Annotated in this window: 44 protein-coding genes, 1 tRNA gene, 3 pseudogenes and 2 other annotated features (2 of these 50 running past the window's edge); of the genes and pseudogenes, 42 read left to right on the top strand and 6 right to left on the bottom strand. The window is 41.2% G+C overall.

Features of this window, described 5'->3' with window-relative positions; translation table 11 throughout:
• The 5 genes from B9L23_RS15680 to B9L23_RS15660 all read left to right on the top strand — a co-directional run.
• Positions 1 to 1,348 carry the 3' portion of a helicase-related protein gene (locus B9L23_RS15680; RefSeq protein WP_245842437.1) on the top strand. Its footprint begins 44 nt before the window's first position, so 1,348 of the gene's 1,392 nt are visible here — the last part of the coding sequence; the start codon falls outside the window, past its left edge; the stop codon is at positions 1,346 to 1,348.
• Between the two features lie 105 nt (positions 1,349 to 1,453).
• Positions 1,454 to 1,615, top strand: coding sequence for a hypothetical protein (locus B9L23_RS21815; protein ID WP_211278834.1), 162 nt, complete (start codon positions 1,454 to 1,456; stop codon positions 1,613 to 1,615).
• Positions 1,616 to 1,727: 112 nt separating this feature from the next.
• On the top strand, positions 1,728 to 2,549 hold the full coding sequence (locus tag B9L23_RS15670) for a hypothetical protein (protein ID WP_211278820.1): 822 nt from the start codon (positions 1,728 to 1,730) through the stop codon (positions 2,547 to 2,549).
• A gap of 38 nt (positions 2,550 to 2,587) precedes the next feature.
• The gene (locus B9L23_RS15665; protein ID WP_089097985.1) at positions 2,588 to 5,611 is read left to right on the top strand and encodes a site-specific DNA-methyltransferase; all 3,024 of its coding nucleotides are present in this window, start codon (positions 2,588 to 2,590) and stop codon (positions 5,609 to 5,611) included.
• 15 nt (positions 5,612 to 5,626) lie between these two features.
• Positions 5,627 to 8,773 carry a DEAD/DEAH box helicase family protein gene (locus B9L23_RS15660; RefSeq protein ID WP_089097984.1) on the top strand — a complete coding sequence of 1,049 codons (3,147 nt, stop codon included), beginning with the start codon at positions 5,627 to 5,629 and terminating at the stop codon, positions 8,771 to 8,773.
• Positions 8,774 to 9,285: 512 nt separating this feature from the next.
• Here B9L23_RS15660 and B9L23_RS15655 read toward each other — a convergent pair.
• Positions 9,286 to 10,017, bottom strand: coding sequence for a hypothetical protein (locus tag B9L23_RS15655; RefSeq protein WP_089097983.1), 732 nt, complete (start codon positions 10,015 to 10,017; stop codon positions 9,286 to 9,288).
• A 164-nt stretch (positions 10,018 to 10,181) separates the two neighbouring features.
• Between B9L23_RS15655 and B9L23_RS15650 the strand changes: the two genes are divergently transcribed.
• From B9L23_RS15650 to yihA, 26 genes and pseudogenes are all read left to right on the top strand, one after another.
• On the top strand, positions 10,182 to 11,408 hold the full coding sequence (locus B9L23_RS15650; RefSeq protein ID WP_169712577.1) for a hypothetical protein: 1,227 nt from the start codon (positions 10,182 to 10,184) through the stop codon (positions 11,406 to 11,408).
• Positions 11,409 to 11,884: 476 nt separating this feature from the next.
• The gene (locus B9L23_RS20590; protein WP_169712576.1) at positions 11,885 to 12,052 is read left to right on the top strand and encodes a hypothetical protein; all 168 of its coding nucleotides are present in this window, start codon (positions 11,885 to 11,887) and stop codon (positions 12,050 to 12,052) included.
• 40 nt (positions 12,053 to 12,092) lie between these two features.
• Complete coding sequence (locus B9L23_RS15645) at positions 12,093 to 13,688, top strand: recombinase family protein (protein WP_089097981.1); 1,596 nt, start codon at positions 12,093 to 12,095, stop codon at positions 13,686 to 13,688.
• 37 nt (positions 13,689 to 13,725) lie between these two features.
• Positions 13,726 to 13,815 (top strand): annotated as a pseudogene (gerE, locus tag B9L23_RS15640) (spore germination transcription factor GerE); the annotation flags it as partial.
• A gap of 223 nt (positions 13,816 to 14,038) precedes the next feature.
• Positions 14,039 to 14,518: pseudogene (locus B9L23_RS15635) on the top strand (MarR family winged helix-turn-helix transcriptional regulator).
• Positions 14,473 to 15,267 (top strand): glutamate racemase, encoded by a 795-nt coding sequence (gene racE / locus B9L23_RS15630; protein ID WP_062677864.1) that lies wholly within the window; start codon positions 14,473 to 14,475, stop codon positions 15,265 to 15,267. The pseudogene B9L23_RS15635 and the gene racE overlap by 46 nt, the downstream one beginning before the upstream one ends.
• Before the next feature lie 100 nt (positions 15,268 to 15,367).
• Complete coding sequence (locus B9L23_RS15625) at positions 15,368 to 16,444, top strand: GerMN domain-containing protein (RefSeq protein ID WP_081188811.1); 1,077 nt, start codon at positions 15,368 to 15,370, stop codon at positions 16,442 to 16,444.
• 125 nt (positions 16,445 to 16,569) lie between these two features.
• The gene (rph, locus tag B9L23_RS15620) at positions 16,570 to 17,337 is read left to right on the top strand and encodes a ribonuclease PH (protein WP_015864706.1); all 768 of its coding nucleotides are present in this window, start codon (positions 16,570 to 16,572) and stop codon (positions 17,335 to 17,337) included.
• Entirely contained in the window at positions 17,337 to 17,942 is a 606-nt protein-coding gene (locus B9L23_RS15615) for an XTP/dITP diphosphatase (RefSeq protein WP_081188846.1), read from the top strand. Before rph ends, B9L23_RS15615 begins: the two co-directional genes overlap by 1 nt.
• 6 nt (positions 17,943 to 17,948) lie before the next feature.
• Entirely contained in the window at positions 17,949 to 18,458 is a 510-nt protein-coding gene (locus B9L23_RS15610; RefSeq protein ID WP_062677866.1) for a metallophosphoesterase family protein, read from the top strand.
• Positions 18,459 to 18,783: 325 nt separating this feature from the next.
• Positions 18,784 to 18,945, top strand: a pseudogene (locus B9L23_RS15605) (ISLre2 family transposase); the annotation flags it as partial.
• Positions 18,946 to 19,712: 767 nt separating this feature from the next.
• A tRNA-Arg gene (locus tag B9L23_RS15595) sits at positions 19,713 to 19,786 on the top strand.
• 260 nt (positions 19,787 to 20,046) lie between these two features.
• Positions 20,047 to 20,946, top strand: a complete 900-nt coding sequence (gene ilvE / locus B9L23_RS15590; RefSeq protein WP_015864703.1) for a branched-chain-amino-acid transaminase — start codon at positions 20,047 to 20,049, stop codon at positions 20,944 to 20,946.
• A gap of 23 nt (positions 20,947 to 20,969) precedes the next feature.
• Positions 20,970 to 21,239: a binding site (T-box leader), on the top strand.
• A gap of 74 nt (positions 21,240 to 21,313) precedes the next feature.
• Positions 21,314 to 23,047: an acetolactate synthase large subunit gene (gene ilvB / locus B9L23_RS15580; protein ID WP_062753107.1), complete on the top strand. Its 1,734-nt coding sequence runs from the start codon at positions 21,314 to 21,316 to the stop codon at positions 23,045 to 23,047.
• The gene (ilvN, locus tag B9L23_RS15575) at positions 23,026 to 23,544 is read left to right on the top strand and encodes an acetolactate synthase small subunit (RefSeq protein WP_041269720.1); all 519 of its coding nucleotides are present in this window, start codon (positions 23,026 to 23,028) and stop codon (positions 23,542 to 23,544) included. The genes ilvB and ilvN overlap by 22 nt, the downstream gene beginning before the upstream one ends.
• A gap of 28 nt (positions 23,545 to 23,572) precedes the next feature.
• Positions 23,573 to 24,598 carry a ketol-acid reductoisomerase gene (gene ilvC, locus B9L23_RS15570; protein WP_089097978.1) on the top strand — a complete coding sequence of 342 codons (1,026 nt, stop codon included), beginning with the start codon at positions 23,573 to 23,575 and terminating at the stop codon, positions 24,596 to 24,598.
• The gene (locus B9L23_RS15565; protein WP_062753105.1) at positions 24,585 to 26,132 is read left to right on the top strand and encodes a 2-isopropylmalate synthase; all 1,548 of its coding nucleotides are present in this window, start codon (positions 24,585 to 24,587) and stop codon (positions 26,130 to 26,132) included. Before ilvC ends, B9L23_RS15565 begins: the two co-directional genes overlap by 14 nt.
• Positions 26,133 to 26,152: 20 nt before the next feature.
• Complete coding sequence (gene leuB, locus B9L23_RS15560; protein WP_062677872.1) at positions 26,153 to 27,268, top strand: 3-isopropylmalate dehydrogenase; 1,116 nt, start codon at positions 26,153 to 26,155, stop codon at positions 27,266 to 27,268.
• A gap of 19 nt (positions 27,269 to 27,287) precedes the next feature.
• Positions 27,288 to 28,703 carry a 3-isopropylmalate dehydratase large subunit gene (gene leuC, locus B9L23_RS15555; protein ID WP_062677873.1) on the top strand — a complete coding sequence of 472 codons (1,416 nt, stop codon included), beginning with the start codon at positions 27,288 to 27,290 and terminating at the stop codon, positions 28,701 to 28,703.
• A 12-nt stretch (positions 28,704 to 28,715) separates the two neighbouring features.
• Entirely contained in the window at positions 28,716 to 29,309 is a 594-nt protein-coding gene (gene leuD / locus B9L23_RS15550; RefSeq protein ID WP_015864696.1) for a 3-isopropylmalate dehydratase small subunit, read from the top strand.
• A gap of 125 nt (positions 29,310 to 29,434) precedes the next feature.
• On the top strand, positions 29,435 to 30,415 hold the full coding sequence (locus B9L23_RS15545; protein ID WP_211278819.1) for a tetratricopeptide repeat protein: 981 nt from the start codon (positions 29,435 to 29,437) through the stop codon (positions 30,413 to 30,415).
• Positions 30,416 to 30,594: 179 nt separating this feature from the next.
• Positions 30,595 to 31,881 (top strand): trigger factor, encoded by a 1,287-nt coding sequence (gene tig / locus B9L23_RS15540; protein WP_015864694.1) that lies wholly within the window; start codon positions 30,595 to 30,597, stop codon positions 31,879 to 31,881.
• Positions 31,882 to 32,105: 224 nt separating this feature from the next.
• Complete coding sequence (gene clpX, locus B9L23_RS15535; protein WP_015864693.1) at positions 32,106 to 33,371, top strand: ATP-dependent protease ATP-binding subunit ClpX; 1,266 nt, start codon at positions 32,106 to 32,108, stop codon at positions 33,369 to 33,371.
• Between the two features lie 111 nt (positions 33,372 to 33,482).
• Entirely contained in the window at positions 33,483 to 35,153 is a 1,671-nt protein-coding gene (gene lonB, locus B9L23_RS15530; RefSeq protein WP_089097976.1) for an ATP-dependent protease LonB, read from the top strand.
• Positions 35,154 to 35,313: 160 nt separating this feature from the next.
• The gene (lon, locus tag B9L23_RS15525) at positions 35,314 to 37,650 is read left to right on the top strand and encodes an endopeptidase La (protein WP_089097975.1); all 2,337 of its coding nucleotides are present in this window, start codon (positions 35,314 to 35,316) and stop codon (positions 37,648 to 37,650) included.
• Positions 37,647 to 38,228, top strand: coding sequence for a ribosome biogenesis GTP-binding protein YihA/YsxC (yihA, locus tag B9L23_RS15520; protein ID WP_062753098.1), 582 nt, complete (start codon positions 37,647 to 37,649; stop codon positions 38,226 to 38,228). Before lon ends, yihA begins: the two co-directional genes overlap by 4 nt.
• Before the next feature lie 46 nt (positions 38,229 to 38,274).
• On the opposite strand, the gene B9L23_RS15515 is transcribed toward yihA, so the two are convergent.
• The gene (locus tag B9L23_RS15515) at positions 38,275 to 38,760 is read right to left on the bottom strand and encodes a LiaI-LiaF-like domain-containing protein (protein WP_015864689.1); all 486 of its coding nucleotides are present in this window, start codon (positions 38,758 to 38,760) and stop codon (positions 38,275 to 38,277) included.
• A 165-nt stretch (positions 38,761 to 38,925) separates the two neighbouring features.
• On the opposite strand from B9L23_RS15515, the gene hemA reads away from it, so the two are divergent.
• The 8 genes from hemA (at position 38,926) to ysxE (ending at position 47,550) form a co-directional block, all read left to right on the top strand.
• On the top strand, positions 38,926 to 40,257 hold the full coding sequence (gene hemA, locus B9L23_RS15510; RefSeq protein ID WP_089097974.1) for a glutamyl-tRNA reductase: 1,332 nt from the start codon (positions 38,926 to 38,928) through the stop codon (positions 40,255 to 40,257).
• A gap of 16 nt (positions 40,258 to 40,273) precedes the next feature.
• Positions 40,274 to 41,107 (top strand): cytochrome c biogenesis protein, encoded by an 834-nt coding sequence (ccsA, locus tag B9L23_RS15505; RefSeq protein ID WP_089097973.1) that lies wholly within the window; start codon positions 40,274 to 40,276, stop codon positions 41,105 to 41,107.
• A 14-nt stretch (positions 41,108 to 41,121) separates the two neighbouring features.
• On the top strand, positions 41,122 to 42,057 hold the full coding sequence (gene hemC / locus B9L23_RS15500; protein WP_089097972.1) for a hydroxymethylbilane synthase: 936 nt from the start codon (positions 41,122 to 41,124) through the stop codon (positions 42,055 to 42,057).
• Positions 42,054 to 42,854, top strand: coding sequence for a uroporphyrinogen-III synthase (locus B9L23_RS15495; protein WP_089097971.1), 801 nt, complete (start codon positions 42,054 to 42,056; stop codon positions 42,852 to 42,854). Before hemC ends, B9L23_RS15495 begins: the two co-directional genes overlap by 4 nt.
• Positions 42,835 to 43,812, top strand: coding sequence for a porphobilinogen synthase (gene hemB, locus B9L23_RS15490; RefSeq protein ID WP_089097970.1), 978 nt, complete (start codon positions 42,835 to 42,837; stop codon positions 43,810 to 43,812). Before B9L23_RS15495 ends, hemB begins: the two co-directional genes overlap by 20 nt.
• 18 nt (positions 43,813 to 43,830) lie before the next feature.
• Entirely contained in the window at positions 43,831 to 45,126 is a 1,296-nt protein-coding gene (gene hemL / locus B9L23_RS15485; protein ID WP_089098343.1) for a glutamate-1-semialdehyde 2,1-aminomutase, read from the top strand.
• A 126-nt stretch (positions 45,127 to 45,252) separates the two neighbouring features.
• Entirely contained in the window at positions 45,253 to 46,470 is a 1,218-nt protein-coding gene (gene spoVID, locus B9L23_RS15480) for a stage VI sporulation protein D (RefSeq protein WP_089097969.1), read from the top strand.
• Between the two features lie 69 nt (positions 46,471 to 46,539).
• Positions 46,540 to 47,550, top strand: coding sequence for a spore coat protein YsxE (ysxE, locus tag B9L23_RS15475; protein WP_041269951.1), 1,011 nt, complete (start codon positions 46,540 to 46,542; stop codon positions 47,548 to 47,550).
• Here ysxE and B9L23_RS15470 read toward each other — a convergent pair.
• Positions 47,516 to 47,704 (bottom strand): hypothetical protein, encoded by a 189-nt coding sequence (locus B9L23_RS15470; RefSeq protein ID WP_015864680.1) that lies wholly within the window; start codon positions 47,702 to 47,704, stop codon positions 47,516 to 47,518. The genes ysxE and B9L23_RS15470 overlap by 35 nt on opposite strands.
• Before the next feature lie 155 nt (positions 47,705 to 47,859).
• Positions 47,860 to 48,098 (top strand) — a binding site (T-box leader).
• 44 nt (positions 48,099 to 48,142) lie between these two features.
• Between B9L23_RS15470 and B9L23_RS15465 the strand changes: the two genes are divergently transcribed.
• The 3 genes from B9L23_RS15465 (at position 48,143) to B9L23_RS15455 (ending at position 55,049) form a co-directional block, all read left to right on the top strand.
• Positions 48,143 to 50,785, top strand: coding sequence for a valine--tRNA ligase (locus B9L23_RS15465; RefSeq protein WP_089097968.1), 2,643 nt, complete (start codon positions 48,143 to 48,145; stop codon positions 50,783 to 50,785).
• Between the two features lie 95 nt (positions 50,786 to 50,880).
• Positions 50,881 to 52,173, top strand: a complete 1,293-nt coding sequence (locus B9L23_RS15460) for a bifunctional folylpolyglutamate synthase/dihydrofolate synthase (protein ID WP_089097967.1) — start codon at positions 50,881 to 50,883, stop codon at positions 52,171 to 52,173.
• 83 nt (positions 52,174 to 52,256) lie between these two features.
• Positions 52,257 to 55,049, top strand: coding sequence for a VWA domain-containing protein (locus tag B9L23_RS15455; protein WP_089097966.1), 2,793 nt, complete (start codon positions 52,257 to 52,259; stop codon positions 55,047 to 55,049).
• Between the two features lie 75 nt (positions 55,050 to 55,124).
• Here B9L23_RS15455 and B9L23_RS15450 read toward each other — a convergent pair whose 3' ends face one another.
• The 3 genes in view from B9L23_RS15450 to B9L23_RS15440 are tightly spaced (at most 13 nt apart) and all read right to left on the bottom strand, a layout consistent with a single transcriptional unit that may run on beyond the window.
• Complete coding sequence (locus B9L23_RS15450) at positions 55,125 to 56,861, bottom strand: hypothetical protein (RefSeq protein ID WP_089097965.1); 1,737 nt, start codon at positions 56,859 to 56,861, stop codon at positions 55,125 to 55,127.
• 13 nt (positions 56,862 to 56,874) lie between these two features.
• A complete protein-coding gene (locus B9L23_RS15445) occupies positions 56,875 to 57,444 on the bottom strand; it encodes a prepilin-type N-terminal cleavage/methylation domain-containing protein (RefSeq protein ID WP_062677130.1) in 570 nt (189 codons plus the stop codon).
• Positions 57,428 to 57,671: the 3' end of a prepilin-type N-terminal cleavage/methylation domain-containing protein gene (locus B9L23_RS15440; protein ID WP_089097964.1), read on the bottom strand. It continues 410 nt past the right edge of the window; the window shows 244 of its 654 coding nt (coding positions 411–654); the start codon falls outside the window, past its right edge — the gene reads right to left on this strand; the stop codon is at positions 57,428 to 57,430. Before B9L23_RS15440 ends, B9L23_RS15445 begins: the two co-directional genes overlap by 17 nt.

The raw sequence follows: 57,671 nt of genomic DNA, 5'->3' as shown, positions 1-57,671 counted from the left end.
GCAGTACATGAACAGTAAAGGGGATTTACGGGCTCTAAAAGAGCGTCTCAAAGGGTTCTGCCATCGTACATTAAGGAGGCAGGTTTTAGAATACATACAGTATACGGAGAGAAGGCCAATTACTTTCCCTTTTCACCCGAGTGACGATGAGCAAGCGTTATATCAAGCAATTTCCGAATTTTTAATGCGAGAAGATACTTATGCTATACCGCAAAGGCAGCGAACGTTAACCACATTGATTATAAGAAAATTACTTGCTTCATCCTCCCAAGCGCTTGCAGGGACACTTACAACGATGAAAGAGCGTCTTGAGAAATTACGAGATGGTCTTTTACAACAGGAGGAGGCAGATTGGATTGAGAACATTATTGAAGAAGATGAAATGGGTTCTGACTTGTCCGATGAGGGAATGGAATTGGAAACAGAGGGTTTCGATAGGGAAGAGGTAGCAGCAACCGCTGAACAAATCAACGTTAACAAAGAAAAGCTTGAAGCTGAAATTGAAGAATTAGAACGTTATATTCTTTGGGCCCGTTCGATTCAGATTGATAGTAAATCGCGTGCATTACTTAAAGCCTTGGAATTAGGCTTTGAGAAAATGCAGGAGATGCAGGCTAACCGTAAAGCACTTATTTTCACAGAATCTAGAAGGACACAAGAATATTTGAAAAACTTCCTTGAAGCCAATGGTTATGCTGGTAAGATTGTATTGTTTAATGGAACCAATACAGATGCGGAATCCAAGATGATATATGAGAGATGGTTGGATAGACATGGGAAGAGTGGGGACGGAACAATAAGTGGCTCCCGAACTGCAGATATGCGTGCCGCTTTGGTAGAGCATTTTCGTGAAAAAGCAGAGATTATGATTGCTACAGAATCCGCAGCAGAAGGAGTAAATTTGCAGTTTTGTTCTCTAGTGGTTAACTATGACTTGCCCTGGAATCCACAAAGAATAGAACAGCGTATCGGACGTTGTCATCGTTACGGGCAAAAGCATGATGTCGTAGTAATAAACTTCCTCAATCAACGAAATGAAGCAGACCAACGTGTTTATGAATTGCTCGAACAAAAATTTAATTTGTTCACTGGTGTTCTTGGAGCCTCAGATGAGGTTCTTGGTGCGATTGAATCAGGAGTTGACTTTGAGAAGCGTATCCTGGCTATCTATCAACAGTGCCGGACACCCGAAGAAATTAAACAAGGGTTTCAAGCTTTACAAGAAGAGCTTGAACAATCTATTGCCAGCAGAATGGCTGAAACACATCGTGCTCTTTTAGAGAATTTTGACGAAGATGTTCATACTCGTTTGAAAATCAATCTATATATATGCTCATTGAAAAGTTAACCTTCGTATAAGTGGTGCCCACTCCGGTTATACTGCTCCTAAGGAAAAGCATGGAAAAGGAGCGGAATTCTGCATGAAACGTCTCAAAATCACCAACGATCACGGATGGACACCTCGGACACTTCGCAAACAGGAACGGAAAATCAAAAACACCCTTCTTCGCCAACGGGTGATGGCAACGATATCATTCAAGCCATTACTCGGTTTGTCAACTACATCCACGAACGTCCGGAGGAAGTGCTGCAGCGCTTAGGGTGTGCAGGATGACTGAGAAGTTAACTCTTCATGTTGCATGTATATAGATGATGCACAATATCAGTTGGACCGTTTTAGTAAGATGTTTTGGGGATTAACCCGTTTTGTACTAAGAGACAAAGCTGTGTTTAATGAACAAGAGCTTTCTTTCAGTCTTAATGATTCACCTGTTCATAGTGTCGAAACAGGTGATTACCAATTGAATACGAAAGGAAGGAAAGAGCTAGAAAAGGCAACACTTTACCGTCTCTCCCATCCTTTAGGGGAGTATGTAATTGAAGCCGGTAAAGCTCTACCTACTCCACCAGCTGAGCTCGTGTTTGATATCACAAATCACCCTGTGAAAATCAGTGTCGTGGAAGCTTTAAAAGGAAAGAGTGGCTACCTAATTTTGAAGAAACTTACTATCGAATCCTACGAAACAGAAGAGTACCTGCTTTTTAATGCTTTCACGGATGACGGAGAACCGATTGACCAAGAAGTATGCGAGAAACTCTTTAACTGCCAAGCTAAAGTTTATCCTCTTAAAGACTGGTCGAAGTCGGTCGAAAAACGATTGATTAGTGAGGCAGAACGTCACGTTGCAGCAAACATTGCCAAGTCACTTGAAAAAAATAACCGTCACTTCCAAGAGGAACGTGAACGATTAGAGAAATGGGCCGATGATTTGATTTTATCAGCTGAAAGAGATTTGGCAGATACCAAGGCAAAAATTAAGGAATTGAAACGCCAGGAAAGGCATGCTACTACATTGGTTGAACAACATGAAATACAGCTTAAAATTAGAGAATTAGAGAAAAAACAGCGGAGACAACGTCAGCAAATTTTTGATGTAGAAGATGAAATCATGGAGAAACGGGACCAGTTGATTGATGAGTTGGAAAAGAGAATGAAACAGAAAACTGAACAAGAAACATTGTTTATGATTCGCTGGAAAGTGGTTTAATGAATAGAGATAATTGAGCAATAAAGTAGGAGGGTAACATGAAGACGAAATATGAACAGCTAATTAGTTTGTTAGAAGAGATGTTTCAGTTTGGTAACGAAGATTTAGATTTTGGTATTTATCGCATTATGAACCAAAAACGCGAAGAAATAAGAAAGTTTCTTCACCAAGATTTACTACCGCAAGTAAAACAGGCATTTGAAAAGTATCAAAGTGTTGACCAGGTGAACATTCGCAAAGAATTGGAGCAACTCAAGAAAAATTTGCAAGACGCAGGAGTTGAACCGGAAACATCCCCAAAATATAAAGCCTTACAGGAACAATTGGCTCAAAGTGTAGACCTTAGTGCGTTAGAGAATGAAGTGTATTCCCATTTAGTAACTTTCTTTAGTCGTTACTATGATAAAGGTGATTTTATATCTAAGCGTAAGTATAAGAAAGATGTATACGCAATTCCATATGAGGGAGAAGAGGTTAAGCTTTATTGGGCAAATGCTGACCAATATTATGTAAAAACTTCTGAGTATTTCAGAGACTATTCATTCAAGCTACCCTCTGGGAGAAAGGTACACTTTGTCTTAACAGAGGCATCTACGGAGCAAAACAATAATAAAGAGCAAGAAGGAAAAGAACGTCGGTTCATCCTGTGTGAAGAATCCCCGTTGCATGAGGAACAGGGGGAACTTTACATTCGATTTGTATATAGAGTAGATAAAGAGAAACAGGCAATCTTAAATCAGCAAGCTGTTGAGAGGATTTTAGGGGTTGAAGGTTACACAGATTGGATTCAAGAATTACGTACTTTAGCACCAACAGAGAAAAACAAGAATCGAACCTTACTTGAGAAGCATTTAAACGACTATACTTCCAAAAATACTTTTGATTATTTTATTCATAAAGACCTTGGTGGTTTTCTAAGACGTGAATTAGATTTTTACATCAAGAATGAAATTATGCACTTGGATGACTTGGATACGGAAAACGAAGCTCGTGTTGAGCAATATTTATCCAAAATAAAGGTTATCAAAAATATTGGACATAAAATCATTAAATTCTTAGAGCAAATCGAGAATTTCCAGAAGAAACTTTGGTTAAAAAAGAAGTTTGTTGTGGAGACAAACTATTGTGTCACGCTTGACCGTGTACCTGAAGAGCTATATCCTTTAATTTTACAGAATCAAGAACAAATTAATGAATGGAAGCATCTATTTGCTATCGATGAAATCGAAGGTGATTTAACCAAGCCGGGTTACAGTGAACCTTTGACAGTAGAGTTTCTCAAAGCTAACCCTTATCTAATCGTGGATACCAAGTTCTTTGACCAAGATTTCGTTGATAGATTAATAATGTCATTCGAGGACATAGATGCAAATATAGATGGGTTACTCGTAGAGTCAGAAAATTTTCAGGCCTTGAATTTGCTAAAAGAGCGTTATAAAAACAATATTAACTATATCTATATTGACCCTCCGTACAATACTGGTGAGGATGGTTTTGTTTATAAGGACAACTATCGGCACAGTAGTTGGATAAGTATGATAAATGATAGGGTCAAAATTTCTAGGGAATTAATGAACGACAGTGGAGTATTATTTGCGAACATTGGAGAAGAAGAACTCCATAATTTGACCAGCCTATTGCACAACATATTTGGTAGTAATAACTTTGTTACAAATATTGCAAGGGTAGCAAAAACTGCAAGTGACCTAGGTAATTTTTTCGCCCCAAGCATTGACTTTATTCTGTGTTACGCAAAAAACAAAGAAAAACTACAATCTTTTACGGACGAAGTGGACGAATCCCTTTATACAAAAATAGAAACTGAAGGACCTAGAAAGGGAGAAAGATATAGGGATGATATTGCTTTATATCAATCATCCCTAACCGATATAAGAAAGAACCAAAAATATTTCATTGAATGTCCAGATGGAAGCAAAGTTATCCCGCCTTGTTCCATTCTTGACGAAATACAACGACCAGGAGATGGAAGGTGGAGATGGACTAAAGAAACCTATGAGAAAAACAAACATTTACTTGTATTTAAGAAGACAAAAACGTCTCCACTTTTAAATGAAAAAGGTGAACGGGCGGAATGGAATGTTTATACCAAGAGTTATTTAAAGGACCGCCAAGAAAAAGGAACACGCCCACGCAATTTTTTAGACCAATTTATAAACAGAAAAGGTGCTGATTTGTTAAAAAAGATGAATATCTCTTTTGGCTACCCGAAGCCGGTAGAGTTAGTAAAATATTTAATCAAGATTAGCAATACTGATGAAAATGCCGTGATACTTGATTTTTTTGCGGGTTCTGGTACAACCGCACATGCAGTTATAAACTTAAACCGAGAGACCGGAAGTAATCGTAAATATGTCCTTGTAGAGATGGGCACCTACTTTGATACCGTACTGAAACCACGTATTAAAAAGGCTATTTACTCTAAAGATTGGAAAAACGGTAAACCAGTCTCTCGTGAAGGTTCTAGTCACATGTTTAAGTATATTCGCCTCGAATCATATGAAGATACATTAAACAATCTCGAAATTAACCGAACAGAGCAACAACAACTTGCGTTGGAACTGATGCCAACGGAAACTCGTGAGGAGTATCTTCTTTCTTACATGCTTGATATCGAAACAAAAGGTAGTGCCTCACTCTTAAACCTTGATGCATTTGAAAACCCATTTGATTACAAATTAAAGATTTCCAATGGTACGGAAACTACAGTCAAAACCATTGATGTAGTGGAAACTTTCAATTATCTTTTGGGGCTTACTGTTCGACAAATCGAAGTAATTCAGGGATTTAAGGTAATTAAGGGTGAATTGCCTACTGGAGAGAGAGCACTCATTATCTGGAGAAATCTAAAAGAGAAGTCAAATGAGGATTTGGAAAGGTTCTTTACTAAAAGCAAGTATAATATCCGTGATAACGAGTTTGACTATATCTATGTTAATGGTGACAATCACTTAGAAAACATCAAATCGCAAGAGGACACGTGGAAAGTAAAACTAATTGAAGAAGAATTTAAGCGTCTCATGTTTGATGTGCAAGATGTGTAAAGGTGGGGAAGCGAGATGCCGAGAAGCTCAAAAAGAGCAACTACTATTCCCTTTAACAAACGATTGGTTTTGAACCGTTTTATGCTTCATTTATTTGAAGTGGATGATTTTGATGATTTGGTAATGGGGATGAAAGAGCCGGAATTGGAGGGGTGGGATAGTGATAACATATCCCACTTCTACCACTTCCTTTCTAATCGACTTTTTGACCGTCAAAAGTTAAGTAATGAGATGTTGCGCCAGTATGATGAAAACATTGTACGTCATACTATGCGAATCAATCTTAAGAGAAGGGAACCAATAAAGTGGAAATACTTCCAATATTTATGTCTATTGTTTACAGAAATATATCTGGACCGTTATTTTACGGACCCAGAAGCGTTGTTGAATGAGTTAAATAACTTCTTAGATACATTCAATGCAAAGGAAAATGCTCAAATTGACAAGTACAGCCGGGAGGACTTAAATAAGTTAGCCTTTTGGAATGCAACAGGTTCTGGAAAAACGCTATTGATGCATGTGAATATATTACAATATTTGCATTACTTATCAAAACATGGTAAAGAAAATGAACTGAATCAAATTATCCTTCTTACTCCAAGGGAGGACTTATCCATTCAGCATCTAAAAGAATTTGAGCTTTCTGGAATCGATGCAGAATTGTTTGATAAAGACCAAGGCAGCCTGTTCCGTCAGCAAAGCGTGACCATTATTAATATCCAAAGAATCAGAGAGGAATCCGGGGAAAAAACGGTTGCCGTTGATACTTTCGAGGGTAATAATTTGGTTCTTGTTGACGAGGGTCACCGTGGTTCAAGCGGACAAGAGTGGAGGAGAATACGAGACCGCTTAAGTGAACAAGGGTTTGCATTCGAATATTCGGCAACATTTGGTCAAGCAGTTTCAGGAAATAAGGACTTACAACAAGAATACGCCAAGTGTATCTTATTTGATTACTCCTACCGTTATTTCTATAGGGATGGATTCGGAAAGGATTTTCAAATCCTGAATTTGGCTGATGATTCAAATGAGGATATTCGTCGTCTCTACTTAACAGCATGTTTGGTAACATTCTATCAACAGCTTAAGCTATATCAAGAGCATGAGCATTCTATACGACCTTTTCTGATTGAAAAACCTTTATTAGTGTTTGTAGGAAGTAGTGTAAACGCAGTTAGAAGAGAAAGAGGGAAAAAGGTTTCTGACGTAACAGATGTTCTTTTATTCATTGCACAATTTGCAAAAGAGGAAAGACGAAGTATATCATATCTAGAGCGGTTAATGAATGGTAATGCTGGTTTACGGGACGAAAAAGGCAGGGAAATATTCCGTAATGCATTTACCTATTTAACAACGTTGGAAATGACCCCGGAAGCTCTATACGCGGATATGTTATCTACAGTCTTCCATGCAAGTCATTCTGGAGCAGTGTTACATGTTGTGAATTTGAAGGGAGTAGACAATGAAATTGCTTTACGATTGGGGGACAATAAGCCATTTGGTGTTATCAATGTAGGTGACGCCGCGGCATTATGCAAACTATGTGAAACGTATCCTGAGTTACATGTAACGGAAGAACAATTTAGAGATTCTTTGTTTCATCGGTTAAATGAGCGTGAATCGGACATTCATGTACTGATTGGTTCTAAGAAGTTTACAGAAGGTTGGAGTAGCTGGCGGGTAAGTACCATGGGGCTAATGAATATGGGGAGGGGTGAAGGTGCGGAGATTATTCAACTCTTTGGTCGTGGTGTACGTCTTAAAGGATATGGGATGAGTTTGAAGCGAAGTGAAGCTTTACGATTAGAAAATACAGATATTCCACCTCATATTAAGGTTTTAGAAACACTTAATATTTTTGGTGTTCGAGCTGATTATATGCAGCAGTTTAGAGAATACCTTGAGGATGAAGGAATAAAAATGGATAACGATAAGGAAACCATCCACTTAAAAGTTATTCCTAATTACGCAAGAAGAAAGATAAATTTAAAAACCCTTGCCCTAAAGGATATCGATATCAATTCCTTTAAGAAAAATGGGCCAAAACTTTCCCTTGAACCAGCGACCGAAGAAATGAATTTAAAAGTAATATTGAATTGGTACCCTAAAATTCAGAGGACAGAAAGCCGAAAACAGTTCTCTTCACAAGCATCGGTAATACCTGATGTAATGGATGAATGTAAGTTAGAGTCCATGCACCTTGCATTCATGGATATAGACCGGATATATTTTGAACTTCAAAAGTTTAAAAATGAACGTTCTTGGTACAATCTCAAGCTTTCAAAAGAAAAGATTAAAGAACTACTCAACAGACAGGATTGGTATATCCTTTATATTCCGAAAGCGGAGATGGTCTTTGATTCTTTTCAAAAGGTCAAAAGATGGGAAGAGATTGCAATTTCCCTATTGAAGAAGTATTGTGAGCAATATTATTTGTATCGAAAAAAAGAGTGGGAAGCTCCTTTTATGGAGTACAAGGATTTAAACGAAGGGGATAAGAACTTTATTCGTGAGTATCGCGTAACCTATGATACATCTGAGACGACCTTGAAAACAAAGCTAGAGCAACTTCAGAAGATGCTTGAATCAAACAACATGAAGCCGGTTCAACATGGTACAATGGAAATATTTGATTTTGAGCAACATCTTTATAAACCTCTAATTTATCTAGAGGGCAATGTGGCTGCTGTATCACCGACACCACTGAACAAGGGTGAATATCAATTTATTAATGATTTACGAGCTTACTATGAGAAGAATAAAATCTTCTTCCAAGACAAAGAGTTATATTTGCTACGTAATCAATCAAGAGGTAAAGGAATTGGATTCTTCGAAGCGGGAAATTTCCATCCGGATTTTATCTTATGGATTCTCTATCAGGGTAAGCAATACATCACATTTGTTGACCCCAAAGGCATAAGGAACATGTCTGTGTATGATAAGAAAATCCAGTTTTACCAGACCATTAAGGAGAAAGAAGTTGAACTTGGGAATAGCTCCATTGTGCTGAACTCGTTTATCATTTCAAATACGGAATATGTAAATCTCTTGAATACAGGAACAAAGCTAAGCAAAGAAGAACTTGAGAACTTTAATATATTGTTCCAGGTAGAGGACAAAGAAACATACATTGGTAAGATGATTAACAAGATTCTAGCATAAACAGAGGTAGCTTCAAGTTACCTCTGCTTTTTTATAAAATATTTTGTCCTTTTTTAAGAAAAAGGAAGGAATCGATTCCTCAAGGTGTTTCCAACAGTTTTATTTACGAACATTTTCACATAACTATTCATCCAAACGAATCAGAAAAAAGTTAGTTATCCTCTTGTGAAAATGCTCACAATATCATAAAACTTTTACAACGGAGACGACCTTTACAGAAAAACTGAAAATTCACCACTTATTTTAGGGTTATTTCTGACCTAGATAAGTTGGTGATTTTAAAAGAATACATATAAAAAAGCATAGGGTTAAGTTTCTGTTTTAAGATAAATTGAGAAATAATAGGAAAAACCATCAAAAATCAAAATAAATTCATATGCATATCCGCTTTGAAAAAATGGATTAATCCTTTGAAAATCGTTGGTTGAATCATCAAAAAAATCTTGATGAAAAAAGGAAAAATCAGAGATAACGAAAAAAGGCCACTACAAGACATAGTGACCTTGTTAAGCCTATTTGTTATATTCATCTAAATAAGCTAATTTTTTAGAAAGAGTGGTATAGTTCTCTTCGTTTTCGCAAGCAGAAATCAGTTTTCTTGCCGTAAGTATGCAGTCAGTCTCATCGATGAGTGGTCGATGATAGTTTTTCTCTAACCAGTGCATGAAGTACCTCATAATTTCGGATAACGACCCTTTATACCAATGAAATTCGCCACTCGGAAGAATCTCACAAAGCTTATATTCCCGCTCTTGATGATTCGGGTCTTCCATATCAGGTTTTGGACCCACGAGATACCAAACCGTATGATTGGCTCTTTTTGCTAACGAGATATATAAAGCGGTTTGATTCTCTTTTAGTGCGTGAACAGACTCTTTTTCATCAATAAATAAGAAATTACCTAAAATTGGAATGAATGTATCGATATCCCCAACATAAGCAATAAAATCATCTCTTTTTATCGCTTTCTCATTCTCCCCATCTTGAATGCCAATCGTAGTTTCTTGAAACTCTCTGATTTTATTATAGAACATCGTATGGTCCCATCTGTCAAAGAATTTATCCACGTTCTTGATTGGGACGGGAACGTTGATTTCTCTTGGTTCGAACTTCTCGAAAGCTTCTTGTAATTTTTCTCTTAAAATGTTTTTGTCATTCCCTATAGTGTTTAGAAAAGAGAATATTCGTCTTGGTTTTTCAAAGTCGGGTAGTTCGTTAATTGCTTGAATGCCGTATTTCTTCATTAATCATGTAACCTCCCTGAGTTTCTTCTATCATTTTGCATTCTAGACATTATCATTGTACGCACCAAAAATAGTAATATTAATTAAAATATGGAAAATATCACTAACTTTTTTCAAACCTAAGAAAAGAGGAAACTCCTCTTTTTCTTCAAGGAACACAGGTGTTGAATTTGATTCCTCAAATGGCAGTAGTCATCTTTTTTACAGGAAAGTTTGGCATCATATTGGCAGGAATGGCCTATGATGCGTACCAAAAAGAAAAAGGAGTTAAAGGAAATTTGCACATTAAATTAAATAAAAAAATGAACTCGAAACTCCACTTTTCAGATGGAGTTTTTTTAATACAAGAAAAAAGTTGGAGGTTCAGTATGATAAAAAAGGGTAGAATCAGATATGTTGAGGAAAATGGAAAAAAATTTATTTGGAAGTTAACAGAAGATGAGATGTATTGGCTAATTTTCGATGCAGAAACAGGAAAACAGATATCTTCCAAGATGAATGTTCGGTTGGGAGACACAGTTGTTCGCAAGGAAGACAGAGAGAGACGTAAACAAATACAAAAGAAAAATGAAGAATTAGAATGGATAAAAAAACGGGGGTTTATCCAATTTAAACGTGCGATTCGAGAAATCGCAGGAAAATCGAAACAATATCACGCCCATCTGTTCGTCAAATTGCTCCCGCTCGTATCATTCGCTGACAAACCGTTATCGTTGGAAGGAAAGCCACTGAACCAAAGTCAAATAGCGGAATATTTACGGATTCATCAAAAAGTGGCAAGTGAATTCTTACATGCTTATGTGGAACTCGGCATTCTGGAAGAAGTAAAAGGAGAACGAAACAACGAAAAATTTTATCGGTTAGCGGGAAAATACATCGTCAAAGGAGAATTTGAAGAAAAGGAACGGTATTCGGTGAAGGTTTTTCAAAAGCAAATCCAGAAAGTCATCGAATTGGTCGAAATCGAAACCAAAAAGTACATCAATCAGCAACAAAAGAACAAAATGGAGCTATGGCCATTGAGTTTGCTACTAACGTTACTTCCGTATGTTCATTATCAGGCTCATATTCTATGTGAGAATTATGATGAAGACTTCTTCAAGAACTATTCTACTATCAGCCAAGCATTAAAATATAACAAGCGATTAATCAAACAGTTAACGGATAAGAAAATATGGCGAGAAATGACGGGACAAGATGTCGTAAAATTGAGTGTCGCACAACAAAAAAAATTAAAAATCTACTTTGACATTTTAAAGAAAGCGAATGTTATTGCAACTTTTGATGGGAAAAATAAAATGTACATCATCAATCCAAACCTGGTATTCATTACGGCGTTTACACAAGACGAACAATGGACAAAAACATTACAGGGTTTGTTTACTATGTAGAAGAATAGCACCCATTCGGTGCTATTTTTTGTGCCATTTTGCAAAAAGAAGTATATATGGTTATAACCAAATGCAAAAAGAAGTACATACAGTTATAACCGAAAATGGAAATAAGCCATAGAGACTCAAGGGAAGAGCTTGTCCAAACAAACGCATTTGTATAATAAGTAATACGCCCAAAAAGAAGGTAACCAGCAATATGTAGTTCCCGCTCTTTATGTTGCAAAAAAATAAATTCCTTTTTTACATTAAAAAAATCAAAAAATTTAGAAAATTAAAAAATTATCCTTTACATACACCATAAAAATTTGAATTTCAATATTGAATTGAAAAATTTTGGAATGTATATTACTTACAAAACCGGAATAACACAAAATTTACAATTAATGGATATTAACTATCTGTCAATATATATCGAAACGAATAGGACAATTTATGACCAACATATGGTGTATGTAGAAGGGGGATGATTTTGAATGGCAAAGAAGTCCTTTCGTTTCAAGTTTGTATCTGGTACAAGTGGAAAATCATCCAAGGAAGTTGTTGATGAACTGGTAAAACAAACTATAAATAAGGTCCTGTCCCAATCACATAAAACATTTTATAATAATACCAATGAAAATACCAATGAAAAAATCTCATAGCAAAGCTGTAAGGTTTTTTTCAGGGAAGTGAAGAGCTATCATGAGCAAAAACACAAACAACATTGCTGCTATCTATGTACGTGTATCAACATTAAAAGAATCACAAAAAGACTCACCCGAACACCAAAAGTCCGTTTGTTTGCAAAAAGCGAGGATGGAAGGATTAGAAACTCGTGAAGAATATATATACGAAGATAGGTCAACTGGAACCAGTATCATGGAGCGTGAAGAAATTAACCAACTCATAAAAGATGCAAAAAAAGGATATTTCTCTACGATTATATTTGCATCTCTTTCACGTTTCTCTCGTGACTCTTTAGATGCTATCGCTTTAAAACGAGTGTTGGTGAATGGCTTAGGAATACGGCTAATATCGATTGATGACACGTATGATTCAAAAGTCAAAGACGATGAGATGATATTTACCATTATTTCTGCGGTGAACCAAAAGTTATCGGAACAGATTAGCATTTCTTCTCGGCGCGGTATAAGAGAATCGGCTATGAAGGGGAATTTTACAGGAAGTCGTGCCCCTTATGGATATAAAAAGGTGATAATAAATAAAGATGGAAGGGAACTTAAAACACTTGAAATAGTAGAGAAAGATGCAGAAGTTGTCCGCAAAATATATGAGTTATATGTTTACCACAACATGGGAGAAAAACAAATTATTAACTATTTGAACGAACAAGGAATTCCTTCTCCCAAAGGCGGAGTTTGGGGAATTACCACAGTCCAGCGAATCCTTCAAAATGAAGCCTACACAGGTCGAAATGTGTTCAGCAAATACACAGTCAAAAAAGTGTATGAAGATTTAGCAAATATGCATCATCGGAAAAACAGGTTAGTTCAAACTCCAAAAGAAACTTGGGGACGAAGCGAAGAAAAAAAATGGGAAGCAATTATTGATGATGAACTTTTTAAAAAAGCTCAAGATAAAAGAATGGAAAGGGGAGGAGGAAAACGAGGGGGCGTAAGAAACGTAAAAGTAAACCCTTTTGCGGGAATTATCAAATGCGCACATTGCGGGAGCAATTTCGTTTCGATGAAAAGTGGAAAAGTCGGAAAGAGTGGGCAAGAATATCGTTACCTTATTTGTTCATCAAGGCGTCGTATGGGGATAAAAGGATGTAAAAATGATTTATGGATACCTTTAGAGGACTTCAAAAAAGGGTTAATTAAAGAAATCACCTCATCGTTAAGCAACCTTATCAATGTAGAAGAAATAAGTGCAACGGCTAAAATTCCAGAGACAAATGTAAACAAACTAAATGAAAAAAAACAAAAACAATTGGAACAGGCTCTTAAACAAAATCGAAAACTTCTCATGGACTTAAGGAAAGATTTTAAGCTAGGTGAAATTGACGAAGAGCAATATCAGTATGAAAAAGAAACATTAGAAAAAGAAATTCAAGAAATTAAAGAACAGCTCAATCAACTAGTCAAGACAAAAGAGAATATTTCGTCTGATGAAATCATCAAACAGCAAATTAAAGAAGCGTTACAAAAATTAGTTATGTTGGATTTTACAAATGTGGATGAACTTCAAAGTATTTTAAAACAGTTGATTGAAGAAATTAGAGTGAATCAGAACGGAGAGGTGGAAATCTACACTCCATTAGGAATGTTGCAATAGTTATGGGAATGTTACGCTCATGGTTATGCATACAAAACACATTTCGAACGCAATGCAAAAACTTGGGGTAAAGGGGCGATCCCAAGCAGTTATTGAATTGCTTCGAATGGGAGAACTTGAACTATAAGAAATGCCGGCTCACCTTATTTTAAGGTAGCCGGTTTGTTATATTTTAAAGATGAAATTTAGTTTTAAAAATAAAAACGATTTACTCATTGATTATGTGGCAAAGTGGAGTAAAATGGAATATATCAAACATTGTCGAATAAAATAAAAAGTTGTATTTTTTTTGTTGCATTTTTGTAGAAAAACATTAAAAATAATAAATGCACCGTTGTAGAGGAGATTGTATGTCTTTTGATGAAAAGACTGTTGCAGAGCTAGATCGATATATTGCCGCAAATTTAAAACAACGAGACCGTGAAATTTTAGCGTAGTATCCAATCACACCGCGCAATTCGCCACACTAAAATAGCTATTGGAAGAAGAGGACTTGACGATCGGCGAATTATTGAACAAAATGTATCTGGCATGTAGCACAACATATTTAGTAGACAGAATGGAAAAATACGGGCTCGTTGCCAGAGTAAAAGATCGGCACGACTGACGAGTTGTACGCATTCGTCTTCTCGAAAAAGGGAAACGAATGGTCGAAGAAGTGATAAAAAGCGTCAACATGATTTGGCGCAAGTGTTGCAAAATTTTTCCAATCAAGAAATTGTCTTTTTAGAAAATACTTACGAAAACTACATCAAGAAATGAAAAAAAGAATGAGGCGGATCAATTGGAAAGAGCAATTGGTGTTATTGACTCAGGAGTTGGTGGATTAACTGTTGCAAAAGAAATTATGCGACAGTTACCAAAAGAACGGATTGTTTATCTTGGGGATACAGCTCGTTGCCCATATGGGCCACGCCCTAAAGAGGAAATTCGTCAATTTACATGGGAAATGACGAATTATTTATTGCGGTATAATATTAAAATGCTTGTTATTGCTTGTAATACGGCAACAGCTGTCGTATTAGACGAAATTCGGGAACAGCTCGATATTCCGGTATTAGGAGTGATACATCCTGGAGCTCGCGCGGCGTTAAAAGCGACGAAAAACGGGCATATCGGTGTGATTGGTACAATTGGTACAGTAAAAAGCGGTGCGTATGAAAAGGCGCTAAAATCCATTAACCATCGAGTTCGTGTAGAAAGTTTAGCATGTCCAAAGTTTGTCCCGCTTGTAGAGAGCGGAAACTTCGAAGGAGAGGAAGCGAGAAAGATAGTCGCTGAATCGCTTGAACCGTTTAAATCGAGCAATATGGATGTCCTTATTTTAGGATGCACTCACTATCCTTTGTTAAGTCCTCTTATTAAAGAATATATGGGAAAACGCGTAAAACTAATTTGTTCCGGTGATGAAACCGCACGTGAAGTTAGTGCGATTTTGCATCATAGCCATCTTCTTTATACAGGGCAACGAGAGGCAGAACATTTATTCTTTACGACAGGATCAAAGGAGCTATTTCAAAAAATTGCTTCCAAATGGTTTGGAAAGCCAATTGAAAATGTTCAAACGATTGAATTATAAAATCCTTTAGCGTAAAAGCTAAAGGATTTTTTTATTCTATTTTCAAAAAAGGCTCGTATACATAGATAGTAGTACAAACTATGAGTAGGAGGGAAAATTCATGTTTCATCGAGGAACGTGGAAACTAGCTGCATCCGTTGTTACATCGCTGTTATTACTTAGTGGTTGCGGGTTATTTGGAAAGGATGAAGCTGTTAAAGAAATTGACCCGCCACAGGATGTGAGCTATTTAAAAGATGGGCAATCATTACAAGAAACAACTGGAAAACAAGGGGGAGAAAAAGACGAGAAAAAAGCAACCGAAACAGTAAAACGCGAGCTTTACTTAATTGATAAAAATGGATTTGTCGTGCCGCAGACCGTAGAACTGCCGAAGACAGATGCTGTGGCAAAGCAAGTGCTCGAATATTTGGTGGAAGATGGCCCTGTTTCGGAATTGTTGCCAAACGGGTTTCGCGCTGTATTGCCAGCAGATACAAGGGTATTAGGAGTGAAGCTGGAGAAAGATGGCACCATTATTGCTGATTTTTCACCAGAATTTGCAAATTATAAACCAGAAGATGAAAAGAGAATTTTGCAAGCCATTACATGGACGCTGACACAGTTTGATAATGTGAAAAGAGTAAAAATTCGCATTAACGGTTATGATCAAGATGTCATGCCAGTCAATAAAACACCTATTCAAGACGGTGTCAGCCGCGCTGATGGAATTAATATTGATGCCAAAGGTGTTGCGGATATTACAAATACTCACCCAGTTACCGTTTATTTTGTCGCGCAACAAGGAAACGATACGTACTACGTTCCAGTAACGCGCCGCGTGTCTAATAAAGAAAAAGATGATATTGTCGCTGCGGTTAACGAATTAATTAAAGGACCAAGCTATGGCAGCGGTCTTATAAGTGAGTTTCAGCCAGATACTCAGTTAGTTGGAAAACCAAAATATGAAGATGGAAAAGTGACATTAAACTTTAACGAATCCATTTACGGCAGCAATAAGAAAAATGTCATTTCGGATCATGTATTAAATTCGCTTGTTCTCTCACTAACGGAGCAAAAGGGAATCGAGAGTGTCTCTATTATGGTAAATGGAAAAGCAAATCTTGTTAGAGAAGATGGAAAACCGTTATCCGAACCAGTGGCAAGACCAGAAAAAGTGAATACAGAAAGCTTTTAAGCGATTATTTTCAAAAATGACAATGCAACAATAGAGTAGCTAGCAGTTTGATGCGATATTATGATATAAAAAAGAGGTAGACGGTGTGCTACCTCTTTCTGTTTATGTAAAGGAGGATTTTTATTATGAGGATAGATGGCAGAGAAAACAAACAGCTGCGTCCTGTACATATGGAGAAACATTTTATTAAACATGCAGAAGGGTCGGTATTCATTACAGTTGGTGATACGAAAGTGATTTGCACAGCAAGCATCGATGACAAAGTGCCGCCGTTTATGCGTGGCGGCGGAAAAGGATGGATTACTGCGGAATATGCGATGCTGCCGAGAGCGACAGAACAGCGAAATGTGAGGGAATCTAGCAAAGGAAAATTATCAGGGCGAACAATGGAAATCCAACGTCTTATCGGAAGAGCGCTTCGTTCTGTCGTTAATTTGGACAAGTTAGGCGAGAAGACGGTATGGATTGATTGTGATGTGATTCAGGCGGACGGAGGAACGCGGACAGCGTCGATTACAGGAGCGTATGTAGCGATGGTGTTAGCATTCGCGAAATTGATGGAAGAAAAGAAACTCGATGAACTTCCTGTGAATGATTTTCTAGCTGCTACATCTGTTGGGATCGATCCAGAACACGGAATTATTCTTGATTTAAACTATGCGGAAGACGCGCGGGCAGAAGTCGATATGAACATTGTGATGACAGGAGCTGGCCGCTTTGTGGAAATTCAAGGAACAGGAGAAGAAGCGACATTTTCGCGAGAACAATTAAATGAATTGCTAGATACAGCAGAAGTAGGAATTCGACAGCTTATCGACATTCAACGGAAAACGTTAGGAGAACTTGCAATGCAAATTGATATAAAGAGAAGCGAGGAAAGTGGGGATACATGATGAAACAAGTCATTATCGCGACGAAAAACATCGGAAAGGCGCGAGAGTTTCAAGAACTCCTTGAAAAAAAAGGAATAGAAGTAAAATCGCTTCTAGATTTTCCGAATTGCCCAGATGTTGAGGAAACGGGAAGCACGTTTGCTGAAAACGCGGTATTAAAAGCGGAAGCGATGGCCCATTATTTTCATGCGATCGTGATCGCCGACGACTCCGGCCTATCGATTGACGCTTTAGATGGAAGACCAGGTGTATATTCCGCCCGATACGCTGGAGAAGAAAAGAACGATCAAAAAAACATTGCCAAAGTATTGGAAGAGTTGAAAGGAATTCCTTTTGAAAAGCGAACGGCGCGTTTCCATTGCGCGCTTGCTGTCGCGGCTCCAGGGCGTCGCACAACCGTCGTTGAGGGAACGTGTGAAGGATACATTACAGAAGTGCCAAAGGGTGAAAACGGATTTGGGTATGATCCAATTTTTTACGTTCCGCAAAAAGGAAAAACGATGGCGGAATTATCCAAAGAAGAGAAAAATCAAATCAGCCATCGAGCAAAAGCGTTAGCGAAATTAGAAAAGCAGTGGGATGAAATCATTAACGATAAGGAGTAAAGAAACATGAAAGTGTTAATTGTTAGTGATAGCCATGGATTAACGAATGAACTAGAAGAAATTGTGGCGCGTCATCATCATGAAGCAAATGCGCTGATTCATTGCGGAGATTCTGAATTGCCTTTTGATCAAAAAGAAATTGCCCGTTTTTTGGTAGTGCGCGGAAATTGTGATTTCACCACGCAATTTCCTAATGAACGAACCGAAGAAATTGAAGGGGTTCGCTTTTTCATTACTCACGGTCACCTCTATAATGTGAAAACGTCGCTAATGAATCTTTACTATCGTGCGAAAGAAGTAGAGGCAAAAGTGGTATGTTTTGGTCATTCTCATATCGCTGGTGCTGAGATGATCGACGGTATTTTATTTATTAATCCGGGAAGCATTTTGTTGCCGAGAGCGCGGAAAGAAAAAACATACGCATTATTGCAAATAGAAGACGGAAAAGCAACGGTTCAATTTTACGAACTCGATGGAAAAGAAGTGGCATCACTTACGAAAACATTTACCCTATGAGCGAGATTTTTCTCGCTCTTGTGTGAGTAAAATGTTTGTGGGAGAAATTCTTAGAAGTTCCCCGATGAGGGGGTTGGGAACGTAGGTTCGCAATCCCCCTCATCGGGGCCAGCAAGCGAAGCGCGGTAGGATCCCAAGCAGGAAACATGAAAAAGGACTCTCTCCCTGGTAAGATGATCATTGTCCACACCATCAAACAGGAGGAGAGAGTCCTATGAATATTCAACAACATCTTACCACAAATTCGTTGACATGGAAAGAGATCGAACTTGCTTTGTTTCGAGCCTTGCAAAACGCCTTCGCCGAGCTGTTTACGGCTCCGCATCCGGCGGAGGAAACGGCATCTACCAAACAGATGGTCGTGAACAAGGCGAAACAACGCGTCCGCCGTCTTCTTCCGGAGGTAACGCGGAATAACGTGCCATATTTACAGCAATCGTCCGGGACACCGATCTATCATGCCCTGTCTGAACTCAAAGGATGGTAAAAAAGGTATACATATCGATCTGTCATGGCAAGGGATGAGAGTTCGAAAGCGCTTACGGATAAAATTCAAAAAAATGGTTCGCCAATCTATGACTTACACCTGTTTTCAGCGAACCAAAAAAGTTCCCACAAAATCTTGACTGACTCCTCGCTCTTTTTTATCTTGACTTTATCGAAAAGCTTTTCTATAATATAGACTGTCTTTGGAAAACGAGCAACACTTCCATGAATCGACTGCGAGTTGTCTCGACGCACTAGGCTTCCTTGAATCAGCTGGTGGTAGAGGAAGAGACAGGATATCAAGGATGAAAATGTAAAATTGAATAGTGTGAAATATATGTCCCAGTAGCTCAGCGACGAGCCACACTTCCATGAAACAGCTGCGAGTTGTCTCGACGCACTAAGCTTCCTTGAATCAGCTGGTAGAGGAAGAGACAGGATATCAAGGATGAAAATGTGAAATTGAATAGTGTGAAATATATGTCCCAGTAGCTCAGCGACGAGCCATACTTCCATGAAACAGCTGCGAGTTGTCTCGACGCACTAAGCTTCCTTGAATCAGCTGGTAGAGGAAGAGACAGGATATCAAGGATGAAAATGTGAAATTGAATAGTGTGAAATATATGTCCCAGTAGCTCAGCGACGAGCCATACTTCCATGAAACAGCTGCGAGTTGTCTCGACGCACTAAGCTTCCTTGAATCAGCTGGTAGAGGAAGAGACAGGATATCAAGGATGAAAATGTGAAATTGAATAGTGTGAAATATATGTCCCAGTAGCTCAGCTGGATAGAGCAGCGGCCTTCTAAGCCGTCGGTCGGGAGTTCGAATCTCTCCTGGGACGCTAAAACCTCCTTTTCCACAACGGAAAAGGAGGTTTTTTATTGGGCAATGAAAAAATTTTTTTAACATGAAAATTCATTGATTCTATCAATATGTAAGCGTATACAAATAGTTTAATCAATCTAAATATTCAAAAAATAGTATTGACTCTCTTTTGTTTTAGGATTATTATAATTTTCAAATAAATCAAACGCATGAACAATAACAGCAATGATCAATACAAACGAGAGACTGTACTTACCAGGGAAGAGGGGAACAAAATTGAGTGAACAATGGATTTTTTTAAACGGTGAATTTGTGACAAAAGAAAATGCGAAAATCTCGGTATACGATCATGGTTTTTTATACGGCGATGGCGTATTTGAAGGGATTCGTGTCTATAGCGGCAACGTGTTTCGATTAAAAGAGCATATAGATCGTCTCTACAATTCAGCAAAATCGATTTTATTAACGATTCCTTATACAAAAGAAGAGATGACAAATTATGTTATTGAAACGATACGAAAAAATCAATATCAAGATGCATATATTCGTCTTGTTGTTTCACGCGGAGTCGGCGATTTAGGGCTTGATCCGTATAAGTGCAAAAAGCCGCAAGTCGTTATTATTGTTGAGCCGTTAGCGCTTTTTCCAAAACATTTATATGAAACTGGAATTGAAGTGGTAACGGTTGCTACTCGAAGAAATCGTTCTGATGTCCTTAGCCCAAAAGTAAAGTCACTCAACTATTTAAATAACGTTCTTGTCAAAATTGAGGCACATCTCGCTAACGTAAGCGAGGCGTTGATTTTAAATGATCAAGGATATGTAGCCGAAGGATCGGGAGATAACGTCTTTATTATTAAAGACGAGGTAATATATACACCGCCTGGATATGTAGGAGCGCTGGAAGGAATTACGCGTCAAGCTATTATCGAAATTGCTCAAGAACTTGGGTATGTCGTAAAAGAAGAGCCGTTTACGCGCCACGATGTTTATGTTGCCGATGAAGTTTTTTTAACTGGAACAGCTGCTGAAGTGATTGCAGTGGTGAAGGTGGATGGACGCGTGATCGGTGAAGGCGTGCCAGGAAAGCATACAAAACGGCTGCTTGAAGAGTTTAGACGCCGTGTTGTTTCTGAAGGAGTAAAAGTATATCAAACCAACGCAAGTGTTAGATAATGCACAATGAAAGTTTTATATATGTGAAAGCGTTGACGAGGATAAGTAGTCAGCGGGGACAGCATCCACAGAGAGCCGGGGGAGCTGGGAACCGGTGATGCTGCCGCTTGACGAACTCACCTCTGAGCGCCAGCCTGAACGTCATATGGCTAGTAGGGTTGGACGGGTGGAGAACAATTGCTTCACTCGTTACTAAAAAGAGCGGTTGGCTGATTTGCCAATCGCTCATGAGGTGGTCGTAATGGCCACGAAGAAGGGTGGTACCGCGAAAAGTGAACCTTTTCGCCCCTTTGACCGAACCAAAGTAGGTCATTGTGGGTGAAAAGGTTTTTTTCATAGCGATGAAAAATGCGAGGGAGGATGGATGATGGCAAGGATGAAAGTAGAGGAAAAAACGTCCGAAAAAACGAAAATGAGCGGAGCGCTAATGTTAATTGAGGCGTTAAAGGCGGAAAAGGTAGAAGTTATTTTTGGATATCCGGGTGGAGCGGTGTTGCCGCTTTACGACAAGTTATATCAATCAGGAGTGTTTCACGTATTAACGCGGCATGAGCAAGGGGCCATTCATGCCGCAGAAGGATATGCGCGTATTTCTGGAAAGCCGGGCGTTGTGATCGCAACATCAGGGCCTGGAGCGACAAACATTGTGACAGGTTTAACAGATGCAATGATGGATTCGCTGCCGATCGTCGTATTTACAGGTCAAGTTGCAACGAGCGTCATCGGTTCAGATGCGTTTCAAGAAGCGGATGTTCTCGGAATTACGATGCCAATTACGAAACATAATTATCAAGTTCGTGATATAAGCGAGCTTCCGAAAATTATTAAAGAAGCGTTTCATATTGCCACAACAGGAAGACCTGGTCCTGTATTAATCGATATCCCAAAAGACATTACCATAGCGGAAGGAGAATTTGATTACGAACAAGAGGTTCATTTGCCAGGGTATCAACCGACCACTCACCCAAACCATTTGCAAATTCGCCGCCTTGTAGAAGCGGTTAGCCAATCGAAAAGACCTGTCATTTTAGCGGGAGCAGGCGTATTACATGCGAACGCTTCAAATGAACTACGGCAATATGCTGAACAACAAAATATTCCAGTTGTTCATACGTTATTAGGCTTAGGCGGATTTCCAGCCGATCACCCATTATTTTTAGGAATGGCTGGCATGCACGGTACGTATACAGCAAACATGGCGCTATATGAATGTGATTTACTCATTAATATTGGGGCAAGATTCGATGATCGTGTTACGGGAAATTTAAAATACTTTGCACCAAAGGCAACGGTGGCACACATTGATATTGATCCGGCGGAAATCGGCAAAAATGTGCCTACGAAAATTCCGATTGTCAGCGATGCGAAAGCGGCCTTGCAAGAATTAATTCATCAGCAAGGAAAGCCAGCGGACACAAGCGCATGGCTTGCCCAGTTAAACGAATGGAAACGGCAATTTCCTCTTTATTACGAAGACGATGAACAAACGATTAAGCCGCAAAAGCTGGTGGAAATGATTTATGAATTAACGAACGGAGAAGCCATTATTACTACCGACGTTGGCCAGCATCAAATGTGGGCGGCGCAATATTACAAGTTTAATAGACCGCATCGATGGGTTACTTCCGGCGGGCTTGGAACGATGGGATTCGGCCTCCCGGCGGCGATCGGAGCGCAGCTTGCGGATAGAAATGCTGCGGTCGTTTCCATTGTTGGTGATGGTGGCTTCCAAATGACATTCCAAGAGTTGTCTGTCATCCAAGAGCTTCAATTGCCGATTAAAGTGGTTATTGTGAATAACCAAGCGCTTGGTATGGTTCGTCAATGGCAGGAACTTTTCTACGAAAAACGATATTCCCATTCTCTCATTCCAAATCAGCCGGATTTTGTAAAACTAGCAGAAGCATACAATATTCCGGGCTTCCAGGCAAAAACGGAGGCGGAAGCGATGGAGGTACTAAAGAAAGCATTTGCGATCGACGGTCCGGTTTTACTTGATTTCCATGTAAAAGCGGATGAAAACGTCTATCCAATGGTTGCACCTGGAAAAGGATTACATGAAATGGTGGGGGTGAAACCGTGCGGCGAATTATCACAATGACAGTCAATAACCGTCCAGGCGTTCTCAACCGAATTACCGGGTTATTTACGAAACGGCATTATAACATTGAAAGCATCACGGTAGGACATACAGAAGTAGAAGGAGTTTCCCGAATGACATTTGTCGTCAATGTTGAAGATGAGCGGACGGCCGAGCAAATTATTAAACAGTTAAACAAGCAGATTGATGTGCTGAAAGTAAATGATATTACCGACCAAGCGATTGTTGCGCGGGAACTGGCGCTGGTGAAAGTATCCGTGACACCGGCGCTCCGCCAAGAGATCTATACGCTTATTGAGCCATTCCGCGCTTCGATTGTCGATGTAAGCAAAGATAGTCTTGTTATTCAAGTAACAGGCGAATCCGAAAAAGTAGAAGCGCTCATTGAGTTATTGCGGCCTTACGGAATTAAAGAAGTGGCGAGAACAGGCACAACAGCGTTTACACGCGGCTCGCAAAAAACAGCTGCTACACATAAAACTGCTTTCATTATCTAAAAGACTATGAGAAAAGGAGAGATGGATAATGGCAAAAGTTTACTATAACGGAGATGCAAATGAAAAATACTTACAATCAAAAACGGTGGCAATTATCGGTTACGGTTCACAAGGCCATGCACATGCACAAAACCTTCGCGACAGCGGCGTGAACGTTATTGTTGGGCTTCGTAAAGGAAAATCATGGGAACAAGCAGAAAAAGACGGTTTTGCCGTATATAGTGTTCGCGAAGCAACCAAACAAGCGGATATCGTCATGGTTCTTCTTCCAGATGAAAAACAACCAAATGTATATAAAGAAGAAATCGAACCAGAGCTTCAGCCAGGAAACGCATTAGTATTTGCCCATGGGTTTAATATCCACTTTAATCAGATTGTTCCTCCTGAACATGTCGATGTATTTTTAGTTGCACCGAAAGGTCCGGGTCATTTAGTGCGCCGCACGTATACAGAAGGAGCTGGCGTTCCTGCATTAATTGCAGTGTATCAAGATGTAACAGGGGAAGCAAAACAAACAGCGCTCGCGTATGCAAAAGCGATCGGTGCGACAAGAGCGGGAGTGCTGGAAACGACATTTAAAGAAGAAACAGAAACAGACTTATTCGGCGAACAAGCTGTATTATGCGGAGGATTAACATCGCTTATTAAAGCAGGATTTGAAACGCTTGTCGAAGCAGGGTATCAGCCGGAAGTAGCCTATTTCGAATGTTTGCATGAAATGAAGCTGATCGTTGATCTTCTGTATGAAGGCGGTCTTTCTTGGATGCGTCATTCGATTTCCGATACGGCGCAATGGGGAGATTTCATTTCTGGACCGCGCATTATCAATGACGCGGTGAAAGCAGAGATGAAAAAGGTTCTTCATGATATTCAAACAGGAAAATTTGCAAAAGGCTGGATTTTGGAAAACCAAGCAAACCGTCCGGAGTTTAATGCGATCAACCGCTGTGAAAATGAACACCTTATTGAGATTGTCGGCCGCGAATTGCGCAGCATGATGCCATTTGTGAAAGAAAAACAGAAAGAAGTGGTGGTCTCCAGTGCGAAAAATTAATATTTTTGATACAACGTTGCGCGACGGTGAACAGTCTGCTGGAATCAATTTGAATTTACAAGAAAAACTTGAAATTGCCCGCCAGCTTGAACGGCTCGGTGTAGATATTATTGAAGCAGGCTTTCCTGCCTCATCGAAAGGAGATTTCCAAGCGGTAAAACAAATTGCCGAAACGATCAAAACATGCTCTGTTACCGGGCTTGCTCGCTCGGTACAGAGCGATATTGACGCCGCATGGGAGGCGTTAAAAGGAGGAGCAGAGCCTCGTCTCCATTTATTCATCGCCACATCTCCGATCCATATGAAGTATAAATTGCAAATGACGCCGGAACAAGTCATTGAAACAGCGGTAGAGTCGGTCAAATATGCAAAACGCTATTTTCCAATTGTCCAATGGTCAGCGGAAGACGCCTGCCGCAGCGAGCTTCCATTTTTGGCCAAGATTATTACAGAAGTGATTAAAGCGGGGGCGACGGTCATTAATATCCCAGATACAGTAGGGTATATTACCCCGAAAGAGTACGGGAATATTTTCACATTTTTAAGCAACAATGTTCCGAATATTGAAAAAGTTTCTCTTTCTGCCCATTGCCATGACGATTTAGGAATGGCGGTTGCAAATTCACTGGCAGCAATTGAGCATGGCGCAACACAAATCGAAGGGACGATTAACGGAATCGGCGAACGCGCGGGAAATGCGGCATTGGAAGAAATTGCTGTCGCGCTTTACATTCGCAAAGATTATTATCAGGCAGAAACACGCCTTAACCTTCAAGAAATTAAGCGAACGAGCAATTTAGTAAGCAAATTGACAGGTGTGGTTATTCCGCCAAACAAAGCGGTCATTGGCAAAAATGCCTTCGCTCATGAGTCAGGAATCCATCAAGATGGTGTATTAAAAGAAAAAACAACGTATGAAATTATTTCACCAGAACTTGTTGGTGTTCAATCAAACTCCATGGTGCTTGGAAAACATTCGGGACGGCATGCGCTGCGCAATCGTGTTGAAGAGCTTGGATACACATTATCAGATGAAGAAGTTAATAAATTATTTGTTCGATTTAAAGAGTTGGCAGATAAGAAAAAAGACATTACCGATGATGATTTAGTCGCGCTTATTTTTGAAGAAAAATTTGATCACTTTAAAGATTTTTATCAGTTATGCTCGCTTCAAGTTCAGTATGGCACAAACCAAATTCCGACCGCTGTTGTCGTCTTAAAAGACGGACAAGGAAATGAGATTCAAGAAGCGGCAACGGGAGCAGGAAGCGTCGAAGCATTGTATAACACGTTAGAGCGTTGCTTTAAGACATCTGTTACTCTTCTTGATTACCGTATTGAATCCGTGAGCGGTGGTCGTGACGCGCTTGCGCAAGTTTTCGTGAAAGTGCGTGTCAATGATATAGAAACTAGCGGTCGCGGTACGGCGCAGGACGTGCTGGAAGCATCCGCAAAAGCGTATATTAATGCAGTCAACCGCGTGTTTATGATTGAAACGATGCGTGCTGAGAATCAAAAAGTAGCGATGCAATAAAATCAATGGAGGGAAACAGCATGGGAAGTTATCGGATTGCCGTATTGCCGGGTGATGGAATCGGAAAAGAAGTGACGAGGGGAGCTGTTGAAATTCTAAAAACAATCGAAACCCGTTTTGGACATCAGTTTGAGTTCGAATTCGGGCTTATTGGTGGAGCGGCGATTGACCAAAAAGGTACGCCGCTCCCAGATGAAACGCTTGCCATCTGTCATGAAAGTGATGCGATATTGCTTGGGGCAGTCGGTGGTCCGAAATGGGATCGAAACCCTGCACATTTGCGTCCGGAAAAAGGGTTATTGCAAATTCGTAAAGAGATGAATTTGTTTGCCAATTTACGGCCAGTAAAGTTTTACGACAGTTTAATGGATTCGTCACCGCTGAAGAAGGAAGTGATTCAAGGTGTCGATTTGTTAATCGTTCGTGAATTAACAGGAGGACTATATTTTGGGAAACCGAGCGGACGGATGGTAGAAAACGGAGAAGAAAAAGCAGTAGATACGCTTCTATATAAAAAAGAAGAAATTAAGCGGATTGTGAAAGCAGCGTTTGAACTTGCGCGTAAACGGAAGAAAAAAGTGACATCTGTTGATAAGGCGAATGTGCTCGAATCAAGCAGAATGTGGCGGGAAATTGCTGAAGAAGTGGCGCAAGAGTTTCCTGATGTAACGCTTGAGCATATGCTTGTCGATAATGCGGCAATGCAGCTAATTCGCTCTCCGCAACAATTTGATGTCATTGTTACGGAAAACATGTTTGGCGACATTTTAAGTGATGAAGCTTCGATGTTGACCGGTTCGCTCGGGATGTTGCCATCCGCAAGTTTATCGACATCAGGGCCTAGTTTGTATGAGCCAATTCACGGTTCTGCGCCTGATATTGCGGGTCAAAATAAAGCAAATCCGATTGCAACGATTTTATCAGCGGCAATGATGCTTCGATTATCCTTTGGGCTTTCGGAAGAGGCAGATGCAATTGAAAAAGCGGTTCAGCAAGTATTGGCAGCTGGATTGCGAACAGCAGATATTGCACAAAAAGGACAACGAGTCGTTTCCACTGATGAAATGGTAAACGAAATTAAAGCGACGATTTTAGATAATGAAGCAATTTTCCATATTATGACTGTTTACTCATGAAAAATGAGAGGTGAAAGCAGTGAAACCGAAAACGATTATTGAAAAGATTTGGGAAAATCATGTCGTATATCGCGAAGATGGAAAACCAGATTTGCTCTATATCGACTTACATTTAGTGCACGAAGTCACCTCTCCGCAAGCGTTTGAAGGATTGCGGCAAAAGGGGCGGAAAGTGCGCCGCCCAGATTTAACATTTGCGACGATGGATCATAATGTTCCAACAGTAAACCGTTTTGTGATTGAGGACGAAGTGGCAAGAAATCAAATTGCCGCGTTGGAACGAAACTGTCGGGAATTTTCGATTCCGCTAGCTGATTTGCGTAGTGAAGAACAAGGAATTGTTCATGTGATTGGTCCAGAGCTTGGTTTAACACAACCTGGAAAAACGATTGTTTGCGGGGACAGCCATACGTCGACACATGGAGCATTTGGAGCGCTTGCGTTTGGAATCGGAACGAGCGAAGTGGAACATGTGCTTGCGACACAAACGTTATGGCAGCATAAACCAAAAACGCTGCAAATTCGCATTAACGGAAAATTAGGGGAAGGAGTTACCGCCAAAGACGTCATTTTGGCCATTATCGGCCGCTACGGGGTTGATGTTGGAACAGGATATATTATCGAATTTACTGGAGAAGTCATTCGTAACATGTCGATGGAAGAGAGAATGACGATTTGCAACATGTCGATTGAAGCAGGCGCACGTGCTGGTTTAGTAAGTCCAGATGAAACGACGTTTGCTTATTTGCGAGGGCGCAAATATGCGCCGAAGGGAGAAGAGTTTGAAAAAGCGGTAGAACGCTGGCGGGCTCTTGCGACAGATGAAGGCGCGGAATACGACAAAACGATTGAAATAGATGCGTCGACCATTGCCCCAATGGTGACATGGGGGACGAACCCATCGATGAGCACATCGATCGAAGGAACAGTGCCGTATCCAGAGGATTTTTCAAGCGAAACGGAACAAAAGGCAGTACGACGCGCTTTGGAATATATGGGATTAAAACCTGGCACTCCGATTACAGAAATTCCAGTGCAGCACGTTTTCATCGGTTCCTGTACGAACTCTCGTATTAGCGACTTGCGTGAAGCTGCGAAAATTGTCAAAGGAAAGAAAGTGGCAAAAGGTGTGCGTGCGCTTGTTGTCCCTGGATCGCAACAAGTGAAAAAACAAGCGGAAGAAGAAGGATTAGCACAAATTTTTATCGATGCGGGATTCGAATGGCGTGATTCCGGCTGCAGCGCATGTTTAGGAATGAATCCAGACATTATACCGGAAGGAGAACATTGCGCTTCCACATCGAATCGAAATTTTGAGGGACGACAAGGAAAAGGGGCAAGAACGCACTTAGTTAGCCCGGCGATGGCTGCCGCTGCTGCAATTTATGGGCATTTTGTTGATGTTCGACAATTGCAGAAAGAACCGGTCCATTAAGGGGGGAAACGAATGAAGCCATTTACTGTTCATAAAGGGAAAGTAGCGGGCATCGACCGCGCCAACATCGATACAGACCAAATTATTCCAAAACAGTTTTTAAAGAGAATCGAGCGTACGGGGTTTGGGAAGTTTCTGTTTTACGACTGGCGCTATATCGATGGAGAAAAACCAAATCCGGATTTTGAATTAAATCGACCTGAAAATGAAGGGGCAACCATTCTTGTCGCTAACGAAAATTTTGGCTGTGGATCATCGCGCGAACATGCCCCATGGGCCCTGCAAGATTACGGATTTCAAGCGATTATTGCCCCATCATTTGCAGATATTTTTTATAACAACTGCCTAAAAAATGGATTATTGCCAATTCGTTTAGCTAAGCAAGATGTCGAATATTTATTGAGAGAAAGCACGAAAGCAGATTATGAATTAACAATTTCTCTAGAAGATCAACGGGTGTATGATGATAGCGGATTTGAGCGGACGTTCGACATTGATCCATACCGAAAACAACTGCTTTTAAAAGGTTGGGATGAAATCGATTTAACGTTCGTTTATGAACCGTATATTGCAGAGTATGAAAAAAAACATTGCCCAATGTCGTAAGTGGAAAAAAAGCCGTTTCCGCCTCAAAATGCTGGAACGGCTTTTTCTTTTTTCTGCTTATTTTGCTTGTATTTTGGAGGAAAAATTGTTACACTTGTGTAAAAATTTTATTGGGGCGGGCGAACATGGAGCGAAAAAATAAAAATATTATTTTGTTTCCTCGTGTCAAGGAACGCCTTGTTGAAGAGGGAATGGAAGCACTGCAGGCAAAGCGGTACGATGAAGCGCTTCATTTTTTCCATGAAGCAGAACAGCTTGGTGAGAATAGTTTCCATGTAGCACTTAGCATTGCCGTTTGTCACTGCGAATTAGGTGATTTTCTTGAGGCTGAACGCCGTTTACGCATGTTGCTTCAAGAACATAGAGACGATATCGAACTTTTGCAAATGTATGTATCTATTTTGATGCAAATGCAACGATATGAGCAAGCAGAAATGGTGATACGTGATGCGTTGCACCGCCGCCATCTTTCTCCTTCGATGCGGGAGCACCTGTTGCGTCTGCTTCATTTCAATCAAAAAATGAGCAAAACTGCTTTGCCGCTTGCTGAACAAGATAGCATTCAGCAGCTGTTTGAGTCGGACGATATTACCGAGCATATGAAAGTGATCAAGCAGTTAGAAAATGAAGATATTGCTCCTGTTCTTTCCATTTTAAAACAATATTTAATGAACGAATCAAAAAACCCAATAACCAAAACAATGATTTTACGTTTGCTTACATTAAAAAATGTAACCGATGTTGTCACAATCGAAAAGTTTGGAGAAAGAATGGAAGTAATACCGGCAAATCTAAACGAACAGGCACAAACGGCGTTTGCATCACACGTGTTACGGCAGTTAGAGAATACGTTAGCAAGCGAAAATCCAAGCTTATATGAAGTAGCTGTAGATATTTGGCTTCGTTATACGTACATTCTTTACCCGTTTTCTCCAAAACCGGCTACATGTGAAGATTGGATTGCAGCGCTTCATTTCATTGCCTGTCAATTTCAAGGAATACCAGCGGCTTTAGAGAAAATTGCCCGCATGTATCATGTTCATGCCGAAAACATGGATTTTCTTTGCAAAAAGCTTTATGAAGTAGAGAAATTTTCCTATTTTTAATCATCTTATTCGTATTGAAACATCATTGTTGTATGTTATAATATAATGGTTGTATTGCGTATATGTTTTATACTTTTTATTACATATATGAGAATAATAAAAAGATAATGAAAAATGGAATCGTTTCATTATCTTCATCCTTAAATTATAATGAATGATTTTTAAGTGGAGGGAATATTATGTCAGTAAAATGGGAAAAGCTTGAAGGTAATGAAGGCGTTCTTACTGTTGAAGTGGACGCGGAAAAAGTAAATGAAGGATTGGATGCGGCGTTTAAAAAGGTAGTGAAAAACATTGCTATTCCAGGATTCCGCAAAGGAAAAGTACCGCGCGTCATTTTTGAAAAACGCTTTGGAGTAGAAGCGTTATATCAAGATGCACTTGATATTTTATTGCCAGAAGCTTATGCAAAAGCAGTAGAAGAAGCAGGAATCGAACCAGTAGATGTTCCAAAAATCGATATTGAACAAATGGAAAAAGGAAAAAGCCTTATTTTTACAGCAAAAGTTACCGTAAAACCAGAAGTAAAACTTGGGCAATATAAAGGATTAGAAGTGGAAAAAATGGATGATACTGTCACAGATGAAGATGTGGAAAACGAATTAAAACGTCTTCAAGAAAACTACGCGGAGCTTGTTGTAAAAGAAGACGGCAAAGTTGAAAACGGCGATACAGCAGTGATCGATTTCGAAGGTTTTGTTGACGGCGAGCCATTTGAAGGCGGAAAAGCGGAAAATTACTCGCTTGAAATCGGTTCAGGCACATTCATTCCAGGATTTGAAGATCAATTGATCGGCATGCAAGCAGGAGAAGAAAAAGAAATTGAAGTGACATTCCCTGAAGAATACCACGCAAAAGAATTAGCGGGCAAACCTGCGACATTCAAAGTAAAAGTACATGAAATAAAAGAAAAACGCCTTCCAGCATTAGACGATGAATTCGCAAAAGATGTAGACGATGAAGTGGAAACATTAGAACAATTAAAAGACAAAATCCGCAAAAGACTTGAAGAAATGAAAAAGAATGAAGCGGAAGCAGCACTTCGTGACGCGGTTGTTGAAAAAGCGGCAGAAAACGCGGAAATTGATATTCCAGAAGTAATGGTGAAAAACGAAACAGACCGCATGTTGCGTGAATTTGATCAACGTTTGCAAATGCAGGGACTTAATCTTGAGCTTTATTATCAATTCTCGGGCCAAGATGAAGCAGCATTGCGTGAACAAATGAAAGAAGATGCGGAAAAACGCGTTCGTGTTGCCTTAACAATAGAAGCGATTGCAAAGGCAGAAAATATTGAAGTAACAGAAGAAGAAATAAATGAAGAACTAGAAAAAATGGCGAAAGCATATAATTTAGAAGTGGAAAAACTAAAAGAGCTATTAGGAAATCTTGATGGTGTAAAAGAAGATTTGAAATGGCGGAAAACGATCGATTTCCTTGTAGAAAATAGCAAAGTTGCGGCATAATATATAAAGAGCAAGGCGCGAATGTTCGTGCCTTGTTCTTTCATACAAAAAATGAAGCGTGATAAAAAATTTTCTAATTTTTCTAACACATTACAATTTTTTTATTAGCTTTTTGGAGATCATTTATGATAAAATGACCAATACATACGTTTTGTCATCGAAGTTTTGTGAGGAAAATAAAATACATATGAAGTTGTGCGATTTCGTGGCAAGGGGTGAAGTTGATGTTTAAATTTAATGATGAAAAAGGACAGTTAAAGTGTTCGTTTTGCGGAAAAACGCAAGACCAAGTCCGCAAGCTTGTTGCTGGTCCCGGTGTATACATATGTGATGAATGCATCGAGCTATGCACGGAGATCGTGGAAGAAGAGTTAGGAAACGAAGAGGAATTTGAATTTAAAGATATTCCAAAACCAAAAGAAATTCGGGAAATTTTAGATGAATATGTCATCGGCCAAGATGAAGCGAAAAAATCGTTAGCGGTTGCGGTTTATAATCATTATAAGCGGATTAATTCTGGCAGTAAAATCGATGATGTAGAATTATCGAAAAGCAATATTTTAATGATTGGACCGACGGGAAGCGGAAAAACGCTGCTGGCGCAAACATTAGCCCGCATTTTAAACGTGCCGTTTGCGATTGCGGATGCAACATCGCTTACGGAAGCTGGATACGTCGGTGAAGATGTAGAAAACATTTTGCTCAAGCTTATTCAGGCAGCCGACTATGATGTGGAACGGGCTGAAAAAGGAATTATTTATATCGATGAAATCGATAAAATCGCCCGCAAATCGGAAAACCCATCCATTACGCGCGATGTATCTGGTGAAGGAGTGCAGCAGGCATTATTAAAAATTTTAGAAGGAACGATTGCCAGCGTTCCGCCTCAAGGTGGCCGCAAGCATCCACATCAAGAATTTATACAAATTGACACAACGAACATTTTATTTATTTGTGGCGGTGCGTTTGATGGGCTCGAACCGATTATTAAGCGCCGCTTAGGAAAAAAAGTAATCGGGTTCGGCGCCGATATTCAGCAGTCGGATGTAGATGAAAAGAATTTATTGTCAAAAGTGCTTCCGGAAGATTTATTAAAGTTTGGACTTATCCCAGAGTTTGTCGGTCGTCTTCCGGTCATTACGACTTTGGAGCCGCTTGATGAACAAGCACTTGTCGATATATTAACAAAGCCGAAAAATGCGATTGTAAAACAATATCAAAAAATGCTTGAACTTGATGGGGTGGAGCTTGAATTTGAAGAAGAAGCGCTGCGGGAAATTGCGAAAAAAGCAATTGAACGAAAAACCGGAGCGCGCGGTCTTCGCTCGATTATTGAAGGAATTATGCTCGATGTCATGTTCGAGCTGCCATCTCGTGAAGATGTGCAAAAATGTATTATTACCGTAGAGACGGTTCGTGGCAATAAACCGCCAAAACTGATTCGCCACGACGGAACCGTGATAGAACAAGAGAGAAAAACATCAGCGTAATGTTTGTAAAACTGCCTTAGTCATAAGGCGGTTTCTTTTTTGTTTATTCCTGCCTTTTCACGGAGATACTATCATACTACATACTATTTGAAGGCAGGAGGATTTCAGAGAATGAATTGGGCAAATGCAGTACTATTGATACAACTATTTTTCGGGATTATTATTGGTCTTTATTTTTGGAATTTGCTTAAAAACCAACGGATCCAAAAAGTTTCGATCGATAAGGAATCCCGAAAAGAAATGGAACAGCTTCAGAAATTGCGATCCATTTCGTTAACCGAACCACTTGCGGAAAAAGTAAGACCGAAAAGTTTTGAAGATATTGTCGGTCAAGAAGACGGAATTAAAGCGTTAAAAGCGGCGTTATGCGGTCCGAACCCTCAGCATGTCATTATTTACGGACCACCAGGCGTTGGGAAAACAGCGGCGGCTCGTCTAGTTTTAGAAGAGGCGAAAAAAAATCCGCTTTCTCCTTTTAAAAAGAATGCGGTATTTGTTGAATTAGACGCAACGACAGCACGGTTTGATGAACGTGGAATCGCCGATCCGTTAATTGGGTCTGTGCACGATCCAATTTATCAAGGGGCTGGAGCGATGGGACAAGCAGGCATTCCGCAGCCAAAGCAAGGCGCGGTAACGACTGCACATGGTGGAGTTTTATTTATTGATGAAATTGGAGAGCTTCATCCGATTCAAATGAATAAATTACTGAAAGTGCTCGAAGACCGTAAAGTGTTTTTTGAAAGTGCTTATTATAGCAAGGAAAACCCGCAAATTCCGAGTCATATCCATGACATTTTCCAAAATGGGCTTCCTGCAGATTTTCGCCTTGTTGGAGCGACAACGAGAACGCCAAACGAAATTCCTCCGGCTATTCGCTCGCGTTGTTTAGAAGTGTTTTTTCGTGAACTCGATCAGGATGAAATTGCGCTCATCGCAAAAAAAGCAGCGGAAAAAATACGTTTAAAAGTATCGGAAAACGGAATTCGTATTCTTGCGTCTTATGCGAGAAACGGGCGGGAAGCAGTAAATATCATGCAAATTGCTGCGGGAATTGCTATTTCTGAAAAACGTGAAACGATTTTAGATAAAGACATTGAATGGGTCATCCACTCAAGTCAATTGTCGCCGCGATATGAAAAGAAAATCTCTCATGCATCGATGGTTGGTCTTGTGAATGGATTAGCTGTATACGGTCCGAACACCGGAGCGCTTTTGGAAATTGAAGTAACTGCTTTGCCAACAAAAGAAAAAGGAACCATTAATATTACTGGCATCGTTGAAGAAGAAAGTATTGGAAGCCGGGAAAAATCTATTCGCCGCAAAAGTATGGCAAGAGGTTCCATTGAAAATGTCATTACTGTATTGCGTGCAATGGGAGTTCCCGCTGATCGTTATGATATTCATATTAATTTCCCAGGAGGCATTCCAATCGATGGTCCGTCCGCAGGAATTGCGATAGCAACCGGAATTTATTCAGCGATTTATCAAATACCGGTTGATTGTACGGTAGCGATGACAGGAGAAATTAGTATTCACGGTTATGTCAAACCAGTGGGTGGAATTTTTCCAAAAGTAAAAGCGGCGAAACAGGCTGGGGCGAAAAAAGTGATCGTTCCGTTGGAAAACATGCAATCCCTTTTACGAGAGATCGATGGGATCGAGATTATTCCTGTCCAACGTTTAGAGGAAGTGTTTCCAGTTGTATTTGGAAAAGATTTTGCGCAACACGATAGCGCTATTCCAGCCGCTGCCGATCGCTCCGAAAAAAAATCAGTGTAGTAGCAAGCGATACGACTTCGACGAAAAAAGGATGTCGAAGTCGGTTTTTCTTTATATTATAATTCATAAGCAAGATATAAAAAACGTTTCCCTTTGTCTGTATCATGTCATTTTACAAATTGTGCTACGGTGCTATACAATAGACGAATAGAAGTGAGATATGGAGGTGTTCGTGGTGAAGAAAAAAGAGCTTGTCGTTCCTCTTTTGCCACTAAGGGGGCTGCTTGTTTTCCCAACGATGGTCTTACATTTAGATGTGGGGCGGGAGAAATCGGTAAAAGCGCTTGAAACAGCAATGGTGGAAGATCACATCATTTTGTTGACATCGCAAAAAGATGTTTCCGTTGATGAACCTGATATGGATGATTTATATCAAATGGGGACGCTTGCGCGCGTAAAACAGTTGCTTAAACTTCCGAACGGAACGTTTCGCGTGCTGGTGGAAGGAATCGCGCGTGCAATCATTACCGAGACAGTAAGTGAAGAACCGTATTTTATGGTAAAAGTAGAAAAGTTTGTAGATCGCACAACGAAAGATTTAGAGGACGAAGCGTTGAAACGGACGATGCTCGAATACTTTGAACAATACATAAATTTATCAAAAAGATTGTCAGCCGATATTTATGCTTCCATTGCAGATATCGATGAGCCGGGACGAATGGCGGATATTATCGCTTCCCATTTGCCGCTTAAACTAGAGGAAAAACAACGCATTCTCGAAACGATCGATGTGAAAGAACGCATCCATAAAATTATTCAAATCCTGCATAATGAAAAAGAAGTGCTGCAGCTTGAGAAAAAGATTAGCATGCGCGTCAAGCAATCGATGGAACGTACACAAAAAGAATATTACTTGCGTGAACAAATGAAGGCAATTCAAAAAGAACTTGGTGAAAAAGAAGGAAAAGCAGGAGAAGTCGAAGCATTAAAAGAAAAAATCGAAGCAGCCGGCATGCCAAGTCATGTGAAAGAAACGGCTCTTAAAGAACTCGACCGCTATGAAAAAATACCAGCGACCTCAGCGGAAAGCGCGGTGATACGCAACTATTTAGACTGGCTTATTGCGCTTCCGTGGTCAACTCAAACAGAAGATATTCATGATATCAAACGGGCGGAAGCGATATTAAACGAAGATCATTACGGTCTAGAAAAAGTAAAAGAACGAGTGCTCGAATTTCTATCTGTGCAACAATTAACGAAATCATTAAAAGGTCCGATTCTTTGTTTAGCAGGGCCGCCAGGAGTTGGGAAGACGTCGCTTGCTCGTTCGATTGCCAAGTCGCTAAACCGCCGATTTGTTCGCATTTCGTTAGGCGGTGTTCGCGATGAATCAGAAATTCGTGGCCACCGTCGCACATACGTCGGCGCAATGCCTGGACGAATTATCCAAGGGATGAAAAAAGCGGGAACGATTAATCCGGTATTTTTATTAGATGAAATTGATAAAATGTCGAGTGATTTTCGCGGCGATCCGTCTGCGGCGCTTCTTGAAGTGTTGGATCCGGAACAAAACCATACGTTCAGCGACCATTATATTGAAGAACCGTATGATTTATCGAAAGTGATGTTTATTGCGACAGCAAATAACTTAGCAACGATTCCACAGCCGCTTTTGGATCGTATGGAAATTATTACAATCCCAGGCTATACGGAAGTAGAAAAATTGCAAATCGCTAAACGTCATTTGCTTCCAAAACAATTAAAAGAGCATGGATTAAAAAAATCATCGTTGCAAGTACGTGATGACGCGATGATGAGTATTATTCGCTATTATACACGAGAAGCAGGTGTGCGCGAATTGGAGCGGCAGATCGCTGCGATTTGCCGAAAAGCAGCACGTCTCATCGTTTCTGAGGAGAAAAAACGCGTCATCATTACAGAGAAAAATATAGAAGAATTTTTAGGAAAAAGAAAATACCGTTACGGCCAAGCGGAATTGGAAGATCAAGTCGGCGTGGCGACAGGCCTTGCCTACACAGCGTTTGGCGGTGATACGCTATCCATTGAAGTATCGCTTGCACCGGGAAAAGGGAAGCTTGTGTTAACAGGAAAATTAGGCGATGTCATGAAAGAATCCGCACAAGCAGCATTTAGTTACGTGCGTTCTCGAGCTGAACAGCTTGGGATTGACTCTGAATTTCATGAAAAATACGATATTCATATTCACGTACCAGAAGGCGCCGTGCCAAAAGACGGACCATCTGCTGGGATCACGATTGCAACTGCGCTCATTTCCGCGCTAACAGGCCGGCCGGTAAACCGATTTGTTGGCATGACGGGAGAAATTACATTGCGCGGCCGCGTGCTTCCAATTGGCGGATTAAAAGAAAAAACGTTAAGCGCCCATCGCGCCGGTTTGAAAAAAGTAATTTTACCAAAGGACAATGAAAAAGATTTAGAAGATATTCCAGATGTGGTAAAAAATGATTTACAATTTGTGTTCGTTTCCCATTTAGATGAAGTACTACAACATGCATTGGTAGGGGATCAACAATGAACGTGACAAAAGCAGAAATCGCCGTCAGTGCGGTGAAACCGGAACAATATCCAGATGGTGCGTTGCCGGAATTTGCACTCGCCGGTCGTTCCAATGTTGGCAAATCTTCCTTTATTAATAAAATGATTAATCGAAAAAATTTAGCGCGCACTTCATCGAAACCAGGAAAAACGCAAACATTAAATTTTTACCTTATTAATGAATCGCTTTATTTTGTTGATGTGCCGGGATATGGATTTGCGAGGGTCTCAAAGAAAGAGCGGGAAGCATGGGGAAAAATGATGGAAACGTATTTTACGACAAGAGAACAGCTGCGCGCAGTTGTTCTGATCGTCGACTTGCGGCATCCGCCGACGAAAGATGATGTCATGATGTATGAGTTTTTAAAACATTATCAAATCCCGACGATTATCATTGCGACGAAAGCAGATAAAGTTCCGAAGGGAAAATGGCAAAAGCATTTAAAAGTTGTCCGTGAAACGTTGAACATCATGGAGGATGATAAACTTATTCTTTTTTCGGCAGAAACAGGCCAAGGAAAAGAAGAAGCATGGGCAGCATTGGAGCGATTCCTATAATCGAAAAAACACCAGCATGAAACGAGGCTGGTGTTTTTTGTATGGATTATTTCCTCTTTACCAATAATATGTATATACCCGCAAGGATTAGCCCAAGCGGCCAAAACTTCCAAATCGATGCAATGCCTGTTTCGACAATATAAAACAGCGGCTGAAAATGTTCGGAAAACAGCATAATAAAGGCTAATGCTAAAAAAAAGATGCTTTGGCCAAGGCCGCTTTTTACTTTTCGGGAGCTAATGAAAAATGCTATCGCAATGATAAAGAAAAAGACGCCGATATGATTTGGCCATTGTTTGAACCAATGGACAAGTAAAATGTGAAGTCCGAATCCAAACAAAATGATGCCTGGAAATAGGTGTTGGTATTCACGGGCGGAGTACGCCTGGCCGATCAGCGCCGCCCCGAGAATCATTAACAGTGCTGGCCAGTCTTGAAAAAGATGGGCAAATGAGGAGTGAAGCTGATTGGCAAAAAAGTAAACGCCCAGTCCAACAAGAATAATGCCAGAGAACGCAGCTTGTTTTTTCATCGGTTCCTCCCAGTTTTTCGACAAACTTTTTTATGATACACTTATACTGTATAAAGTTTATCATATGCTTTCTAGCATGTTCACACTTTTTTCATAAAGTAGAAAGACATATGTGCTATAATAAAAAAAGATATTTATGTACTTGATTAAGGGGGTATAAAGGAAGTGCATATTGTTGTTGTTGGCGTAAACTATAAAACGGCCCCTGTTGAAATCCGTGAAAAACTCACGTTTAGTGAGTCGGAATTGGTCGATGCAATGAAGCAATTGCAGCAGCAAAAAAGCATTTTAGAAAATGTGATTGTTTCTACATGCAATCGTACCGAAGTTTATGCAGTTGTTGATCAGCTGCATACCGGTCGTTATTATATAAAATCATTTTTGGCCAATTGGTTTCATATGGAAATCGATGCGCTTACACCTTATTTAAACATTATGGAAAATGAGGCAGCGGTCGAACATTTATTCCGTGTTGCTTCTGGTTTAGATTCGATGATTTTAGGAGAAACACAAATTTTAGGTCAAGTAAAATCAAGTTATCTTCTTGCTCAAGAACATGGAACGATTGGTACAATATTTAATCAGTTATTCAAGCAGGCGGTCACATTTGCAAAGCGCGCCCATTCCGAAACAGAAATCGGCGCAAACGCCGTGTCTGTAAGTTACGCGGCAGTAGAATTAGCGAAAAAGATTTTCGGGGATTTATCTTCGAAACATGTTTTAATTATCGGCGCTGGCAAAATGGGAGAATTGGCGGCGCAAAATTTATATGGAAGTGGCGTAGGAAAAGTAACCGTTGTCAACCGAACGCTCGAAAAAGCAGAGCAGCTGGCGAAAAAGTTTTCAGGTACGGCAAAATCGCTTGGTGAGCTATCCTGTGCGCTTCTGGAGGCGGACATTGTTATTAGCTCTACTGGAGCAAAAGATTATATCATCACGAAAGAAATGATGGTTCATGTAGAAAAAATGCGGAAAGGACGCCCGCTATTTATGGTCGATATCGCTGTTCCGCGAGATTTAGACCCAGCGCTTGCCGAGTTAGAAAGCGTCTTTTTATATGATATTGACGATTTAGAAGGAATCGTGCAAGCAAATTTAGAAGAGCGCAAAAAAGCGGCAGAGCAAATTGAACGTATGATCGGAACAGAGCTTGTTGCCTTCCAGCAATGGCTTCATACGCTCGGCGTTGTGCCTGTTATTGCGGCGCTTCGTGAAAAAGCGCTGGCGATTCAAGCGGAGACAATGCGGAGCATTGAACGGAAATTGCCGCATTTATCGGAACGTGACCGGAAAGTATTGAACAAACACACAAAAAGCATTATTAATCAATTGCTGCGCGATCCGATTTTACGCGCAAAAGAGTTGGCAGCTGAACCAAATGCCGAAGAAGCGTTGCAATTGTTTATGAAAATTTTTAATATCGAAGACGAAGTGAAAGCACAAAAGCAAGCAAAAACGGATGGTCAACGCGCCGCTATGCCGTCTCTACAGTCATAAGAGAGGATTTTGGCATATGTTAGAGATGACCATGCCCCGGTTATATGAGCTGTCTATTGTTTTGTACGTATTGTCTATACTTTTATATTTTACTGATTTTCTCCAACGTAACCGGAAGGCGAATCAAGTCGCTTTCTGGTTACTTTCTATTGTTTGGATGTTGCAAACATTTTTTTTCTTGTTTCGCATCATACAGACAGGGCGTTTTCCAATTTTAACGATGTCGGAAGGCCTCTATTTTTACGCATGGTTGCTCATTACGTTATCTCTTATCATTAACCGGTTGATGCGCGTTGATTTTATCGTCTTTTTTACGAACGTGCTAGCGTTTTTAATTTTGGCGATTCATACGTTCGCGCCAAATCACCATCAGTCACCGGCTGTTGCCGAAAAGCTGATTTCTGAATTGCTAATGATTCATATTACAATGGCATTATTGGCATATGCGGCGTTTTCGCTTTCGTTTATTTTTTCGGTATTGTACATGTTGCAATACAGCTTATTGAAGCGGAAAAAATGGGGAGAACGGTTATGGCGGATGGCTGATTTAACGAAATTAGATTTTATGTCTTATGTTTTAAATTTAATTGGATTGCCTATGTTGTTATTAGGATTGATTCTTGGAGTGATTTGGGCCTATATCAAAGTGGAAGATTTTCATTGGTATGATGTAAAAGTGTTAGGTTCGTTTGTTGTACTTGCAGTGTACAGTATTTACTTTTACAAGCGCATTGTCCAGCAAGTGCAAGGAAAAATGATTGCACTATGGAATATCGGTTCGTTTTTATTTTTATTGGTAAACTTTCTCTTATTCGGTAGTTTATCGAAATTTCATTTTTGGTATTCGTAGTGGAGGAATGAAAGATGCGAAAAATCATCGTTGGATCGCGCCGCAGCAAACTTGCGCTCACCCAGACGAACTGGGTCATCGAGCGGCTTCGGCAATTAGGAGCGCCGTTTGAATTTGAAGTAAAAGAAATTGTCACCAAAGGGGACAAAATTATTGATGTAACGTTATCCAAAGTCGGTGGCAAAGGATTGTTCGTAAAAGAAATTGAACATGCAATGCTAAACGGCGAAATTGATATGGCAGTACATAGCATGAAAGATATGCCCGCTGTTTTGCCTGATGGTCTTATCATTGGCTGCGTGCCGCCGCGTGAGGATCATCATGATGTGTTGATTAGTAAAAACAAAGAAACGTTTGCGAATCTTCCAAGTGGAGCGATCGTTGGGACAAGCAGTTTGCGCCGTTCTGCACAAATACTGGCAAAACGGCCGGATTTAAAGATCAAATGGATTCGCGGCAATATCGATACGAGACTTGCGAAGCTGCAAAACGAAGATTACGACGCCATTATTCTTGCGGCGGCCGGATTAGTGCGCATGGGTTGGGCAAGAGATGTCATTACGGAATATTTATCAACAGATGTATGTCTTCCTGCTGTTGGACAAGGAGCGCTGGCGGTGGAATGCCGCGAAAACGATGAAGAATTGCGGGAATGGCTGCAAAAATTAAACGATGTTCATACCGAGCGGGCTGTTTTGGCCGAACGTGCATTTTTACAACAAATGGAAGGCGGCTGTCAAGTGCCGATTGCGGGATATGCATATATTGACGATCGCGAGGATATCGTTTTAACCGCTCTTGTTGCTTCTCCAGACGGAAAAGAGATATATAAAGAAACGGTAAGCGGATCGAATCCGGAAGAAGTCGGAACGAACGCTGCGAAAATGTTAATAGAGCGTGGCGCGAAAGCATTAATTGATCGTATTAAAGAGGAGATGAATCGACAGTGAGCGGTCCGTTGTCGGGAAAAACGGTGCTTGTGACAAGAGGAAAAGAACAGGCGAAAGCGTTCTCTGAAAAACTGCGCAAAGCAGGAGCAACGCCGATTGAAATTCCGCTTATTTCGATTTCTCCTTCTTCCCATCGTGAAGAAATTGAACGATGTGTGCGCCAGCTTCCCAATTATGATTGGCTCATTTTTACAAGCGCAAATGGTGTCCGTTTTTTCTTCCCATTTGTCAAAAAGGAAACTCCGCTTCCAAAAGTGGTGGTAGTCGGAAAGAAAACGGCGGCGGCTTTAAAAACGTATGGCGTTTCTCCTGCTGCCATTCCTAGCGAATTTGTCGCCGAAGGGATGATCGAGGCGCTAAAACCGCTTGTTAAGCCGCGCGACCGCGTTCTTTTAGTGAAAGGAAATTTAGCAAGGCCGGTATTGCGTGATGCGCTGATCAATATGGGAGCAGACGTAACGGACCTTATTGTGTATGAAACGTTGATGAATGAATCAGGAAAAGAACAATTGTTATATCTGTTGCGGGAAAGAAAACTGGATGTGATCACGTTTACAAGTTCCTCTACCGTACAAAGCTTTATACGGATGATGGAAGAAGAAGATATCGCTTCACTACTTAGCGGCTGCGTGATCGCCTGCATCGGTCCGATTACGAAGGAAACAGCAGAAAAAGCGGGACTTGCCGTGCATATTTGTCCAGACGAGTATACGATTGATGATATGATAAAAGAAATGGAATTATATTTTGCAAAAAGGACGATGGAGGGAAAAATAAATGGCAACATTACAATTTGATCGCCATCGCCGCCTGCGGCAAACCGCGAATTTACGAGCGATGGTGAGAGAAACACATCTTCATGTAGACGATCTTATTTATCCGATTTTTGTCGTCGAAGAAAAAGGGGTAAAACGGGAAATACCATCCATGCCAGGGATCTATCAATTTTCTCTTGACCGTTTAAATGAGGAAATGGATGAAGTCGCCCAACTAGGCATTAAATCGGTAATCATTTTCGGTGTGCCGGCAGAAAAAGATGAAGTCGGCTCACAAGCATATTGTGAGCATGGGATCGTTCAGGAGGCGATCCGCCAAATCAAAGCAAATTATCCAGATGTCGTTGTTATTGCGGATACATGTTTATGTGAATATACAAGCCATGGACATTGCGGTGTAGTCGAAAACGAGCAAGTGTTAAACGATCCGTCGCTTGAATTGCTTGTAAAAACAGCCGTCAGCCAAGCGAAAGCGGGCGCGGATATTATCGCACCTTCTAATATGATGGACGGTTTTGTTGCTGCGATTCGCCAAGGACTCGATGAAGCCGGATTTACGAATGTGCCGATTATGTCGTATGCGATTAAATATGCGTCCGCATTTTACGGTCCGTTTCGTGATGCTGCGGACAGCGCGCCGCAATTCGGCGACCGGAAAACATATCAAATGGATCCGGCCAATCGCCTCGAGGCGTTCCGCGAAGCGGAATCGGATGTGCGTGAAGGCGCTGACTTTTTAATGGTAAAACCAGCGCTCGCTTATATGGATATTATCCGTGACATTAAAAACCATTTCCATCTCCCGCTTGTCGCCTATAATGTCAGCGGTGAATATTCGATGGTCAAAGCAGCGGCGCAAAACGGATGGATTAACGAAAAAGAAATTGTCATGGAAATGCTTACCGGCATGAAGCGGGCAGGCGCCGATTTAATTATGACGTATTTTGCTAAAGATGCGGCTCGCTGGCTAAATGAATAGAAAGGAGAACCGTGAATGGTGCGAAGTTATGAACGTTCAAAAGCAGCGTATGAGGAAGCGGTCCGGCTGTTGCCAGGCGGTGTCAACAGCCCGGTGCGCGCGTTTAAATCCGTAAAAATGACGCCAATTTTTATGGCGCGCGGCAAAGGTTCGAAAATTTACGATATCGACGGCAATGAATATATTGATTATGTGTTGTCATGGGGTCCGCTTATTTTAGGTCATGCGAATCCTCGCGTTGTCGAAGCGCTAAAAAAAGTGACGGAAAACGGCACGAGTTTTGGCGCCCCGACATTGATTGAAAACGAGTTAGCGAAATTAGTGATTGAACGGGTGCCATCCATCGAAATTGTTCGCATGGTAAACTCCGGAACAGAAGCGACGATGAGCGCGCTTCGGCTGGCACGCGGCTACACTGGACGCAATAAAATTGTTAAATTTGAAGGATGCTATCACGGCCATGGCGACTCGTTGCTTATCAAAGCCGGTTCAGGAGTAGCGACGCTTGGGTTGCCGGATAGCCCTGGTGTTCCGGAAGCGGTGGCGCAAAATACGATTACTGTTCCTTATAATGATTTAGAAAGCGTTCGCTACGCATTTGAACGGTTTGGCGAAGATATCGCCGCTGTCATCGTCGAGCCGGTTGCGGGAAACATGGGTGTCGTTCCGCCGGTTCCAGGATTTTTGCAAGGGTTGCGAGATATAACAAAACAATATGGTTCCCTTCTTATTTTTGATGAAGTCATGACAGGCTTCCGCGTTGATTATCATTGTGCGCAAGGCTATTTTGGCATTGAACCGGATTTGACGTGTCTTGGAAAAGTCATCGGCGGCGGGCTTCCGGTCGGAGCGTATGGCGGAAAAGCGGAAATTATGGAAAAAGTCGCTCCTAGCGGCCCGATTTATCAAGCCGGCACCTTATCGGGAAACCCGCTCGCCATGACGGCCGGATATGAAACATTGATTCAGCTGACGCCGGAAACATACGATGAATTCCGCAAAAAAGCGGATCGATTGGAAGAAGGATTGCGCGAAGCGGCGGAAAAATACGAAATCCCGCATACGATTAACCGCGCTGGCTCCATGATTGGTTTCTTCTTTACGAATGAAGAAGTAACAAACTATGAAAAAGCGAAAACATCGAATTTAGAAATGTTCGCGACATATTATCGCGAAATGGCGGAACAAGGAATTTTCCTTCCTCCGTCGCAATTTGAAGGATTATTTTTGTCCACGGAACATACGGATGAAGATATTGAAAAAACAATCGCCGCTGCAGAGCGCGCGTTTGCGAAAATTCGCGAAGGGAAGTAAAAGAAAGGGTTGTCCATCTTTTGATGGGCAGCCCGATTTTTTTATTCATATTGCTCGTTCGTCCTTCATACAATGGGTAATGTCATAGAAAATTTTGTTGGTAAGGGACGGAAGGAGGAGTTTGGATTGGAGCAATCGTATTTGCGGTTTTCCCTTGAGGAATCGATCTGGTTTAGAAAAGGACAGGAAGTCGCCGAATTTCTCTCTATTTCGCTGGACCCGATTGTTTCGGTTGATGAATATGAACAGTATATTACGATTCGCGGAGCGTTAGAATTAAGCGGAGAATATCGGATGGCGGGAGGGGAAGAAAGCAGCGCAGATCCTTTTGATTTTGCAAGCCATCGATTCGTTCAGCATATTTCTACGCGCGAAGATGGCATTAGTGAATTATCGCATCGTTTTCCAATCGATATTACGATTCCGAAAAACCGCATCCAACATTTAGAAGATGTGTATGTGACGGTAGAATCGTTCGATTATGATTTAGATGAAAATGGAAGATTGCTAGTGACAGCGGATATTTCGATCAGCGGAATTAGCGAAGCGCCGCTTGATGAACCTTATGAACCTTCGTTAGTAGAGGAAGAAGACGAAGACCTGTTGTTTGAACCGTTTGAAGTTGTCGCGCGCAAAGAAGTATACGAGGAAGAACAAAGAAAGCAACAATCGGAAGAAGAGACATCTTCTATTTTCAACCATGCACTGCAGGAACAAAATGAAGACGAAGCACAAGAAATGACGGCTATCTATCGCGAAGAAACAAAACAGGAAGAAGAAACAGCCGTGCCGCTAAATAACAATGAACAGCTAGAAGAAACAGTCGAGCGGCTAGAAAAAACGAAAGAAAAAGCTGCACAGCTAGAAAAACCAGAAGAAAAAGAAGAAAAATCCGCACAGCTAGAAAAACTAGAAGAAAAAGAAGAAAAATCCGCGCAGCTGGAAAAACCGGAAGAAACAGCCGCACAACTAGAAGAAAAGGAAGCGGTGAAAGCAGAAGAAGAAAACGTTGCTCCACAACAAGAAGCAAAAGTATCGATTGGATCGATGAAAGAAAAAGATGCTGATGAAATGAAAGAAGAAATAGATGAAAACGAAAAACAAAAAGTAAAGAGTGAAAATGCATTGTACTTAACGAAACTATTTGCGAAGAATCAAGAAGAGGAATTTACGAAAGTAAAAATTTGCATCGTTCAGCAAGGAGATTCGTTGGACAAGATCGCCGATCGGTACGATATAACCGTCCAGCAGCTGCTTCGTGTCAACCAATTGGAAAGCCCTGAGGAAATCCATGAAGGGCAATTGTTATATATACCGGCACTAGCGGGAAGCCGCTCTTCGTAGTGAGGGAAACATGATTCCTCACTTCTTTTTATGGAGGGGGTCGTTTCATTGAACAGAGAACGCATCGAAATGTATACGCCCATTTTACAGCAATACGGGTTAAAGCCGTTTCGCGTTGATGATTACGGGAAAGTAAAAAAAATCCATACGAACGCTGGTCTATTTGCTTTAAAAGAAATAACGAACGCCAGGGAAATGGCAGCCATTCAACAATCGTATATTTTTTATGGAAAACAATCTGTTCCTCTTTACTTGTCAAAACAAGGTTTTCCGTTTGTATCGTATGGCCGGCATTATTATTTAATGCCATGGATTTCATCCGATGAGAGAAAAGAAAAACGAGAACATGTCCGCTCTTTTTTTCGCGACCTTGCTTATTTACATCAAAAGTCACTCAAACAAATAGATATTAACGAAGAAGAGATAAGAAATTACTATGAGAATAAAAAAAGAGAATGGGAAAGGCAGCGCGCCTTTTTGCAATCATATGTGGAAAAGTGCGAAAATGCATGGTATATGTCTCCGTTTCAGCTGCAATGCTGCACGTATTTTCATGAAACAATGCAAGCGTATTGGTTTGCGGAAACGGAGCTAGAGAAATGGTATGAAAAAATGAAAGAAACAAAAAAATGGAGAATTGCCTGGATTCACGGAAAGGCACGGCTTTCACATTATATAGAGATGGAAAATGACAATCGTTATTTTTTTAGTTGGGAACGCGCCAGTTGGAACTCTCCGCTTTTCGATGTAATCATTGCGCTTCGTTATCATATGCGCACATTTCCGCCGATCGGTGATGAATGGGTGGAAGGGATGGAAGAATACGGAAAAACGTTGCCGATGTTAGAAGAGGAATGGTCCTTTCTTTTCAGCCATCTTGCGCAGCCGCATTTTTTATATCGCTGCATTTATGAGTATGAGATGAAGCGGCAAAACAGAAAAAGTGAACGGGAATATGTTTCCGAACTGCAACGCCGTTACTTTACAATGAAAAATATGGAGTATGTCGTCATGCGCCTTGTCCAGCGAAAAGAAGCAGAAGAAGCTAAATCCACTCCAGATGAAACGCCACCGCAATAAGCACAAAAATGGCCAATAAGATGACATCAAACGTCGTGGGTAAAAAAATGGTGCGAATCGCTTGAAAAATCGTGATTGGAATAATCACTTGCGCACAAACGGCACGAATTTGCCGAAGCCATGGCGGCCATGAATAATAGTTAAATCGTTTCATCGAGCATTTCCTCCCTCGGGCATGTTACTATTAAAATATGATTGGATATTGTTTTTGTCACCAAAAACGAAGAAATGGAATAAATAAATAAAAACTTGGCAAAGATGATTGACGATGAAACAAGTTTTTCGTAGTATAATAAACAGAAAAATAATAAAAAAGCGAAGACAGGGAAGAGTACAACGAATAACGCCTTCAGAGAGGGAAATCAGTAGCTGCGAGATTTCCTAGGACGGTTATCGTTGGAAGGTCGCCCTGGAGCTGCTTCTTTGAACGGTGTTTGCCTAGTAGAGGAAGCCGGTCGCAGACCGTTATCGCAATGAAGTGCTTAAGCAAATTCTTTTTGCTTAAGAAAAAAGGTGGTACCGCGAAAGAGTCTCCTTTCGTCCTTTTTAGGATGAAAGGAGTTTTTTATTGATAAGAAGGAGGGAAAACAAAATGGAACAAAAAGATATTACAATGTCTACGAAATACGACCATAAAGCCGTAGAAGCCAATCGATATCAATGGTGGCTTGACGGAAAATTTTTTGAAGCGACGGGCGATCCTGATAAAAAGCCGTTTACGATTGTCATCCCGCCGCCAAACGTAACAGGGAAACTCCATTTGGGACATGCGTGGGATACGACGCTGCAGGATATTATTACACGCATGAAGCGGATGCAAGGCTATGACGTTCTATGGCTTCCGGGAATGGACCATGCCGGAATCGCCACACAGGCAAAAGTAGAAGAAAAGCTTCGCAAGCAAGGACTTTCCCGCTATGATTTAGGACGGGAAAAGTTTCTTGAGGAAACGTGGAAATGGAAAGAAGAATACGCGAGCCACATTCGCCAGCAATGGGCAAAATTAGGGCTTGGCCTCGATTATATGCGTGAGCGCTTTACGTTAGATGAAGGTTTATCGAAAGCGGTGCGCGAAGTGTTCGTATCGCTTTACCGAAAAGGGCTTATTTATCGAGGCGAATACATTATTAACTGGGATCCGATAACAAAAACGGCGTTATCGGATATTGAAGTGATTTATAAAGAAGTAAAAGGCGCGCTTTATCATATGCGCTATCCGCTTGCCAACGGCTCCGGGTATATCGAAGTGGCAACGACCCGTCCGGAAACGATGCTCGGCGATACGGCGGTTGCCGTTCACCCAGATGACGAGCGCTATAAACATCTCATTGGCAAAACGGTTATTTTGCCGATTGTCGGCCGCGAAATTCCGATTATCGCCGATGAGTATGTCGATATGGAATTCGGATCGGGTGCGGTGAAAATTACACCGGCACATGACCCGAATGACTTTGAAATCGGAAACCGCCACAACTTGCCGCGCATCCTCGTTATGAACGAAGACGGCACGATGAATGAAAACGCAATGCAATATCAAGGGTTGGACCGTTTCGAATGCCGCAAGCAAATCGTCAAAGATTTGCAAGAACAAGGAGTGCTATTTAAAATCGAAGAACATGTGCATTCAGTTGGGCATAGCGAACGCAGCGGAGCGGTTGTCGAGCCGTATTTGTCGACACAATGGTTCGTCAAAATGAAGCCGCTCGCGGAAGCGGCCATTCAGCTGCAAAAAACGGAAGGAAAAGTGCACTTCATTCCGGAACGCTTCGAAAAAACGTATTTGCATTGGTTGGAAAACATTCGCGACTGGTGTATTTCCCGTCAATTATGGTGGGGGCATCGCATTCCGGCTTGGTACCATAAAGAAACAGGAGAAATTTATGTCGACCATGAACCTCCGGCTGATATCGAAAACTGGGAGCAAGACCCGGATGTGCTGGATACGTGGTTCAGCTCTGCCCTATGGCCGTTTTCAACGATGGGCTGGCCGGATACAGAGGCACCGGATTACAAACGCTATTATCCAACCGATGTGCTTGTCACTGGATATGACATCATTTTCTTCTGGGTATCGCGCATGATTTTCCAAGGTCTTGAATTTACCGGGGAAAGACCGTTTAAAGATGTATTAATCCATGGTCTTGTCCGTGACGCGCAAGGAAGAAAAATGAGCAAATCGCTCGGCAATGGGGTTGACCCGATGGATGTCATCGATCAATACGGCGCCGATTCGCTTCGCTTCTTCTTGGCTACTGGAAGCTCGCCTGGGCAAGATTTGCGCTTTAGTACGGAAAAAGTCGAAGCGACATGGAATTTTGCCAATAAAATTTGGAATGCATCCCGCTTCGCGCTGATGAACATGGGCGGAATGACGTACGACCAGCTTGATTTAAGCGGAGAAAAAACAGTGGCGGACCATTGGATTTTAACGCGTTTAAACGAAACGATTGAAACGGTGACAAAACTTGCCGAAAAATATGAATTCGGTGAGGTCGGCCGCGTGTTGTATAACTTCATTTGGGATGATTTATGCGATTGGTATATTGAAATGGCGAAGCTTCCGCTTTATGGGGATGATGAAGCAGCGAAGAAAACGACTCGTTCTGTATTGGCATATGTGCTTGACAATACAATGCGCCTGCTTCATCCATTCATGCCGTTCATTACCGAGGAAATTTGGCAGCACCTTCCACATGAAGGAGAGTCAATTACGGTAGCGAAATGGCCGGAAGTTCGTCCAGAGCTTTCCAACCACGAAGCGGCGGAAGAAATGCGTTTGCTTGTGGACATTATCCGCGCGGTTCGCAACATTCGCGCCGAAGTGAACACACCGTTAAGCAAACCAATCAAGCTGCACATTAAAGCAAAAGACGAGCATATTCAAGCGACATTGGAAAAGAACCGCGTGTATTTAGAACGGTTCTGCAATCCGAGCGAACTGTTGATTGCAACTGACATCCCAGCTGCGGAAAAAGCGATGACAGCGGTCGTTACTGGTGCGGAATTAATCTTGCCGCTTGAAGGGCTCATTAACATCGAAGAAGAAATCAAACGGCTCGAAAAAGAACTTGAAAAACTCAACAAAGAAGTCGAGCGCGTGCAGAAGAAGTTAAGCAATGAAGGTTTCCTTACGAAAGCGCCTGCGCACGTGGTGGAAGAAGAACGGAAAAAAGAAAAAGACTACTTAGAAAAACGCGAAGCTGTTCGCGCGCGCCTTGCCGAATTAAAAAAATAGACAACGCGCCGCCGCTTCTTTTATCATGAAGACGAATCCAATAGATTTGGATTCGTCTTTTCTCATCGCATTCAGATTAGCAAGGGGGAGACAGAATGATTCGTACATATAAAGAAGCGCTGGAATGGATTCATGGACGTTTGCGTTTAGGAATTAAACCGGGATTACAACGGATGGAATGGTTGATGGACAAGCTTGGACATCCAGAGCGCCTTGTTAGAGCGATTCACGTTGCTGGAACAAACGGAAAAGGATCAACGGTAAGCTATTTGCGTCATATTTTACAAGCGGCAGGTTACTCTGTCGGAACGTTTACTTCTCCGTATGTGGAGCAATTTAATGAACGAATAAGCGTAAATGGAAACCCAATTCGTGACAAGGAAATCGTTGAACTCGTGCAAGTAATCCAACCGCTTGCAGAAGAATTGGAAAAAACAGAACTTGGCGCGCCGACGGAATTTGAAGTCATTACGGCGATGATGCTTTATTATTTCGGGAAAAAGAATATTCAAGACGTTGTGCTTATTGAAGCCGGACTTGGCGGCCGCTTTGATTCGACGAACGTCATTTATCCGCTTCTTTCCATTATCACCAACATCAGCTATGACCATATGAATTTTTTAGGAGAAACATTAGAAAAAATCGCCTTTGAAAAAGCGGGCATCATTAAATCAGGCGTTCCGGTGATTACCGCGGCAAACCAGCCGGAAGCATGGGCGGTGATTTCCGAAAAAGCGAAGTCACTGAAAGCGAAAACATATCGATTAGAAGAAGACTTTTTTATTGTTCATCATGAGTCAACAGAGGATGGCGAACATTTTTCAATGGAAACAATATTTTCGCAATATCCCGATTTAAAAATAACGATGTTTGGAGAACATCAAGTGCAAAATGCGGCGCTCGCGGTGATGGCAGCGGAGTATTTGCGGATGTGCTATTCGTTTTTGATTGAAAAAGAGCATATTTATGAGGGGATAGAGAAAGCGAAGTGGATCGGACGATTTGAGCGGGTAAGCAATAAGCCGCTGATTATTATTGACGGCGCTCATAACGCGGCAGGTATTCATAGTCTTGTTAATACGGTACGTTCGCACTATCCAAACAAAGATGTTCATGTGTTATTTGCCGCGCTGGCAGACAAACCGCTTGAGCAAATGATTCCGCCGCTTGCCGAAATTGCCAAAACGATAACGTTTACTTCGTTCGATTTTCCGCGCGCAGCGTCGCCTGAGCAGCTTGCCGCCTTGTGCAACCATCCGCACAAAGCAACGACGGACGACTGGAAAGGCTGGGTCAAAGAAAAGAAAAAACAAAAACGAAGCGATGACCTTTTCTTGATTACCGGATCGCTTTACTTTATTGCGGAAGTAAGAAAGTTATTGATGTAAATGAAATTTTTGTATATTTCCGCTGAAAAGTCTTGCTATAATAAAAGTAATAGGACTTTGGTAAGGGATAGGGGGAGAGGAGTGTGGCGGAGAAGAGAAAAATTTGGTGGTTGTTTATTGCACTGTTTTTCAGTTTTTATTTAGGAGATGCCACTAATATCGTGTTTGGGGAAAGTAATGACTCCAATAACGCCACTTTAGATTTTACGATTACCTCTTCGCAACTAGAATATGCGAAACCGCCAAACGGGGATGCGCAGGGGCGATTGGATGTAACTTTAATCCCAAAAGGCAGGGTGGACAACATTGTTCGCCCGCCGATTGATGTCGTGTTTGTGTTTGACGTGTCAGGGTCGATGACGCCTTTGAAGCTTCAAAGCGCAAAATATGCGCTTCAATCCGCCGTCGATTATTTCAAAGCGAACGCCAACCCGAATGATCGATTTGCCCTTGTTCCGTTTTCCGATACAGTAGTAGTCAATAAAGTAGTTCCTTTTTCTGCGCAGCAAGATGTCAAGGAACAATTAGATCTTATTTCCAGAACAGCGAACAGCCTCACTGCCGACGGAGGAACGAACTATACACAGGCGCTGCAACAAGCCCAGTCGTTTTTTAATGACCCAACCCGGAAAAAATATATCATTTTTTTAACGGATGGGATGCCGACGGTGTCGATAGCAAAGGAACCGATTACGTATAAAGTTTGTGAAGGAATATTGTTCTGGAAAACGTGCAACCAAGTCACGGAAAATTTAAACGTACAATATGTTTTATATTCCAATGGCATAACGGCAGCCCGAACGATCTATTATCCTGATCACCCAGAAACAAAGACGTATTCGGACAGAGAAAAATATAGAGAATTTGAAGAAAAAATCCGTTTACATGGAACGAATGTTGCCAAAACCCTTGGCATGAACAATATAACTCTCTATTCTATCGGTTTCGGCAATAATCAAGAAGTGGATATGGGCTATTTAGAAAAGTTGTCATCGACAGCAGGCGGGCAGGCGAAGAAAGGAACGCCGCAAAACTTAACGGAAATTTTCCAGCAGTTTTCAAAGCTCGCTAATGATCCGGTGTTAAGCGGAACGATAAAAATTCCGCTAACCTCGTTTGGCGAAAACGTGGAAATTGTCGAGACGGATCAAGTTTGGCTCGATGATAAGAAAGAAAACGCCTATATCACGCTTTCGATTCCATATAAAGTAGGGCAGCCGGCACCGCCGCCGTTTACTGTTTCGATTCCGGTGCGGTTTAAAGCAAAAGGGGAGTATACGTTTACAGCGGAATTGGCGTATCGTGATGTATATGGAATAGAACAGGCACCAATCATGAAATCAGTCAAGGTTGTTGTCAAAGACGAGGTGCCGCCATCGTTTGACGGAACGGTGACGCTTGAAGGAATCACAAGGGACGTAGACGACTTAGTGAAATTCGGCAATGCGGATGGTGATTCGAACCGCTTCAAGGCACGTTATTCGCTAACTGCTAGTGGCTATGTCGGAAACGCGTCCGGAAACATCAGCAACATTACATTGATTCAGCCGCTTCCAGACGGGATTACGGTTGTTCCGTCGCCAAACGTGACTGTGCGCACGGAAAATGGCGTCCAGTACGCTGAGATTGCGTTTCCAAATACGATTATTGACTATAAGCAACTAAATAACAACGAGATTACCGGTGAAATAACGCTTCAAGCAAACTGGGCGATGGAAAACGTGCAGCTTCCGCCAGCTGTCGTTTCGTTCCAAGACAGCAAATACGGCGCGCGGACATCGTCATTAAAGGCACCTTCCCAACGGATTGGAATGAAAGTCCGCCTGCATGAATCGCCTGATATATATTACGAAGGAGACGAGCGCGGCCTTATTACGAAGAAAGAGCCAAACAGGCTTGGAAGGACGAATCATTCGCATGATGGGCTGCTGATGCTTCCAGTAAAGGCGCTGCAATTTCAGGGTGATGACGTTCTTCTCGTCACGTATAATAACAGTGAGACGGTAGCGCTATATTTAAAACCGCGCGTTGCAATTATAGCTGAAGACGGCCAGCCAATCCCAAGCGGCGCGACTGTTACCCAACCGGTAACCGTTAAAGTAACAGGACGTGTCGCAGGAGAGGGAGTCACGTACGAATATAAAGTCGAAAATCCAAAGCAAAATAACGCTTGGAAGCCGCTCGATTCGCCATATGAAATTCCGGTCACTTGGGATGGAACGTCGACGATATCCATTAAAGCGGCAGGAGGATTGACAAAAGGAGACGGCATTACCACTGTATCGCTGACATACATTAAGCGTGTTCGCCAATTAACATTAGACTATAAACAAACGATGGAAGTTGGCGAAACGCAGACAATTTCGGTAACGATCATGCCAAGCGATGCGACAAACAAAACATTGGAGTGGATTTCAAGCAATTCGGACGTCGCGGAAGTGGAGGACGGAAAAGTTACTGCCAAAAATCCGGGAACAGTTGAGATTACGGTGCGGGCAATGGACGGAAGCAACGTTTCAGCGATAGCGACGATCAAGGTGCGTAATCCATATGTGCCATTAGAAGCGATCAATCTACCACAAATATATACGATGACAGTCGGAGATAAAGTGGACATTTCCTCCATCTTGACGTTTATTCCAGATAATGCGACAAACAAAAACATCCGCTCTGTCATATCGAGCGCTCCAGAATATGTTAGTGTGGAAAAAGAGCAAGGAAGATGGTATATCGTCGCTCAAGAAGTTGGATACTCGACCATTACCATCACCGCGGAGGAGAAAAAGCAAGACGATCAAGACATTCAAGCTTCAATGACAGTCATCGTTCAGGAAAACACCACGTCCCCAGGCGAAAGCGGAAAATATAGATGGTAAAACAAAAAAGGTGCCTTATCATTCGCTTTAAGGCACCTTTTCTTTTAAGCGAAAAGCAGCATCCCGCATCTTGTTTTATTTGACGGTTAACTTGTCAACGATAAGAGACAGTTTTTTCACGAACGGCAACCCTTTTCCGCGATTAATAAATACCGATGGGTCATGACGGATCACAAAGCGGGACTCTTCTTTGTGATCGAGCGACGAAGGAGGCGTAAAAATGATGGAGCCGCCTTGTTTTTCCGCTGCACCGCGATAAGCGTTGATGACAAGCCCGGAGACGTCAAAGTCCGGTGCTGTGCTTGACGTGTCGCCGCGCGCGAACAAACCGCCTTGAATATTGATATATGAGCCGACAGCATAGACAGTCGCGTTGCTTTCAGTATAAAAGTATCCTTTTAAGTTCGGCGGTTCCAGAGAAAGATTGTTTTCAAACTCATTGATTCGCGCGATTTCCAACGGCCCTCTTGAAAGAAGCACGACTTCTTTATCGCCGGTAATGTTAGCGTTGTAAATCAATGTGCGTCCAGGAACATTTGGTGAATCAAGCCGCCCAAAGACATAAATTGTCGAATCAAGCTCTATATCGCCATTGATTGTCAAATCGCCGAACACGATGATGTTTCCCCGTACTTTTGTTGGTGTGTTGACGCTGTTTCCTAAAAATAAATCACCGTTTATAATCAGCCATTTATTTTGTAAATTAAGTTCTCCATGGTCAAGGAAAAATAACGAAGAATCTTTAGATTGAAGAATTACAGACCGATCAATGGAATCAATGTTTTGGCGTAATTCCGAAACGCTCTTCAAAACAACAAAGCGTTGTTGCTCTTGGTTTTGCCCTTGATCTGGGGAATTTTGCTCTTGATCTAAATCTTGATCTGAACTTTGATATGAATCTTGTTCTAAGTCTTGATCTGAATCTTGATCTGGCGGCAGCAGCTCCGTGAAAAGCAGGTCGATGCGTTTATTAATATAATTATTATATTCTGGACTAAATGTTTCCATTCCTGCTGCATTTAACAACTTATCTTTTACAGTCCATTCGAAATCCACATCAATAAATTCCTCGCGTTCTTTTCGAATGGAAGGGGCTTGGGATTGAAAACGGATGTCATTAGAATAATTTTCCGCAATGCGCTGAAAAATATTGCCCGCAATGTTGTAACAGTCGTTTTTGGCATGGTCACAAGAAAAATAGCTTCCATTGACAAACAATACACTATTTTTGCTCGTTGTCGGGAATGACGTTTGTTTCATATATTTTAAAGAGTTATCGATGTAATTGGCGACATTTGTCACGTAAGCATTTTTTTCGGCGTAAATATTTCCTTCAATATACGCTCCGCCGTTTAAAACAACGTCTTCTCTCGAACCGAGGGTATATTTTAAAAAGCTTGGCGTATTTGTCAAAATCACCCGTCTTTCCACCGTTTTGTTACCGTACGATTTGGAAAGCAAAAAAACTCGGGTGAACAATTTATTACGATTGATATTGTAATCATCCGTCGACGTTACGTCCTGAATCTTTACTCCATAGCGATTTTCTAAATCAGGGAGCAGCACAGCCAATTGTGTATCCAAATTTCCAGGAGTAGACAGTTCAAAAGAAGGTTTCGAAATAGCTACCTTCATTTCCGCAATCGTTTCTTCGATCGCTTTTGTTGCTTCATGAAGTGATTCCACATCTTCCACGCGCACTTCCGTAAATCGCGCTTGATAAATCGCAACAGACATAATAGTTAAGCCAAGAAGGAGAAAAATGGTGATAATCAGCATCGTGACTACTAAACTATGTCCTTTTTCGTTCATTAGCCTCTCTCCTTTAAAAGCCGAATTCAGTTTTTAATGTAAACGGTTTGATATACAGCAAGTCATCCGGATCATCATGGTCGCGGTCTTGGACAGCAAGCTTAATGGTAACGACGCCGCTTCTACAAATATTTTCTTCTTGTTTGGCACAGGTGTAGGAAAGCTCCGATTTGTCCACAACGATTTTTAAACGATTCAAACGCAGCTGTTCGTCATCGATGACAATCGAGTCATCTTGCAAAACAACAACAAATCTTTCAAGTTTGTCTGGAGGTCTTTTTTGGAACATGCCGAGAGAAATGTTAATATCTTTATCTTTCACAAATTCGATTTGTGTCTTTGTTGTTTCCGTTTCGTCCATCACGATTCCGTCCGGTGCAAACCCGTAAAGTCTATTCATAATGGTGGCGACAATATAATCGGCTTCGCTTCGAAGCTCATTTTCGATATAAATTCGTTTGTATGCGTTAAGCCCGCTGAGAAACACTCCATAGATGGAAGTAATTATAATGGAGGAAATCGCAATCGCCGCCAACAGTTCCACGAGCGATAATCCTTTTGCATTATTAACGTATCGTTTCATCGGCAATCACACCTTCAAGCCATTCCGAATCTTCAACACGATCTCCCCAGCGCACGATCACATAAACTTTGAGCAGATAGTTTTGCAAATCTGTGTTGATATTTTCTGCGCCTTCTCCGTCTTCTTCATCTTCGCGGCGAATCTTCTCGATTAATGATGCAGGGAATTGTTCTGGCGGGTTTGCTTTCAGCTCGTCCTGCGCTTTTTTGTCATACGGAACAAGAAAT

The sequence above is a fragment of the Parageobacillus galactosidasius genome (genome assembly GCF_002217735.1).
Classification (GTDB): Bacteria; Bacillota; Bacilli; order Bacillales; family Anoxybacillaceae; genus Parageobacillus_B; species Parageobacillus_B toebii.
This window is presented reverse-complemented; position numbering and strand designations above follow the sequence as displayed.

Excerpts from the sequence above, each read along its gene's own strand:
- B9L23_RS21815 (WP_211278834.1), top strand. The coding sequence starts at position 1,454 with ATGGACACCTCGGACACTTCGCAAACAGGAACGGAAAATCAAAAACAC.
- B9L23_RS15665 (WP_089097985.1), top strand. The coding sequence starts at position 2,588 with ATGAAGACGAAATATGAACAGCTAATTAGTTTGTTAGAAGAGATGTTT.
- B9L23_RS15660 (WP_089097984.1), top strand. The coding sequence starts at position 5,627 with ATGCCGAGAAGCTCAAAAAGAGCAACTACTATTCCCTTTAACAAACGA.
- B9L23_RS15655 (WP_089097983.1), bottom strand. The coding sequence starts at position 10,017 with ATGAAGAAATACGGCATTCAAGCAATTAACGAACTACCCGACTTTGAA.
- B9L23_RS20590 (WP_169712576.1), top strand. The coding sequence starts at position 11,885 with ATGGCAAAGAAGTCCTTTCGTTTCAAGTTTGTATCTGGTACAAGTGGA.
- B9L23_RS15645 (WP_089097981.1), top strand. The coding sequence starts at position 12,093 with ATGAGCAAAAACACAAACAACATTGCTGCTATCTATGTACGTGTATCA.
- B9L23_RS15625 (WP_081188811.1), top strand. The coding sequence starts at position 15,368 with ATGTTTCATCGAGGAACGTGGAAACTAGCTGCATCCGTTGTTACATCG.
- rph (WP_015864706.1), top strand. The coding sequence starts at position 16,570 with ATGAGGATAGATGGCAGAGAAAACAAACAGCTGCGTCCTGTACATATG.
- B9L23_RS15615 (WP_081188846.1), top strand. The coding sequence starts at position 17,337 with ATGAAACAAGTCATTATCGCGACGAAAAACATCGGAAAGGCGCGAGAG.
- B9L23_RS15610 (WP_062677866.1), top strand. The coding sequence starts at position 17,949 with ATGAAAGTGTTAATTGTTAGTGATAGCCATGGATTAACGAATGAACTA.
- ilvB (WP_062753107.1), top strand. The coding sequence starts at position 21,314 with ATGGCAAGGATGAAAGTAGAGGAAAAAACGTCCGAAAAAACGAAAATG.
- ilvC (WP_089097978.1), top strand. The coding sequence starts at position 23,573 with ATGGCAAAAGTTTACTATAACGGAGATGCAAATGAAAAATACTTACAA.
- leuB (WP_062677872.1), top strand. The coding sequence starts at position 26,153 with ATGGGAAGTTATCGGATTGCCGTATTGCCGGGTGATGGAATCGGAAAA.
- leuD (WP_015864696.1), top strand. The coding sequence starts at position 28,716 with ATGAAGCCATTTACTGTTCATAAAGGGAAAGTAGCGGGCATCGACCGC.
- B9L23_RS15545 (WP_211278819.1), top strand. The coding sequence starts at position 29,435 with ATGGAGCGAAAAAATAAAAATATTATTTTGTTTCCTCGTGTCAAGGAA.
- tig (WP_015864694.1), top strand. The coding sequence starts at position 30,595 with ATGTCAGTAAAATGGGAAAAGCTTGAAGGTAATGAAGGCGTTCTTACT.
- clpX (WP_015864693.1), top strand. The coding sequence starts at position 32,106 with ATGTTTAAATTTAATGATGAAAAAGGACAGTTAAAGTGTTCGTTTTGC.
- lonB (WP_089097976.1), top strand. The coding sequence starts at position 33,483 with ATGAATTGGGCAAATGCAGTACTATTGATACAACTATTTTTCGGGATT.
- lon (WP_089097975.1), top strand. The coding sequence starts at position 35,314 with ATGGAGGTGTTCGTGGTGAAGAAAAAAGAGCTTGTCGTTCCTCTTTTG.
- yihA (WP_062753098.1), top strand. The coding sequence starts at position 37,647 with ATGAACGTGACAAAAGCAGAAATCGCCGTCAGTGCGGTGAAACCGGAA.
- B9L23_RS15515 (WP_015864689.1), bottom strand. The coding sequence starts at position 38,760 with ATGAAAAAACAAGCTGCGTTCTCTGGCATTATTCTTGTTGGACTGGGC.
- ccsA (WP_089097973.1), top strand. The coding sequence starts at position 40,274 with ATGTTAGAGATGACCATGCCCCGGTTATATGAGCTGTCTATTGTTTTG.
- hemC (WP_089097972.1), top strand. The coding sequence starts at position 41,122 with ATGCGAAAAATCATCGTTGGATCGCGCCGCAGCAAACTTGCGCTCACC.
- hemB (WP_089097970.1), top strand. The coding sequence starts at position 42,835 with ATGGCAACATTACAATTTGATCGCCATCGCCGCCTGCGGCAAACCGCG.
- ysxE (WP_041269951.1), top strand. The coding sequence starts at position 46,540 with ATGTATACGCCCATTTTACAGCAATACGGGTTAAAGCCGTTTCGCGTT.
- B9L23_RS15470 (WP_015864680.1), bottom strand. The coding sequence starts at position 47,704 with ATGAAACGATTTAACTATTATTCATGGCCGCCATGGCTTCGGCAAATT.
- B9L23_RS15465 (WP_089097968.1), top strand. The coding sequence starts at position 48,143 with ATGGAACAAAAAGATATTACAATGTCTACGAAATACGACCATAAAGCC.
- B9L23_RS15460 (WP_089097967.1), top strand. The coding sequence starts at position 50,881 with ATGATTCGTACATATAAAGAAGCGCTGGAATGGATTCATGGACGTTTG.
- B9L23_RS15450 (WP_089097965.1), bottom strand. The coding sequence starts at position 56,861 with ATGAACGAAAAAGGACATAGTTTAGTAGTCACGATGCTGATTATCACC.
- B9L23_RS15445 (WP_062677130.1), bottom strand. The coding sequence starts at position 57,444 with ATGAAACGATACGTTAATAATGCAAAAGGATTATCGCTCGTGGAACTG.